The organism is Streptomyces sp. NPDC048018 (assembly GCF_043202995.1).
Classification (GTDB): Bacteria; Actinomycetota; Actinomycetes; order Streptomycetales; family Streptomycetaceae; genus Streptomyces.
This window is the reverse complement of record NZ_JBIDBK010000005.1, coordinates 562,211-618,709: the sequence shown is the minus strand read 5'-3', so window position 1 is coordinate 618,709 and position 56,499 is coordinate 562,211. Positions and strand designations below refer to the sequence as shown.

52 protein-coding genes, 3 tRNA genes and 1 pseudogene (2 of these 56 only partly in view) are annotated in these 56,499 nt (G+C 72.6%); 24 read left to right on the top strand and 32 right to left on the bottom strand.

The annotated features are described in order from the left end of the window. The 6 genes from ACGF1Z_RS22750 to ACGF1Z_RS22725 form a co-directional block, all read right to left on the bottom strand. On the bottom strand, nt 1-14 hold the start of the coding sequence (locus ACGF1Z_RS22750) for a response regulator transcription factor (RefSeq protein ID WP_393006709.1). 724 nt of this gene lie to the left of the window's left edge; 14 of the gene's 738 nt are visible here — the first part of the coding sequence; its start codon is at nt 12-14; its stop codon lies off the left edge, out of view. Between the two features lie 95 nt (nt 15-109). Beyond that, nucleotides 110-1,030, bottom strand: coding sequence for an amidohydrolase family protein (locus ACGF1Z_RS22745; protein WP_393006707.1), 921 nt, complete (start codon nt 1,028-1,030; stop codon nt 110-112). Beyond that, nucleotides 1,017-1,352, bottom strand: a complete 336-nt coding sequence (locus ACGF1Z_RS22740) for an antibiotic biosynthesis monooxygenase family protein (protein ID WP_393006705.1) — start codon at nt 1,350-1,352, stop codon at nt 1,017-1,019. Before ACGF1Z_RS22740 ends, ACGF1Z_RS22745 begins: the two co-directional genes overlap by 14 nt. Before the next feature lie 148 nt (nt 1,353-1,500). Then, entirely contained in the window at nt 1,501-2,397 is an 897-nt protein-coding gene (locus ACGF1Z_RS22735) for a DUF2797 domain-containing protein (protein WP_393006703.1), read from the bottom strand. Between the two features lie 38 nt (nt 2,398-2,435). Continuing rightward, on the bottom strand, nt 2,436-3,257 hold the full coding sequence (locus ACGF1Z_RS22730; RefSeq protein ID WP_393006701.1) for a Bro-N domain-containing protein: 822 nt from the start codon (nt 3,255-3,257) through the stop codon (nt 2,436-2,438). Nucleotides 3,258-3,313: 56 nt separating this feature from the next. Continuing rightward, nucleotides 3,314-3,919 carry a histone deacetylase gene (locus ACGF1Z_RS22725; RefSeq protein WP_393006699.1) on the bottom strand — a complete coding sequence of 202 codons (606 nt, stop codon included), beginning with the start codon at nt 3,917-3,919 and terminating at the stop codon, nt 3,314-3,316. 307 nt (nt 3,920-4,226) lie between these two features. Here ACGF1Z_RS22725 and ACGF1Z_RS22720 point away from each other — a divergent pair, with 307 nt between their 5' ends. Together ACGF1Z_RS22720 and ACGF1Z_RS22715 are read left to right on the top strand one after the other, a co-directional pair. Further along, complete coding sequence (locus ACGF1Z_RS22720; RefSeq protein ID WP_393006697.1) at nt 4,227-5,123, top strand: hypothetical protein; 897 nt, start codon at nt 4,227-4,229, stop codon at nt 5,121-5,123. Between the two features lie 431 nt (nt 5,124-5,554). Beyond that, nucleotides 5,555-5,890 carry a hypothetical protein gene (locus ACGF1Z_RS22715; protein ID WP_393006695.1) on the top strand — a complete coding sequence of 112 codons (336 nt, stop codon included), beginning with the start codon at nt 5,555-5,557 and terminating at the stop codon, nt 5,888-5,890. A 153-nt stretch (nt 5,891-6,043) separates the two neighbouring features. Here the strand turns inward: ACGF1Z_RS22715 and ACGF1Z_RS22710 are convergent, their stop codons facing one another. Further along, complete coding sequence (locus tag ACGF1Z_RS22710) at nt 6,044-6,310, bottom strand: hypothetical protein (RefSeq protein WP_393006693.1); 267 nt, start codon at nt 6,308-6,310, stop codon at nt 6,044-6,046. Nucleotides 6,311-6,426: 116 nt separating this feature from the next. On the opposite strand from ACGF1Z_RS22710, the pseudogene ACGF1Z_RS22705 reads away from it, so the two are divergent. Further along, nucleotides 6,427-6,708: pseudogene (locus ACGF1Z_RS22705) on the top strand (site-specific integrase); the annotation flags it as partial. Between the two features lie 112 nt (nt 6,709-6,820). On the opposite strand, the gene ACGF1Z_RS22700 reads toward ACGF1Z_RS22705, so the two are convergent. Beyond that, nucleotides 6,821-6,893 (bottom strand) — tRNA-Arg (locus ACGF1Z_RS22700). Nucleotides 6,894-7,192: 299 nt separating this feature from the next. After that, nucleotides 7,193-7,286 (bottom strand) — tRNA-Ser (locus ACGF1Z_RS22695). Between the two features lie 305 nt (nt 7,287-7,591). On the opposite strand from ACGF1Z_RS22695, the gene ACGF1Z_RS22690 reads away from it, so the two are divergent. Next, nucleotides 7,592-8,017, top strand: coding sequence for an SSI family serine proteinase inhibitor (locus ACGF1Z_RS22690; RefSeq protein ID WP_393006691.1), 426 nt, complete (start codon nt 7,592-7,594; stop codon nt 8,015-8,017). Nucleotides 8,018-8,404: 387 nt separating this feature from the next. After that, the gene (locus ACGF1Z_RS22685; protein WP_393006689.1) at nt 8,405-12,514 is read left to right on the top strand and encodes a PAS domain-containing protein; all 4,110 of its coding nucleotides are present in this window, start codon (nt 8,405-8,407) and stop codon (nt 12,512-12,514) included. 471 nt (nt 12,515-12,985) lie between these two features. Here the strand turns inward: ACGF1Z_RS22685 and ACGF1Z_RS22680 are convergent, their stop codons facing one another. From ACGF1Z_RS22680 to ACGF1Z_RS22640, 9 genes are all read right to left on the bottom strand, one after another. After that, the gene (locus ACGF1Z_RS22680; RefSeq protein ID WP_393006687.1) at nt 12,986-14,638 is read right to left on the bottom strand and encodes a long-chain fatty acid--CoA ligase; all 1,653 of its coding nucleotides are present in this window, start codon (nt 14,636-14,638) and stop codon (nt 12,986-12,988) included. 186 nt (nt 14,639-14,824) lie between these two features. Then, a complete protein-coding gene (locus ACGF1Z_RS22675) occupies nt 14,825-15,391 on the bottom strand; it encodes a SigE family RNA polymerase sigma factor (protein ID WP_393006685.1) in 567 nt (188 codons plus the stop codon). Nucleotides 15,392-15,656: 265 nt separating this feature from the next. Further along, nucleotides 15,657-16,502, bottom strand: coding sequence for a DUF1906 domain-containing protein (locus tag ACGF1Z_RS22670; protein ID WP_393006683.1), 846 nt, complete (start codon nt 16,500-16,502; stop codon nt 15,657-15,659). 424 nt (nt 16,503-16,926) lie between these two features. Beyond that, on the bottom strand, nt 16,927-18,093 hold the full coding sequence (locus tag ACGF1Z_RS22665) for a lipid-transfer protein (protein WP_393006681.1): 1,167 nt from the start codon (nt 18,091-18,093) through the stop codon (nt 16,927-16,929). Next, complete coding sequence (locus ACGF1Z_RS22660; RefSeq protein ID WP_393006679.1) at nt 18,090-18,506, bottom strand: MaoC/PaaZ C-terminal domain-containing protein; 417 nt, start codon at nt 18,504-18,506, stop codon at nt 18,090-18,092. Before ACGF1Z_RS22660 ends, ACGF1Z_RS22665 begins: the two co-directional genes overlap by 4 nt. Next, nucleotides 18,503-19,558, bottom strand: a complete 1,056-nt coding sequence (locus tag ACGF1Z_RS22655; protein ID WP_393006677.1) for an acyl-CoA dehydrogenase family protein — start codon at nt 19,556-19,558, stop codon at nt 18,503-18,505. The genes ACGF1Z_RS22660 and ACGF1Z_RS22655 overlap by 4 nt, the downstream gene beginning before the upstream one ends. A 1-nt stretch (nt 19,559) precedes the next feature. Continuing rightward, complete coding sequence (locus ACGF1Z_RS22650; protein WP_393006675.1) at nt 19,560-20,738, bottom strand: bifunctional MaoC family dehydratase N-terminal/OB-fold nucleic acid binding domain-containing protein; 1,179 nt, start codon at nt 20,736-20,738, stop codon at nt 19,560-19,562. Next, nucleotides 20,735-22,114 (bottom strand): acyl-CoA dehydrogenase family protein, encoded by a 1,380-nt coding sequence (locus ACGF1Z_RS22645; RefSeq protein WP_393006673.1) that lies wholly within the window; start codon nt 22,112-22,114, stop codon nt 20,735-20,737. The genes ACGF1Z_RS22650 and ACGF1Z_RS22645 overlap by 4 nt, the downstream gene beginning before the upstream one ends. Before the next feature lie 486 nt (nt 22,115-22,600). After that, entirely contained in the window at nt 22,601-22,906 is a 306-nt protein-coding gene (locus tag ACGF1Z_RS22640) for a hypothetical protein (RefSeq protein WP_393006671.1), read from the bottom strand. Nucleotides 22,907-23,272: 366 nt separating this feature from the next. On the opposite strand from ACGF1Z_RS22640, the gene ACGF1Z_RS22635 reads away from it, so the two are divergent. Then, nucleotides 23,273-24,178 carry a bifunctional DNA primase/polymerase gene (locus tag ACGF1Z_RS22635; protein WP_393006669.1) on the top strand — a complete coding sequence of 302 codons (906 nt, stop codon included), beginning with the start codon at nt 23,273-23,275 and terminating at the stop codon, nt 24,176-24,178. Between the two features lie 84 nt (nt 24,179-24,262). Here ACGF1Z_RS22635 and ACGF1Z_RS22630 read toward each other — a convergent pair whose 3' ends face one another. The 4 genes from ACGF1Z_RS22630 to ACGF1Z_RS22615 form a co-directional block, all read right to left on the bottom strand. Further along, nucleotides 24,263-24,628, bottom strand: coding sequence for a hypothetical protein (locus tag ACGF1Z_RS22630; RefSeq protein WP_393006667.1), 366 nt, complete (start codon nt 24,626-24,628; stop codon nt 24,263-24,265). Nucleotides 24,629-24,798: 170 nt separating this feature from the next. Next, nucleotides 24,799-25,011, bottom strand: a complete 213-nt coding sequence (locus ACGF1Z_RS22625; RefSeq protein WP_393006665.1) for a hypothetical protein — start codon at nt 25,009-25,011, stop codon at nt 24,799-24,801. Nucleotides 25,012-25,045: 34 nt separating this feature from the next. Beyond that, a complete protein-coding gene (locus ACGF1Z_RS22620) occupies nt 25,046-25,429 on the bottom strand; it encodes a DUF5958 family protein (protein WP_393006663.1) in 384 nt (127 codons plus the stop codon). A gap of 206 nt (nt 25,430-25,635) precedes the next feature. Then, nucleotides 25,636-25,723, bottom strand: a tRNA-Ser gene (locus ACGF1Z_RS22615). Nucleotides 25,724-26,728: 1,005 nt separating this feature from the next. Between ACGF1Z_RS22615 and ACGF1Z_RS22610 the strand changes: the two genes are divergently transcribed. Beyond that, complete coding sequence (locus ACGF1Z_RS22610; protein WP_393006661.1) at nt 26,729-28,792, top strand: hypothetical protein; 2,064 nt, start codon at nt 26,729-26,731, stop codon at nt 28,790-28,792. 151 nt (nt 28,793-28,943) lie between these two features. Beyond that, entirely contained in the window at nt 28,944-29,336 is a 393-nt protein-coding gene (locus ACGF1Z_RS22605) for a hypothetical protein (RefSeq protein ID WP_393006659.1), read from the top strand. A gap of 340 nt (nt 29,337-29,676) precedes the next feature. Here the strand turns inward: ACGF1Z_RS22605 and ACGF1Z_RS22600 are convergent, their stop codons facing one another. Together ACGF1Z_RS22600 and ACGF1Z_RS22595 are read right to left on the bottom strand one after the other, a co-directional pair. Continuing rightward, nucleotides 29,677-30,069 carry an ankyrin repeat domain-containing protein gene (locus ACGF1Z_RS22600; protein WP_393006657.1) on the bottom strand — a complete coding sequence of 131 codons (393 nt, stop codon included), beginning with the start codon at nt 30,067-30,069 and terminating at the stop codon, nt 29,677-29,679. 449 nt (nt 30,070-30,518) lie between these two features. After that, nucleotides 30,519-32,099, bottom strand: coding sequence for a S1C family serine protease (locus ACGF1Z_RS22595; RefSeq protein ID WP_393006655.1), 1,581 nt, complete (start codon nt 32,097-32,099; stop codon nt 30,519-30,521). Nucleotides 32,100-32,246: 147 nt separating this feature from the next. On the opposite strand from ACGF1Z_RS22595, the gene ACGF1Z_RS22590 reads away from it, so the two are divergent. From ACGF1Z_RS22590 to ACGF1Z_RS22580, 3 genes are all read left to right on the top strand, one after another. Further along, nucleotides 32,247-33,068, top strand: coding sequence for a glycerophosphodiester phosphodiesterase (locus tag ACGF1Z_RS22590; RefSeq protein ID WP_393006653.1), 822 nt, complete (start codon nt 32,247-32,249; stop codon nt 33,066-33,068). A gap of 73 nt (nt 33,069-33,141) precedes the next feature. Beyond that, nucleotides 33,142-33,747, top strand: coding sequence for an ATP-binding protein (locus ACGF1Z_RS22585; protein WP_393006651.1), 606 nt, complete (start codon nt 33,142-33,144; stop codon nt 33,745-33,747). 187 nt (nt 33,748-33,934) lie between these two features. Then, complete coding sequence (locus ACGF1Z_RS22580; RefSeq protein WP_393006649.1) at nt 33,935-34,921, top strand: DUF5926 family protein; 987 nt, start codon at nt 33,935-33,937, stop codon at nt 34,919-34,921. A gap of 207 nt (nt 34,922-35,128) precedes the next feature. On the opposite strand, the gene ACGF1Z_RS22575 is transcribed toward ACGF1Z_RS22580, so the two are convergent. From ACGF1Z_RS22575 to ACGF1Z_RS22565, 3 genes are all read right to left on the bottom strand, one after another. Next, complete coding sequence (locus ACGF1Z_RS22575; RefSeq protein WP_393006647.1) at nt 35,129-35,866, bottom strand: hypothetical protein; 738 nt, start codon at nt 35,864-35,866, stop codon at nt 35,129-35,131. Nucleotides 35,867-36,006: 140 nt separating this feature from the next. Further along, nucleotides 36,007-36,861, bottom strand: coding sequence for a bifunctional DNA primase/polymerase (locus ACGF1Z_RS22570; RefSeq protein ID WP_393006645.1), 855 nt, complete (start codon nt 36,859-36,861; stop codon nt 36,007-36,009). 389 nt (nt 36,862-37,250) lie between these two features. Further along, nucleotides 37,251-37,397, bottom strand: a complete 147-nt coding sequence (locus ACGF1Z_RS22565) for a hypothetical protein (protein WP_393006950.1) — start codon at nt 37,395-37,397, stop codon at nt 37,251-37,253. Here ACGF1Z_RS22565 and ACGF1Z_RS22560 point away from each other — a divergent pair. Beyond that, on the top strand, nt 37,354-38,751 hold the full coding sequence (locus ACGF1Z_RS22560; RefSeq protein WP_393006643.1) for a PP2C family protein-serine/threonine phosphatase: 1,398 nt from the start codon (nt 37,354-37,356) through the stop codon (nt 38,749-38,751). The two genes, ACGF1Z_RS22565 and ACGF1Z_RS22560, sit on opposite strands and share 44 nt — an antisense overlap. A 163-nt stretch (nt 38,752-38,914) precedes the next feature. After that, the gene (locus ACGF1Z_RS22555; RefSeq protein ID WP_393006641.1) at nt 38,915-40,384 is read left to right on the top strand and encodes an aminopeptidase P family protein; all 1,470 of its coding nucleotides are present in this window, start codon (nt 38,915-38,917) and stop codon (nt 40,382-40,384) included. A gap of 226 nt (nt 40,385-40,610) precedes the next feature. Here the strand turns inward: ACGF1Z_RS22555 and ACGF1Z_RS22550 are convergent, their stop codons facing one another. After that, entirely contained in the window at nt 40,611-41,051 is a 441-nt protein-coding gene (locus ACGF1Z_RS22550; protein WP_393006639.1) for an ATP-binding protein, read from the bottom strand. Nucleotides 41,052-41,269: 218 nt separating this feature from the next. On the opposite strand from ACGF1Z_RS22550, the gene ACGF1Z_RS22545 reads away from it, so the two are divergent. The 9 genes from ACGF1Z_RS22545 to ACGF1Z_RS22505 all read left to right on the top strand — a co-directional run bounded on the left by ACGF1Z_RS22545 (nt 41,270) and on the right by ACGF1Z_RS22505 (nt 51,151). Further along, nucleotides 41,270-42,070 (top strand): hypothetical protein, encoded by an 801-nt coding sequence (locus tag ACGF1Z_RS22545; protein WP_393006637.1) that lies wholly within the window; start codon nt 41,270-41,272, stop codon nt 42,068-42,070. 144 nt (nt 42,071-42,214) lie between these two features. Then, nucleotides 42,215-42,967 (top strand): YcnI family protein, encoded by a 753-nt coding sequence (locus tag ACGF1Z_RS22540; protein WP_393006635.1) that lies wholly within the window; start codon nt 42,215-42,217, stop codon nt 42,965-42,967. A gap of 42 nt (nt 42,968-43,009) precedes the next feature. Continuing rightward, complete coding sequence (locus ACGF1Z_RS22535; RefSeq protein WP_393006633.1) at nt 43,010-43,723, top strand: SCO family protein; 714 nt, start codon at nt 43,010-43,012, stop codon at nt 43,721-43,723. Next, nucleotides 43,720-44,193: a copper chaperone PCu(A)C gene (locus tag ACGF1Z_RS22530; RefSeq protein WP_393006631.1), complete on the top strand. Its 474-nt coding sequence runs from the start codon at nt 43,720-43,722 to the stop codon at nt 44,191-44,193. Before ACGF1Z_RS22535 ends, ACGF1Z_RS22530 begins: the two co-directional genes overlap by 4 nt. A 24-nt stretch (nt 44,194-44,217) precedes the next feature. Continuing rightward, nucleotides 44,218-46,212, top strand: coding sequence for a copper resistance CopC/CopD family protein (locus tag ACGF1Z_RS22525; protein WP_393006629.1), 1,995 nt, complete (start codon nt 44,218-44,220; stop codon nt 46,210-46,212). Beyond that, nucleotides 46,209-47,504, top strand: coding sequence for an iron uptake transporter deferrochelatase/peroxidase subunit (efeB, locus tag ACGF1Z_RS22520; RefSeq protein ID WP_393006938.1), 1,296 nt, complete (start codon nt 46,209-46,211; stop codon nt 47,502-47,504). The genes ACGF1Z_RS22525 and efeB overlap by 4 nt, the downstream gene beginning before the upstream one ends. A gap of 41 nt (nt 47,505-47,545) precedes the next feature. Beyond that, nucleotides 47,546-48,481, top strand: a complete 936-nt coding sequence (gene pheA, locus ACGF1Z_RS22515; RefSeq protein ID WP_376627428.1) for a prephenate dehydratase — start codon at nt 47,546-47,548, stop codon at nt 48,479-48,481. 577 nt (nt 48,482-49,058) lie between these two features. Next, nucleotides 49,059-50,348 carry a serine--tRNA ligase gene (gene serS / locus ACGF1Z_RS22510; RefSeq protein WP_393006626.1) on the top strand — a complete coding sequence of 430 codons (1,290 nt, stop codon included), beginning with the start codon at nt 49,059-49,061 and terminating at the stop codon, nt 50,346-50,348. Further along, the gene (locus tag ACGF1Z_RS22505) at nt 50,345-51,151 is read left to right on the top strand and encodes an HAD family hydrolase (protein WP_393006624.1); all 807 of its coding nucleotides are present in this window, start codon (nt 50,345-50,347) and stop codon (nt 51,149-51,151) included. The genes serS and ACGF1Z_RS22505 overlap by 4 nt, the downstream gene beginning before the upstream one ends. A gap of 96 nt (nt 51,152-51,247) precedes the next feature. Here ACGF1Z_RS22505 and ACGF1Z_RS22500 read toward each other — a convergent pair whose 3' ends face one another. Then, nucleotides 51,248-51,853, bottom strand: coding sequence for a rhomboid-like protein (locus ACGF1Z_RS22500; RefSeq protein ID WP_393006622.1), 606 nt, complete (start codon nt 51,851-51,853; stop codon nt 51,248-51,250). A 127-nt stretch (nt 51,854-51,980) separates the two neighbouring features. After that, nucleotides 51,981-53,384, bottom strand: a complete 1,404-nt coding sequence (lpdA, locus tag ACGF1Z_RS22495; RefSeq protein ID WP_393006620.1) for a dihydrolipoyl dehydrogenase — start codon at nt 53,382-53,384, stop codon at nt 51,981-51,983. Between the two features lie 135 nt (nt 53,385-53,519). Between lpdA and ACGF1Z_RS22490 the strand changes: the two genes are divergently transcribed. Continuing rightward, the gene (locus tag ACGF1Z_RS22490; RefSeq protein WP_393006618.1) at nt 53,520-54,206 is read left to right on the top strand and encodes a FadR/GntR family transcriptional regulator; all 687 of its coding nucleotides are present in this window, start codon (nt 53,520-53,522) and stop codon (nt 54,204-54,206) included. Nucleotides 54,207-54,322: 116 nt separating this feature from the next. Continuing rightward, a complete protein-coding gene (locus tag ACGF1Z_RS22485) occupies nt 54,323-55,576 on the top strand; it encodes a CynX/NimT family MFS transporter (RefSeq protein WP_393006936.1) in 1,254 nt (417 codons plus the stop codon). Between the two features lie 34 nt (nt 55,577-55,610). Here the strand turns inward: ACGF1Z_RS22485 and ACGF1Z_RS22480 are convergent, their stop codons facing one another. Next, nucleotides 55,611-56,330, bottom strand: coding sequence for an ABC transporter permease (locus ACGF1Z_RS22480; protein WP_376627417.1), 720 nt, complete (start codon nt 56,328-56,330; stop codon nt 55,611-55,613). 14 nt (nt 56,331-56,344) lie between these two features. Beyond that, on the bottom strand, nt 56,345-56,499 hold the final stretch of the coding sequence (locus ACGF1Z_RS22475) for an ABC transporter ATP-binding protein (protein ID WP_393006615.1). Its footprint extends 757 nt past the window's final position; only the last 155 of its 912 coding nucleotides appear in the window; its start codon lies off the right edge, out of view; its stop codon occupies nt 56,345-56,347.

Below are 56,499 nucleotides of genomic sequence, written 5' to 3'. Positions count from 1 at the left end.
GTGGTCGCAGTCATACGCGTCACCGTTCCCGGACCGCCTGAGACGTGTCTTTCGCTTCCCTGTGAATTCCCTGAGAAAGCCCGGAGGGCGGGGCGCGGCGGACGCGCCCTCAGGGGGACCGGTGGGGCAGCCCGAAGAGCCGGGCCGCGTTGTCGTGGCAGACGGCCCGCAGCCAGTCGTCGCCGAGCCCGAGCCGTTCGAGGGCGTCGAGCTGATGGAGGTACGGATAGGGGATGTTGGGGAAGTCGGAGCCGAGCAGGATCCGGTCGCCGAGGCCGTGCAGCCGCTTCAGCTCTCCGGCCGGGAAGGGTGCGAGGCGCTCGCTGAAGTCGGTGAACGCCATGGTGGTGTCCAGGTGGACGCCCTCGTACCGGTCCGCGAGGTCGAGGAACTCGCCGTACTCGGGCATGCCCAGGTGCGCGACGATCAGCCGCAGCCGCGGCCGCCGGGCGAGCAGCCGCCCGATCGGCCCGGGCCCGGTGAACGCGCCCGGCGCGGGCCCGGAGCCGCAGTGGACGACGACCGGCGTGCCGGCCTCCTCGACCGCACCCCACACGTCGTCGAGCAGCGGGTCGTTCGGGTCGAAGCCGCCGACCTGGAGGTGCACCTTGAAGACCCGGGCCCCGCGGTCGAGGGCCCGCCGGACGTAGCCGGGGGCGCCCGGCTCGGGGAAGAAGGTCGCGGTGTGGAGGCAGTCGGGCGTGCGGGCGGCGAAGTCGGCGGCCCAGTCGTCCAGCCACTCCGCCATCCCCGCCTTGTGCGGATAGAGCATCGAGGTGAACGCGAGCACCCCGAAGTCGCGCAGCAGGGCGATCCGGCGGTCCTCCTCCTCGCGGTAGGTGATGGGCCACTCGACGCCGGTGAGCGGCCCGGCGGAGTCGAAGTAGGCCCAGACCTTGTCGAGGACGTTGCGGGGCATGAAGTGGGTGTGGACGTCGACCAGCCCGGGCAGGCCGAGCCGGCGGGCGAAGCCCCGGACGGCCTCGGCCTCGCCCGACGTGGCGGAAGCGGGCCGCTCAGTCCCGGTCATGGCCGTACGTCCGCTCGACCTTGCCGATGTGCACGCGGTAGCTCTCGTACCAGTGCTCGCGCCCGTACTCCTTGGCGGCCATGTGCTCGGGGTGCCTCCGCCACGCGGCGATCCCGTCCAGGTCGCGGAAGTAGGCGACGGTGATCCCGATCCCGCCGGGGGTGCGGGCGGACTCGTATCCGAGGAACCCGGGAACGTCCTGGACGAGCTCCTGCATACGGGCGCCGGTCTCGGCGTAACCCTCGGGGTCGTCGGGCCGGATCGAGGTGAAGACAGCCGTGTAGTAGGGCGGTTCGAAGCCGCCCACGAGGTTCTGGGTCATGTGATCACCCTGCGGGGGCGGTGCTCGCGGTGTCCATGGATGGCCTGCGAAGGGATCCAAGACTTTACGGTTCAGCCCTTCGCGCGGCCCCGGCCGCCGATGTCGTGCGCCCCGGCCCCGGGCCGCCGGTGTCGTTCCGTCCCGGCCGTCAGAACAGCGCCTCCTGCTCGTCCCCGGGGCCGGGGGCCGGGGTCGTCGGCACCGCTGCGGTCACGGGCACGCTGACGGCGTGGTCGGCGGCCGGAACGGCCACGAGCTCCCACCCGGAGAGCAGCCGGGTGTCGAGGGCGAGAAGCCGCCCGTCGGGGCCCAGGAGGTGCAGATCGGGACCGGCGGCGGCGATCAGCCGTCCGGCGATGACCCCACCGTCGACGCACTCGGTCACGACGAACTCCGGCCCGGAGCGGTGGCCGGCCAGCGCCTCCAGCCGGAAGGCGTCGACGTGGTCGCGCACCTGGCAGGGCAGGGGGTGGAGGGTCTCGGCCCAGGCGGGGACGCCGACGGCCCGCTCGTACACGGCGGCGACCTCGGCGGCCCGTTCGGCGGCGGCCGGCAGGGCGTGCCGGACGGCCCGCTTGCGGGCGTAGGGGATGCGGTCGGGCACGGCCAGCGCGTGCCGGAGCACCTCCTCGGTCCGCCGCGCGGCCATCAGCGGCCCCCGCCCGAGCCAGCTGAAGGCGACGGCCCCCTGTTCGAGCAGGCGGGCGTCGCCGCGCTCCTCCCCGGTGATCCCGACCTTGACCATGCCCGGCCCGAACCAGGCCAGGTAGACCCGATACGGCCGGGGGTCGTCGGCGACGGTGTCGGCGGCGACGGAGTGCGCCCGGTCCAGCCGCGCGCACTCGGCGCACCGCCCACCGGTGCTGCGCCCGGACACCACGGCGGCCAGGGGGCACGGGTTCCCCCGGGCACCCGGACAGCACCGCTCCCCGACCGCGCGGAAGGCGATGTCCCGCCCGTACGAGAGCGCGCTGACCCGGCCGCCCTCCCACCGCAGCGCGGGCAGCCCACCACGCCACGACATCCCGGCACTCCGCCACACCATGCGTCCAGTGTCGTACGCGCCACTGACATCGACCGAGGTCAGGGCAGCACGTACAACAGCCCCCCGTCGGCGCCGGCCACGCCGCCCGCGTGCCGCATGCAGCCGCGTTCGACGAGGACGCGGACGCAGTCGCGGACCCGGTCGGCGGTGAGCCCGGTGCGGCGGGCCACCTCCTCCAGGCGGTAGCGGACGCCGCCCCGGACGAGTGCGGGGGCGAGGCAGGCGGCGACGGCGTGGACGTCGGAGCTCTCGACGATGTCGCGCTCGCGCCACGAGTCGAGAAGCTCCTGCGGGGTGAGCGCGGGCCCGGAACGCTGGACGGGGACGGCCAGCCGCTCCAGGGAGGCGGCGATCCGGTGCAGGTCGCGCCCGGCCTCCCGCAGCGCCCGGCAGCCCTCCTCGTCGAGCCGGAGGCTGCTCTCCTCCAGGCGTACGAGCGTGTCGAGGAGCTGCTGCGGGAGGAGGAAGCCGGTGGCGCCGACGGGGGAGGGATCGAGCCGGTGGGCCCCGTCGCGCTGCACGTCGGCGACGACCTGGGCGACCCACTCCTTGAACGGCGCGGCCTCGGGCCTGCGTGACGCGTTGACGAGCTGCACGACCCCTTCGAGACAGACCATCCGCGTCGACTTCTTGAGGCTCCTGGCCCCGGGGGCGGGGGCCATGTCGACCGGAAGCTCACCGAGGGTCGTGTTCAGCGCGTCCCCGACGTGCGCGCGGAGGGCCTGCCGGGCGCTGCTGTGCCCGAGCTGACGGGCCACGTCCACGGCGGGGAACCAGTGCGTCCCGTCCGGCAAGGTGAGCCTTCGCAGCCGCGCTCCCGTGGCGGCGTACACGAAGTCGTCGATGTCGATGGCGTTCATCGGGCATCACCTCCATCTGCACGCTAGGCCGAGGGCATATTCAACTGACATGGAAATCAGTCTGGTTCACCCGAACGTGTGGCGTTCGAACCGCCGATGAGGGCAAACACCTCGTCGGCCCCCCGGTGCCCACGGACCCCCGGGCACCGGGCGAGATAGCCCGCGACCTCGGCCGCGTCCCACGCCCCGGCGGCGCACAACCCCCCGCCGATGCACCGGAGATACGCCTCGGCCGGCGCCCGGAGCTCCACGTCGCCCATCGCCCAGGGCGCGGTGAAGGTGAGCAGCGGAACGCCGTCGACGTCCCCGGCGCGGACCACCGTCTCGTACCGCCCGGGCCCGAGTCGGGCCCGCCCGACGGCCAGGGCCTCGGAGAGGTCGAGATCGGCGCCGGGCTCCCGGTACATCTCCTGGGCGGCGATGTCGGAGAACTGCCCGGCGGTGACGAGGTGCGCCCGCGCGAGCACGCTGCCGGGCGCGTCGGGGTCGTAGAAACCGCGTCCGCCGCCCCACACGGGCGACTCGGTCGCGAAGTACAGGGCGCCGCCGAGGACGACACCCCGCGACGCGACCGGCGCCGCGCGGTCCCGGCACCGGAACAGATACCACGCGAGCCGGGCACTGTCCGCATTCGCGCCGTAAGCGGCATACCAGACATCCATGCGGCCCGACGCTACCGGCTGCGGCGCATCCTGTCGGCTGCACGAGGACCGGGTACGGCAGGAGGGCGGGCCCGGGGGCGAACGGGGGCCGGCTTCCGGGGTCCCACGGGGACCATCGGAATCACCAGCAGGCCGACGGCACGGACGGGTCCGGATGCGACCCGCATACGTCCGGGTGCCACCCCTGCCGTCATGATGGCCGTCGGCCCCGCCGGTCCCGCGGCAGCGGGAGCAGCCGGGCGGAGCGGTGCGCCGTGTGCGGGCCGCGGGGGCCGGGGCCGTGGACGTCCAGCCGAGGGGGACAGACATGACGACGCCCGTTGCCGATGCCCGAGCGGACCGGCGGTCCGGGGCCGGGCAGGAGCGGAGACGCGGCACCGGGGCGCGGATCGGGCTGTTCGCCCTGACCGCGCTCGTCGCCGGGGCCACCGGGGTGGCCGGCACCTTGGCCTATCAGCGGAGCACCGCCCCGGACACGTCCGCGGTCGACGCCCAGGCCGCGGGGCTCGCCGAGGACCTGCGCGGTGACCTGAACGCGGGCTTCTTCTCGGGGGGCCGGCCGTACGGCGGCCGGTTCACCGCGGGCACCCTCGTCGCCCAGGTCGAGGCACGCGGCGGGGTGCTGCTGAGCGCGGACACCGAGCAGAGCAAGGCCGCCGGCCGGGTCCACACGGCTGAGGTGATGCTCGGCCTCGTACCGCCGAGCGGGACGGAGAGCGTCACGCCGGAGGCCTATCCGGTCCGCTGCTACCGCTACACCTTCGCCCTCGGTACGCACAGCGTGAAGCAGTCCGGCACCCCCTGCCCGGCCTCACGGACCGACGGCAGGCCGGGCAGCATCGCGGCGCAGATGGGCGCCCTGCTCGCACAGCGCCCCACCGGCACGTCCGCCTACCGGCCGCTGCCGACGTCGGGCCACGAGCAAACCCCGCGGGGCGCCGTGGAGTTCCTGAAGGACATGCGCCTGGTGACGGCCCGGGACACGGTGAGCGCGGTCTCCGGCCGAGCCGGCGCCGATGGCGTCTACGCCGTCGCCCTGCGGATCAACGGCACGTGCCACTACCTGCGCATGGACTCCGCCTCGACCTCGTCCCGCCTGGTCCCGCTGTGGCCCGCCCCGGCCGACGAACAGCCCACCTGCAACGCCCGACAGGCGACGGCGGCCGCCACCCTCTACGGAACCGACCCGGCCGAACAGGGCTGACCCGGCAACCGGACGGACGCCCCCTTCCGCGCGCCGAGCTCGCGCCGCAGACACCGGGCCTCGTCGCCCAGGCCACCAACGCGGACGCGGACAGGGGCCCGGGCGACGTTCGGAGCCGGGCATTCACCCACCGGATGGCGCGCGCACCGGCCTCCGCTCGGAAATCGACGGCTGGCCGCCGAGCCCCAGGAGTGCCCCGACGAGTCGCGCTCCTGACGGTGTCGACGGACTCTGAGGAGATGAGCGAACCCCCCTCGGGGCAGGAGCCCCGTCCAGATCTGAACCAGCAGCAGTGGAGGCAGGATCCACCGCCGCCTCACCCCGGGACGGGCTGGCAGTCACCACCGGGCGGCAGTGCCCCCCATGGAGCTGCAGCACCACGAAAGAAGCGGCGGAAGTGGCCGTGGGTGCTGCTCGTTCTGCTCCTACTCGTGGCAGGAGGATGCGCAGCCGTCCTCGCCGGCATCTCCGACGAGGTGTCGAAGGAGGTCACCGTGGAGTACGTGGTCACCGGCGACGCGCGAGACGTCACCATCGCCTACTCCGTCTGGAACGACGACGGCGTCTCCTCCAGGTCCGAAACCGTCGAGAAGCTGCCCTGGCGCAAGACCGTGACGACGAAGGGCTTCGTGAAGGGCGGATCACTGCTCATCAGCCTGAGCGGATCAGGAGGCACCGCCACGTGCTCGGTGACCGTCGACGGCAACTCGCCGAAGACGGCCACCGCCTCGGGACCCTCATCAGCAGCCGCTTGCAGCGGCTTCTGAGCCCACCGGGATCTCAGCGGTCGGACGTTGATGTCACCCGCTGATGTCAGAGGCCCCCTGGACGGTGTCCAGGGGCCTCCGATCTGTGTGCACTCGGCAGGATTCGAACCTCGCCTCGCCACCCGAGCGGCCGCATCCACGCGGCCTTGCCTGTCATTCGAGCGTGGCGATGGCGAGGCCTGCGAGCGCTATCACGGGCGAGCCGAGAAGAACGATGCCGCCCACAAGACGGAAGAACCAGGCACCGAACCGCGATGGCTCCGTAAGCCCGATGTTCAGCGTCCGTGCGGCAGTCACAGCCCTGACGTCGTTGCGCCGCGCGGCGGCCTTGTCAGCCATACCACGCACGTTGAACAGGAACCCCGCCCCCCACACCACGCCCGCCAGTCCCAGCACGAACAGCGCGATACCCACAGACACAGCCGGTCCCCTCCCGTGAGCGCCGCCGTGACCAGCGGCTGCCCGAGGATGATGCCAGCCGGCCCGCGGGCGAGTGCAGGCGGTCCTTGGTCGGGGCTCCAGCCATCCCCCGATGAGGCAAGCGCCGCCTCCACCGGGAGGCCAAGACCGAGGAGTCGGACGACTTCCCTGCCCTCCCCGCCGTCTACCTCAAGGCGCTCCGCATGCGCCGCGCCCAGCAGACAGGGGACCGGAAGGCGGCCGCCGAGCTGTGGCAGGACACCCGCGGGCTCGTCTTCACCACGACGTACGGGACTCCCATCGAACCGGGGAACCTGACCCGGATGTTCGCCCTGCGAGCCCGTCGCGCCGACGTCCGCGTGATCGCGCTCCGGAACACCCGGCACATGTGCAGCTCGCCAGCTGACGGCGGCTCGCGGCCGGCAGCAATCAGCGCGGTTGCCGTACTTCGCTGCTGTACGGCCAGGAAACGCAAGAGGCCCGGACTCTCGTCCGGGCCTCTCACCTGTGTGCACTCGGCAGGATTCGAACCTGCAACCTTCTGATCCGTAGTCAGATGCTCTATCCGTTAAGCTACGAGTGCTTGTTTTGTTTTTCGTCTTCGCTCCCCGGCCTTTCGGCCCGCTCGCGGCGACAGGAAGAACATTACATGACTGCCGCCGTCATGTGAAATCCATTGACCACACCCCTTGTGACCTGCGAAAACGCCCTACAGGCGACGGGGAAGGGTGGGACGGGCGGGGGCTCGGCGCGGGGGTGGCGGCGGGGGAAATGCGTGAAAAGAGACCGGGGTCACACGCCGTGGGAGGCGGAGCCCGGTGATCACCGGCGGCGGGCCCGGGAACGGCCGAAGCCCCGGTCGGGACGACCGGGGCTTCGGGTTGGCGGAGGCGGAGGGATTTGAACCCTCGATGGGCTTTAAGACCCAAACCGCATTAGCAGTGCGGCGCCATAGACCGGACTAGGCGACGCCTCCTTCGCACCGCGCGCGTACGCGGATGGTGCGTGCAGATGATGACACAGACGAGCCTTGCGCCACCAATCGCTTATCACCGTACTAGGACCCCGGGGCCCAGGGCAAAGGCCGGCCCCCTCCCGCGCGCCACGCGCCGTCGGCCCCGGGCGGCCCTCCGGCCGGCCCCCACCCGGCGCATCCCCCGTTGCGCAACGGAGCGGAGTCCTGAGCGTTAGGAAGGGGGAACGGACGGCCGGTTCCTCTTTCACCACCCCGGCCACCACCCCCGCGCGCCTCCACGCACCGCACCACAACGGGAGTACGTCATGCTGCGCCCCCTCCTCCTCGCCGGCCTCGCCACCGCCGCCTCCACCGCCGTCGGGTTCGGTTCCCTGCCCCCGCTGCCCCTTCTCTCCACACCCGAGTCCCTCACCGTGAGCATCGAGCGGACCGGCCACTCCGAGGCCGACGGGACGTTCGAGCTGAAGTGCGACGGCACGCCCGGCGGCACCCACCCCGCCGCCGAGAACGCCTGCAAGCGGCTCGGACAGCTCACCCAGGACGGGAGCGATCCCTTCGCGCCGGTGCCCGCCGACCAGATGTGCACCCAGCAGTACGGCGGCCCGGCGACCGCTCGCATCACCGGGCGCTGGCAGGGCCGCTCGGTCGACGCCGTCTTCTCCCGCGCCAACGGCTGCGAGATCGACCGCTGGGAGAACATCCGTCCGGTCCTTCCCCGCGTCACGGGCTGAGCCCACGGACGGAGCGGCGGACCGGGCGGCGGGTCCGGCGCCGGACCGGGCGGCGGCGGCGGAACACGGTGCCGCCCCCGGGCGAGCGCCGAGCCGGGACGCCGAGCCGGACACCGGACCGAACACCCGACAAGCCCCCGAGCGGGACACCGGGCAGGTCACCGCCCCGGGGCCGGGCAGGTCACCGGCCCGGGGGCCGAGCGGGCGGCCGTCGGGCGGCGGGCCGGGCACGGAACCTCCACCCCGTGTCCCTAGGCGGAGCGTCCGCCTCCCTTAGACTCCCTCCGTGACAGGCCGCGACCCGAGGGGCAAGATGGGGCCCGCAGGCCACTAGGCACCAGGCAAGGGCTGCAGGCAAGTGCAGTGGGTTCAGGGAGGAAGCGTCTCGTGAGCAGCAGGCCATCCCGAGGCGCTGCTCGCCTCGCAGCCATACTCGACGCGCTCCCCGACGGCCTCGTGCTCGTGAACTGCAACGGCACGGTCGTCAACGCCAACACCATCGCCCTCGGCATGTTCGAGACCCCCGGCACCGCGCTCGTCGGGCGCGGGCTGCTCGATCTCCTGCCGGACTTCGACTCGCGGCTCATCCCCGGTTCGATGCGGCGCCCCGAAGGCACCGACGAACGGGGCCGCACCCGGCCGACCCGGATGATGGCCCGCCGCACCGACGGCGGCGAGTTCCCGGTCGAGGTCACCAGCGCCAGCCTGGAGGACGGGCGCGAGGCCTACGACTCGTACAGCGGCTACACCGGCGACGAGCTGCTCATGCTCGTCGTCCGGGACCTCACCGGCACCCTCGACACCGAGGCCGAACTCGCCCGCTCCCAGCGCCAGACCGAGATGATCCTGCGCGCCGCCTCCGAGGGTGTCGTCGGCACGGACACCGAAGGCCGGGTCGTCCTCGTGAACCCCGCCTTCGCGCAGATCCTCGGCTACCGCGCCGGCGAACTCGGCGGCGCCGAGCTGCACGAGCTGATCCTCCCCAAGCGCGCGGACGGCGAGCCCTTCCCCTACGAGGAGTCGCCGCTCGCCGACACCCTCAGGTCGGGACGCAAGCACCGGGTGCGCGGGCAGGTGCTCTGGGCCAAGAACGGCGACCGGGTGCCGGTCGACCTCACCACCGCGCCGGTACGGGACGGGGACCAGCTCGTCGGCGCCGTCATGACCTTCACCGACCGCCGGCCGCAGCAGCAGTTGGTCGACGCCCACAACGCCGAACTCGCCGAGCTCACGGACCAGCACCGCTCCGAGGTCTCCCGGCTCACGGAGGCGCACCACGCCGAGCTCGCCGACCGCACCGAACGCCTCACCACCGAGCTGGAGCAGCAGAAGGAGCGGTACGAGACCGAGCTCGCCGAGGAGAAGCAGCGGGTCGCCGCCCTGGGCGCCCGGCACGAGCAGCTGACCGCCGTGCTCGGCGAGGCGCTCCGCGGGCCCCTCGACGAACTGCGCGCCGAACTGAGCGCCCTCGCCGCCGACGACGCGGGGCAGCTGTGGCCCGAGGCCAACCAGGTCCTCCACCACCTCGCCGCCGGCTACGCCCGGATGACCACCCTGGTCGACAACGTGCTCGGCTACCAGCGGCTCGACGCGGGCACGGAGAAGCTGGACAAGCAGGTCGCCCTGCTCGACGCCGTCGTCACGGCGGGCATCGACGGCTCCGTCGAGCTGATCGGCCCCGGGCGGGCCCAGTTCGCCGTCCACGCGCCGCCGATCGAGGCCGAGGTCGACCCGGCGCGGCTGACCACGGCGATCTCGCACCTCGTCGCCGACGTCGCCGGGGTCGACGCGACCGGCAAGAGCCGGGTCCCGCAGACCGGCGGCTACACCGACTCCACGATCGTCGTCGCGGCCGCCCAGCGCGGTGACGTCGTACGGATCGAGGTCCGCGGCCCGTACGCGGGCGGCGACCCCGTCCACCAGCCGGTCGTCCGCGGGATCGTCGCCGCGCACGGCGGTGTGGTGCAGACGCACGACGTACCGGGCACGGCCGGCGGCGCCTACGTCCTTGAGGTCCCGCTCGGCGCCGGGCGGGGGACCCTCCCGCAGGCGCCGTCGCACGCGCCCGGGCCCGGAGCCGCCGAGCAGCACGCTCTCGAGCCGGCGCGCGGAGGAGTGCCCGGGCAGCCGGGACTCGAGCCCGCCCACTCCGGTCTCGCCCTGCCGGAGCCCGGGCCGGACGCGCGGGCCGACGCCGGCCGCACCACGCACACCCAGGGCGGCCTCGCCCTGCCCGGCCCCGGCGCCCCGGACCACCCCGGCCGCACCACGCACACCCAGGGCGGCCTCGCGCTGCCCGTGCCCGGCCCCGGAACGCAGCACGGCGCGGCGCAGGGCGAGGCCCCGGCGGTCGAGCCGGACCCGCCCGTACCCGGCGCGTCCCAGCACCCCGTACCGGGTGCGCCCGCGCAGCCCGTATCCGACGCGCCCGCGCAGCCCGTGACCCCGCATCCCGCACCCGGAGCGCCGGCGCAGCCCGTGGCCCCGCAGTCCGCGTCCGCCGGCTCCGACGTGGCCTCGGTTCCCGCGCAGGCCTCGCACGCCGACGCGAGCCTCGGCGGTGCCGCCCCGGCCGGTGGCGGACGGCGGCGGGCCCGACGGGCCTCGTCCACGGACGCGTTCCTGCACCCGCTGCCCCCCGAGGGCGGTCCCCTGCCCGAGCCGACCGGCCGGCGCCGTGGCCGTACGGACCACACGCCGCCCGCCGGCACGCCCGGGGCCCCGGCCGAGCTGATCCCCGCCCAGAACGCGGGGACCGACGCCGCCGCCCCCACCGGCACCGGGCGGCGGCGCGGCCGGCCCGCCGAGGGCTCCGTCGTGACCGCCGCCGAAGGCGCTCAGTCCCGCCCGGCGCTCGGCGACACCGTGCCGCCGCAGGGGGTACCGGTCGAGTCCGCGGCCCCCGCGCTCGCGTCCTCCGCGCCCGCACTGCCCGCCGTCGCGTCGGAGGAGGCGGCCGCGCCACAGCCCACCGGGCGCCGGCGGCGTGCCCTGGCCGCCGCGCAGGAGCGGGCGGCCGCGGCGGAGGCGGGACCGCGTACGCCGTTCGCCCTGGGGCCCGCCGAGGCCGACCGCGAACCCGTCCCCGACGCCCGTCCCGACGCCCAGCAGCGGCACGATGCCGTACGGGCACTGCCGGAGGACGAGCACACGCCGTCGCAGCCGCACCCGTTGCCCGCACCGGCCGCTCCGGCCGCTCCGGCCCCGGCGCCCACCACCACGGGGACGGGCACCGGTTCCGTACCCCTGCCGCCCGAGATGCCGGCCGCGCGGCAGGCCGCGACGCCGCCCGCGCCGACGGCCCCGCCCGTTCCGAAGGACGCCACGCAGGGGCGTGCCTTCAGCGTGCGGACGCTCGGTCAGGGCGTGCCCTTCGTCCAGCCCGCGGCCGTCACCACTCCGCCCGGCGGGACGCCTGCCTCCCCGTCCGGCCGCCGCCGCAAGCTCGGCAACCCGGCGGAGGAGGGCCGTCCCGCGCGGCCCGAGGCCGTCGCCGCGCCGCAGCCGGAGCCGCAGCCCCGGTCCATGCCGCCGCAGCCTGCTCCGCAGCCCCAGTCCCCGTCGCAGGCGCAGCCGGTGCCCTCGCCCGCTCCCGTGTCCGCCGCTCCCAAGCTCGGCCCCACGCTGGCGCCGACGCCCGCGTCCGAGGGGCGCGCCTACGCCATAGGGGCGCCCGCCGAGGGGTCCGCGGAGGGTCCGGAGCTGCTGGACGGCCCGGGCGGGGCGGTGGAGGTCTCGAACCAGCCGCTGCCGCAGCCCGTCGACGACGAACTGCCCCCCGAGCCGCTGGACAACCCGCGCCGGCTGCTCGTCTGGCCCGCGCCCGACGTGGCCACCCAGCAGGCGCTGAGCGACCGCGGCTACCGGCCGGTGATCGTGCACTCCCGCGAGGAGGTCGACGCGCAGATCGCCGCCTTCCCGGCCGCGCTCTTCGTCGACCCGCTGACCGGGCCCATCACCCGCACCGCGCTGCAGTCCCTGCGCCAGGCGGCCGTGGCCGCCGAGGTGCCGGTGCTGCTCGCGGCCGGGCTCGGGCAGGCGACGCGGGAGGCGGCGTACGGCGCCGATCCGGCCGTCCTGCTCAAGGCTCTCGCGCCGCGCGACAGCGAGCAGCACCCCTCGCGCGTGCTGCTCATCGAGGAGCACGACGACATCGCGCGGGCGCTCGCGGAGACCCTGGAGCGGCGCGGCATGGTGGTGGCCCGGGCGGCGACCGACACCGAGGCCGTCACGCTCGCCCAGGAGACCCGCCCGAACCTGGTGGTGATGGACCTGATGCAGGTGCGCCGCCGCCGGGCCGGGATCATCGACTGGCTACGCGCCAACGGGCAGTTGAACCGCACGCCGCTGGTCGTCTACACCTCGTCCGACCTCGACGAGGCGGAGCTGCCGGGGCTGGCCTCGGGCGAGACGGTGCTCTTCCTCGCCGAGCGGTCCACCAGCACCGAGGTGCAGGCCCGGATCGTCGACCTGCTCGCGAAGATCGGCACCAACTAGCCCCGGGGGGCCGGTCGGTGCCGGGGCCGGGCTTGCCAGGGCCGGTCGGTGCCGGGGCCGGTCGGTGCCGGGCGCGGTCTTGCCGGGGCCGGTCGGTGCCGGGGCGGGCTTGCCGGGGCCGGTCAGTGCCGGGGGCGGGCTCGCCGCGACGAGCACCGGCCCTGGCGCAGGCCCGCTCGGAGAGGGCTCACGCCGGAGCCGGAAGCGGGCCCCGCCGAAGCAGGCCCGACCCCCGGGCAGCAGGCGCCCACGGCGGAGCAGGCCCGCCCCGGAGCAGAAAGCGTGCCCCCGCCGGAGCAGGCCCGACCCCGGGGCAGCGGGCGCCCACGCCGGAGCAGGCCCGCCCCGGAGCAGAAAGCGGGCCCCCGCCGGAGCAGGCCCGACCCCGGGGCAGCGGGCGCCCACGGCGGGGCAGGTCCGTCCCGGAGCAGAAAGCGGGCCCGTGTCGTCGCGGGCCCGCTCCGGTGCGGGTCAGAGCTGGGTGACGTCCAGCTCGCCCTCCGCGTACTGCTTGCGGATCACCTTCTTGTCGAACTTGCCCACGCTCGTCTTCGGCACCGCCGGCACGATCGCCCAGCGCTCCGGAAGCTGCCAGCGGGCGATGCCGCCCTCGGCGGCGAGGAAGGCGCGCAGCTCCTCGTAGTCCGCGGTCGCGCCCTCCTTGAGGACGACGGTGGCGAGCGGACGCTCGCCCCACTTCTCGTCGGGGACGGCGACGACGGCGGCCTCGGCGACGGCCGGGTGGCCCATGAGCGCGTTCTCCAGCTCGACCGAGGAGATCCATTCGCCGCCGGACTTGATGACGTCCTTGGCGCGGTCGGTGAGGGTCAGGTAGCCGTCGGCGCTGATGACGCCCACGTCACCGGTCTTGAGCCAGCCGTCCGCGCTGAACTTGTCCTCGGGGCGGAAGGCCTCGCCGGCGACACCGCCGTAATACGCGCCGGCGATCCAGTTGCCGCGGACCTCCAGCTCGCCCGCCGACTCGCCGTCCCAGGGCAGGATCTCGCCGGCGGGGCCGACCAGCCGGGCCTCGACGCTCGTCGGGAAGCGTCCCTGGGTGACGCGGTAGGGCCACTCCTCCTCGGCGGTCAGACCGGCCGGCGGGTGGGCCATGGTGCCGAGCGGGGAGGTCTCCGTCATGCCCCAGGCGTGACAGAGGCGGACGCCGAGCTTGTCGTACGCCTCCATGAGGGAGGGCGGACAGGCGGCGCCGCCGATGGTGACCTGGGCCATGGAGGTGAGGTCGCGGGGGCGGGCCAGCACCTCGGCGAGCAGTCCCTGCCAGATGGTGGGGACGGCGGCGGCGTGGGTCGGCTTCTCGCTCTCGATCATCTCGGCGAGCGGGGCCGGCTGGAGGAAACGATCCGGCATGAGCATGCTGATGCCGGTCATGAACGTGGCGTGCGGCAGGCCCCAGGCGAGCACGTGGAACTGCGGCACGACCACGAGGGTCGTGTCCTTGTCGGTGAGCCCCATCGACTCGGCCATGTTGACCTGCATGCTGTGCAGGTAGATGGACCGGTGGGAGTAGACGACGCCCTTCGGGTCGCCGGTGGTGCCGGAGGTGTAGCACATGGCGGCGGCCGTGCGCTCGTCCAGCTCGGGCCAGTCGTACGTGGTGGGGCGGCCGGCGATGAGCTCCTCGTAGTCGTGCACGCGGGGCGCGGCGCCGTCCAGGACGGAGCGGTCGCCGGGGCCGGTGACGACGACGTGCTCGACGGTCGGCAGGTGCGGCAGCAGCGGGGCGAGGAGCGGGAGCAGGGAGCCGTTGACGAGGACCACCCGGTCGGCGGCGTGGTTGACGATCCAGGCCAGCTGCTCGGCGGGCAGGCGGAGGTTCAGGGTGTGGATGACCGCGCCCATCGCGGGGATCGCGAAGTACGCCTCGACGTGCTCGGCGTTGTTCCACATCAGGGTCGCCACGCGCTCGTCGGCGGTGACCCCGAGTTCGTCACGCAGGGCGTTGGCCAGCTGTCCGGCCCGGGCGCCCGCCTCCGCGAAGGTGCGGCGCTGCGGCTCGGCCTCACCGGTCCAGGTGGTGATGGTCGACTTCCCGTGGATCGTCATCCCGTGCTCAAGGATGCGGGTCACGGTCAGTGGTACGTCCTGCATGGTGCTGAGCACGGCGTCCTCCCGGGGGCGCTACGCGGCAGTAGGTGATGTGGGGGTGGGGAGATTCTGCGCACGTACCAGGCGGTATGTCACTACCCGAGAGTATCCAATTGCCAGTGATTACTGGCGTAACTGAGGGTAACCCGCGCCGCATGGGGCCGGATCCCGCACCAGGTCACACGTTCGGCCAGGCAGGGCTCACCGTACGGGGGACAGCTCCGGGTCCTCCCGGAGCTTGCCCAGGGCCCGGGAGACGGCGCTCTTGACCGTCCCGACGGAGACGCCGAGCACCTCGGCCGTCTGCGCCTCGCTGAGGTCCTCGTAGTACCTGAGGACGACCATCGCCCGCTGGCGGTCCGGGAGCTTCATCACCGCCCGCCACATCGCGTCGTGCAGCACCTGCCGCTCCGCCGGGTCCGGCGCCGGCAGCCCGACCGGCTCCGGCAGTTCCTCACAGGCGAACTCGTCGACCTTCCGCTTGCGCCACTGCGACGTACGGGTGTTCAGCAGCGCCCGCCGGACGTATCCGTCCAGGGCACGGTGGTCCTCGATGCGCTCCCAGGCCATGAAGGTCTTGGCGAGCGCGGTCTGGAGCAGGTCCTCGGCGTCCGACGGGTTCGCGGTCAGCGAGCGCGCGGTGCGCAGGAGGACGGGGCCACGGGCCCGCACGTACGAGGTGAACGTCGGGTACGAGGCGAACGGTGCCCGGCCGTTGGCGGCCTTGGAGGCGCCGGCGCAGACGGGACCAGAGGGTGCCGGAGTCATGCCTCCACGCTATGAGCGGGCGACCGTCCCGGGGATCGGCCCCAGGTCCCGACCCGCGATCCCCCTCAGGTCGTAGGGGTGGGGATTTCCGCACCTCCTGTAGGTGGAGGGCAGAGGGGCCCCGCGTCAGGGTCGGGGCGGCGTGGGCGGCCCGGTGGGAGGCCGAGCGGGGCGGTGGGGCAGGTCCGTGGCAGGCGCCGGGGGCGGTGGGGCGAGCCTGTGGCAGGCACGCCGGGGGCGGCGTCCGGGCGCGGCCCCGCGGGGATCACTCCCCACCCGTCCGGGCGACCGGGGCGTCGACGACGCTGCGGTCGATCGTCATCCTCCGGCCGCCGTACGTCTCGGTGACGTTGCCCGCGTACTGGTGGATCCGGGCGTGCGGCCGCCAGGCCCCCGCGGCCAGCACGCTCTCCGTGTCCAGCGCCGGCACCCCGCGCCAGCGCGCGAACCAGACCACGGACGGCAGGTCCGCGGTCCCCGCCCGCCGCTCCCGCTCCAGCTGCCGGATCCCGGTGTCCGCGCTGCTGTAGAAGCCGGGTACGTAGCCGAGGCGGCGCACCTCCCGGCTCCACGCCCGGACGAAGCTCATGGTCGTCGCGGTGCAGCCGGAGTCGTCGGACCGGTACGCCTCGATGTCCAGGTACAGCGGACTCGCCGCGGCGAACCCGAGGGCCCGCGCCGCCCGCACCGCCTCCCCGGCCTCCTGGGTGCCCTGGGGGCCCGGCGTCCGGCCGATCGCGTACCGCCGCTTCGCCTCGGCGATCACGCAGGGCGCCTGCGACCCCACGAACAGCGGCAGCATCCGCCAGCCCAGCCCGTGCACCGAGGCCACCCACCCGGGCGTCAGCTCCCGCTGCGCCGGGCAGCCCCTGCCCCGGCCCCCGAAGTACACCCCGACGGCCTGGTACGGCGACTCCCGCCAGGCCCGCATCACGGCCGCCGAGGGCGCCTCGCACGTGTCGAACGCCCGCCCGGCGAAGTACTGCGGCGCGGGAGCCCCGGGGGCCGCCGCGGGTGCCGGCGCCGGCGCCGGGTCGCCACGATCCGGCCCGACGAGCAGCGCGGCGAGCACCGCCCCGAGCGCCACGGCAGCCCCCAGAAGGACGTGCACGCCCCGCAGCCGACGGGCGGGGGCTTCGGGGCGCCGCTCACCGGAGGCGGCGGAAGCGCCTCGACCGAGGGGCGCGCCGACGGGCCCGGTCGTGCCGGCGGGCTCGGTCCTGCCGGGGTGACCGGGGCCGCCGGGGTGCGCGCGTGAGCCGCCGGGGTCCGCGGCCGGGCCGCAGCGATCCGGCCGTGCGTGACTGTCGGACGGGCCAAGGGCGTCGGGCCCGTCCGTACCGGGGCGACCGGGCCCGTCCGTACCGGGGCGACCGGGCCCGCCGGGGTCGCCGGACGCGTGGGAGGCGTCGGACGCGTGGGAGGCGTCGGACGCGTGGGGTTCACCCAACGCGTGGGGGTGGTGTGGTGGGGTCTTCCTCATGGCGTGAGTGAAGGGTGCCCCGACCCCCGCGGCCACCGCTGGGGCCGTCTCCTCAGCCGTCCGCGCCCAGGATCAACCCGGACGTGGGAACCCCGGTGCCCGCCGTGACCAGCGCCCTGGCCGCCCCGGGGACCTGGTTGACCGACGTGCCGCGCAGCTGCCGGACCGCCTCCGCGATCCCGTTCATGCCGTGCAGATACGCCTCGCCCAGCTGACCGCCGTGGGTGTTCAGCGGCAGCGCGTCCGCCGCCACGAAGTCCGCCGCCTCGCCCTTCCCGCAGAAGCCGAACTCCTCCAGCTGCATCAGCACGAAGGGAGTGAAGTGGTCGTAGAGGATGCCGACGTCGATGTCGCCGGGCGCGAGCCCGGAGGTGCGCCAGAGCTGGCGGGCCACGACGCCCATCTCCGGCAGCCCGGTGAGCCCGTCCCGGTAGAAGCTGGTCATCGCCTCCTGGTTGCGTCCCGCGCCTTGTGCGGCGGCCTCGATCACCACGGGCGGGCGGCGCAGGTCGCGGGCCCGCTCGGTGGAGGTGACGACGATCGCCTGGCCGCCGTCGGTCTCCTGGCAGCAGTCGAGCAGCCGCAGCGGCTCGGCGATCCAGCGGGACGCTGCGTGGTCGTCGAGGGTGATCGGCTTGCCGTAGAAGTACGCGGCCGGGTTGGTCGCCGCATGGCGCCGGTCGGTGACGGCCACGTGGCCGAAGGCGTCCGGCGTGAGCCCGTAGGTGTGGAGATAGCGCTGGGCGATCATGGCGACCCACGAGGCCGGCGTGAGCAGCCCGAAGGGCAGCTGCCAGCCGAGCGCCGCCCCCTCGGCGGAGGGCTCGCGCCGCTGCACCCCGGAGCCGAAGCGGCGCCCCGAGCGCTCGTTGAACGCCCGGTAGCAGACGACGACCTCGGCGACGCCGGTGGCGACGGCGAGGGCGGCCTGCTGGACGGTGGCACAGGCGGCGCCGCCTCCGTAGTGGACGCGGGAGAAGAACGACAGCTCGCCCATGCCCGCCGCCTGCGCGACGGTGATCTCGGGGCTGGTGTCCATCGTGAACGTGACCATGCCGTCGACGTCGCCGGGGACGAGCCCGGCGTCGTCGAGCGCCGCGTGCACGGCCTCGACCGCGAGGGTGAGCTCGCTGCGGCCCGAGTCCTTGGAGAACTCGGTGGCGCCTGTCCCGGCGATGGCCGCCCGGCCGCCGAGCGAGTCCCGGGTGCGGACGCTCATCGCTCCTCCTCCGGCGGCAGCGCGACGGTGACCGTACCGGTCACGTGGTGGCCGAGGCCGTTGGCCCCGGTCACCCGCACCCGGACCGTGCCGCCGTCGACCTCCATGACCGTGCCGGTCAACGTCATCGTGTCTCCCGGGTAGTTGGGGGCGCCGAGCCGGATGGCCACCTTGCGGAGCTCCGACCGGGGTCCGAAGCGGTCGGTGACGTAGCGCCCGACCAGGCCGTTGGTGGTGAGGATGTTCATGAAGATGTCCGGGGAGCCCTTCTCCCGGGCCAGCTCGGCGTCGTGGTGCACGTCCTGGTAGTCCCGGGAGGCGACGGCCCCGGCGACGATCAGGGTGCGGGTGATCGGCACGACGAGCGGTGCCAGCCGGTCCCCGGCCCGCACGGGCTGTCCGGTCGCGGTCATGCCGCCTCTCCTTTCGCGAGCAGATCGCCCAGTTCGGCGAGGAGTTCGGTGCCGCAGCCCAGATACGCGTCGAGCTGACGGCCCCAGAGGAAGTGCCGGTGGACGGGGTGGTCCAGGTCCGCACCCGTGCCGCCGTGCAGGTGCTGGCCGGCGTGCACGACCCGCCTGCCCGCCTCGGAGGCCCACCAGGCGGCCGTGAGGGCGTGCTCGGCCGCCGGCAGGCCCTGGTCGTGGCGCCATGCCGCCTCGTACGCCGTGACCCGGATCGACTCCGTGTCCATGTACGCGTCGGCCGCTCTCATCTGCACCGCCTGGTGGGAGGACAGCGGCCGCCCGAACTGCTCCCGCACGGAGGTGTACGCGACCGCACGCGCCAGCGAGCCGGCGCACACCCCCGCTTGCAGCCCGGCGAAGGCGATCCGGGCGGCGGCCAGGATGTCCGCGTAGGCCGCACCCCGCGGGGCGTCCGACGCCCCGAGGCGCTCGCCCGGCGTCCCGTCGAGGACGAGGCGGCCCGCGGACCAGGGCGCCGTGAGCTCGACCCGCTCGACCGGACCGGCGTCCGTCGTGCGCACCAGCCACAGGACCCGGTGCTCGTCCGGCACGAGGACATGGGTGGCCTCCCTCAGCCAGGGCACCCAGGGGACGCTGCCGGTGAGCCGGCCGCCGGCCACCGCCCGTACGGCTCCCCTGCCCTCGGCCGCCGGGAAGGCGCCGGTGACCACCGTCGTACCGTCCCTGAGCCCGGGCAGCAGCCGGGCGCGCTGCTCCTCCGTACCGTGCCGGGCGACGGCGAGCAGCCCGTAGACGCAGCCGGCCGTGAAGGGGACCTGCGCCGTCGTGCGCCCCTGCTCCTCGGCGAGCAGGACGAGCCCGAGGAGTCCGGTCTCCTCGACGGCCCCGGGGAGACCCGCGGCGCACAGCGCCTTCCACAGCTCGGCGTCGACGCCGGTCCCCGCTGCGGCGAGCCGCTCGTGGGTGGCGAGGTCGCCGAAGATCCGGGCGGCGAGCTCCCGGGCCGCCTGCTGCTCCTCGGTGGGGGTGAAGTCCATGTCAGCCCTCCCCTCCGGCGCCCGTCCCGGCGCGGAACACGGGGAGTTCGAGCTCCTCGTCCACCCGGAGGAACTCCAGCCGGACCGGCATCCCGATGCGCACCTTGTCGTACGGCACCCCGACGACGTTGCTGACCATCCGTACGCCCTCGGCGAGTTCGATGAGCCCGACCGCGTAGGGCCCCGCCGTGCCGGCCGCGGGATCGGACACGGTGAAGGCGGGGAAGGGCGGGTGGTGCATCACCACGTACGAGTAGACGCTCCCCGCACCGCTCGCCTCCACGGTGTCCCACGCGCGCGAGCCGCACGCGTTGCACCCGGGCAGCCAGGGGAAGCGGAGGGTCGCGCAGTCGCCGCAGCGCTGGATCAGCAGCCGGTGCCCGGCCACGCCCTCCCAGAATCCGGCGTTGTCGCGGTTGATCACGGGCCGTGGCCGGCGGGGCGCGGCGGCCCGCTCCGGCTTCGGGGCCTCGACCGAGGCCCGCTTCGGGGCCTGTTTCGGGACCTGCTCGGGCGACGGGACCTGCTCGGGGACCTGCTCGGGCGACGGGGCCTGCTTCGTGGGCCTGCCCGCGGGGGCGTATTTGAGGACGCGGAAGCGGTGGGTGCCGGCGAGCTCCCCGCCGGCCCGCACGTCCATGCGGGTGGTGACGAAGTACCCGGTGCCGAGCTTGGTGGTCTTGCGCGGCGAGACGGACTCGATGACGTTGGCGAAGGTGATCTCGTCGCCCGGGCGCAGCGGCCGCAGATACTCCTGCTCGCAGTCGGTCGCGACGATCGAGGTGAATCCGGCCTCGTCGAGGAGCCCCGACAGCTCCTCGTACGCGCCGGAGCGGTCGGGGTGCCCGGACAGGCCGCCCATGGTCCAGGCCTGGAGCATCGTCGGCGGCGCGACGGCCTCCGGTCCCCGGTAGGCCGGATGGGCGTCCCCCATCACCTCGCACCAGTGCCGGATCATGGGCTCGTTGACCGGGTCCTTGCCGACGGCGGCACGGGAGGCGGACCGTCCCTCGTACGTCCGCAGCCGCGCGTACAGCAGGTCACCCGACGAGTCACCGGAGGGGTGACCGGACGGGTCACTGGACGGATGACCGGACGGGTCAGTGAACGGGTGACCGGACGGGGCACTGGACGGGTGTCCGGACGGGTCACCCGTCAGGTCGTTCCGCTCGGGGCTCATCGGCGCCCCCTCCCCTTCATGCCGAGCCGCATCGTCGCGACGATCTCGCGCTGCACCTCGCTCACCCCTCCCCCGAAGGTGTTGATCTGGGCGGCCCGGTTCATCCGCTCGAGCTCGCCGCCGTCGAACGCTCCCGGTGAGCCCGCTCGGACGAACCCGGCCCCGCCCGCGATCTCCTGACACATGCGATAGACCTCGACCGCCGATTCGGTTCCCGCGAACTTCACCCCGCTCGCGTCGCCGGGGGCCGGTCCACCCGCCTCCACGTCCCCCACCAGACGCCAGCTGAGCAGGCGCGTCGCCGCCAGCCGGGCATGCGCCTCGGCAGCCCGGATCCGCACCCATGGCTCGTCGATCCGCCGCTTCCCCGTCACCGGATCGGGGGTGCGCGCGCCGTGGAGCGCCGACGCGTAGAAGTCCTCGGCCTGCATCCCGAGCGCGGCGAGCGCGACCCGCTCGTGGTTGAGCTGATTGGTGATGAGCCCCCAGCCGCCGTTCTCGGGCCCGACGAGATGGCCCGCGGGCACGCGGACGGAGTCGTAGTAGGTGGCCGTGGTCATCAGCCCGCCGACGGTCTGGATGGGCGTCCAGGAGAACCCGGGGGCGTCGGTGGGGACGAGGATGATCGAGATGCCGCGATGGCGGGGGGCGTCGGGGTCGGTCCGGCAGGCGAGCCAGATCCAGTCGGCGTTGTGGGCGTTGGAGGTGAAGATCTTCTGACCGTCGACGAGCCAGTCGCCGAGGCGGTGTGCGCCGTCGGCGGCGGCGTGGTTCGCGGCGTCGGCGGCGGGGTGGTTCGCGGTGTCGGCGGCGGGGTGGTTCGCGGTGTCGGCGTGGTTCGCGGTGTCGGCGTGGGGGGCGTGGGCGGCGGCCGCAACTGGGATCACGCCTCCCGGAGCACTCCCGTCGCGGGCGCCCGCCGGGGGGCCCGCGTGGTGCGGAGAGGTCCCGTCCGTGGTCCGTACGGCCTTCGTACGGAGGGAGGCCAGGTCGGTGCCTGCCTCGGGCTCGCTGTAGCCGATCGCGAAGACGGTCTCGCCGCGGAGGATGCGGGGCAGGAAGTAGGTCTTCTGCGCCTCCGTGCCGTACTTCATCAGCGTCGGACCGACGGTGTTGAGGGTGACCATCGAGACGGGGGCGCCGGCGCGACAGGCCTCGTCGAAGAAGACGAACTGCTCGTCGGGGCCGCGGCCCTGCCCGCCGTACTCCTCGGGCCAGCCGAGCCCCAGCATGCCGTCGTCGCCGATCCGCCGCAGAAGCGTGCGCTGCGCGGCGGTGTCGGTCGGCGGCGGGGGCCCTTCGGGCATCAGGTCGCGGAAGTACGCGCGGAGCTCGGCGCGCAGCCGCAGCTGCCGTTCGGTCGGGGCGAGGTGCACGGCGACGCCTCTCGTCGGGACAGGACTTCCAGGACTGCCATGTAAGGTTTCTGACTGTCCGTCAGATCGATGGGGGCTGTCAAGGTCACCGGACGGGCGAGCGGGCTGACACCCCGCATCCCCGGGCCGGACGCGGGGCGCGGGCAGAGGGCCGGACGCGGACGGAGTGCACGGAGAAAGGGCCGCACAGGGGAGCGGCGCGGGGCGCGGACAGGGGCAGCGGACGGAGGGGGGCGGGCGGAGGGCCGGCCGGCACGGCACCGGCGCGTGACCGGAGAGCGGCCTCCGGCGCGGCAGGCTCGACGAATCCCGGCAGACCCTCGGCGCATGACGGGAACCGGCGGGACCCGGGCGGGCCACGGCAGATCACGGCGGGTCACGGCGAGCCATCGCCCTGCCGCCGGACAGCAGCGCGGCCCGTGCGCCGGTACCGAAGTACCGCCGCACGGGCCGTCGTTCACCCCTCAGACTCCCCCCTCGGGCCGGCTACCACCACGGAAAGAAGTTGACCACCGCGTTGCTCTGGTCGATGTGTGTGAAGGCGGAGCCGTTCACGCTCGCGGTGCTGTTCTGGTTGGAGGCGCCGGAACCGGTCGCGACCTGCTGCGTCGTGGTCGAGTTGCCGTTGTTGTCACCGGCGACACCGCTGCCGATGATCGTGGCGACGCTCGCATTCGATCCGTCGTTCGCGAAACCGCCGTTGTCGGCCTGGGCCACCCCGGCGAAGAGCGCGACGGTGAGGGGCAGGGCGGGGACAGCGGCGAGAACGCGGGCGGTACGGATGCTTGCCATGTCTGTTCCTCCGGGAACCGATGAAGCTCGAAGTTCTGAACTACGCATGAGTCCAAGGCAGTTGGCCGACCGCCTCGGTCGTTGTGCTCGACGTCGCGAGTCCAGAGTTGCCCACCGAATCCCCGGCGAACCACCCCGGAGCGGACGATTCCCCCTCAAGCGTGAGGACCGGTCGATAAACCCCCTCGATCTCGACGGAGCGGCAGCTTGGGGACGCCGCGACCGGCGGGGCGGCGGGCCGGCCGGACGGGGCAGGAGAGGAAGCGTTTCGGCACCTTTTCGGCCAATCCGTCCCTCCGCAGCTCCTTTCCGAAGTCCGGACCCGGCCCCCTTCCCAAGTTCGAACTTGTGTACGAAAATAGGTGCATGGCCGCTTCTGCCCGGCAGACCGCCGCCCTGGCCCTCGCGCACGCCCTGACCGCGGCGGAGCGCGGGCTTCCCGTCATCCCGCTGTCCCGCACCAAGCTCCCCGCCGTGCGCTCGCCGCACCGGGGCGAGCACCGGCCGGTGCCCTGCCGCGGCGAGTGCGGCCGGCCCGGGCACGGCGTCTACGACGCCACGACGGACCCGGCGGACGTACGGGCCCTCTTCGCGGCGGCGCCGTGGGCGACCGGATACGGAATCGCCTGCGGGCGCCCGCCGCACCGATTGATCGGGGTGGACCTGGACGTACGGGAGGGCGACGGCGAGCACGCGGGGACGGACGGGGTGGCCGCGCTGGCGGCGCTCGCGAGGGGACACGGCTTCAGCGTCCCGCCGACGGTCACCGTGCTCACCCCGGGCGGCGGCCGGCACCTCTGGCTGACCGGCCCGCGGGACACCGTGATCCCCAACTCGGCCGGCCGACTGGCCCCCGGCGTCGACATCCGGGGCGCGGGCGGCTACCTGGTCGGTCCGGGCTCGGTCACGCCGCGCGGCACGTACCGCCTGGCGCCCGGCACGGCCGACCTCTCGCCGGCCCCCTGCCCGCAGGCCCTCCTGGCCCTGCTGACCCCAACGCCACCCCCGGAGCCCCGGGACCACCGGGACCGGGACCGCGCTCCGTCCGCCGACGGCCAGGGCCTGGTCCGCTTCGTGGCCGCCTCCCCACGGGGCCAGCGCAACACCCGCCTCTTTTGGGCCGCCTGCCGGGCCTACGAGAACGGCCCCGAAGGCCCGCTCCTCGCGGCCCTCACCGCGGCGGCGCGGGCCACGGGCCTCGAGGAGCAGGAGATCGACGCGACCCTCGCGTCGGCGGCAGCGATCACGACGAGAGCGACCCCGGCGAACTGAACGGGACAGAAGGCCGGTGCACGGGCCGGCTGGCGACGGCACGGGGAGACGAGGGTGAGCGCCCGTGACCGCACCCACCGGGCATCAGCGGGGGATCTTCCGCCCTGCCTCGGTGAGCGTGAGCGTCACGCACCCCAGCCATTCGCCGGACGGCGGGTACTCCCAGCTCTCCGCATCCGACAGGAGAGCGGGAAGGTCCCGCCTCGGGACCGGGGCTCCGGGTTGCAGACCGGCGGCTCCGTCGGGCGCGGTCCAGGGAACGAGCCGGGACACCTCGATCCACCCTCGGTCGACGAGGCTCAGGAGGATGGGGGTGAGATCCGAGGCGGGCCCGGACGCCGCCGGCTCCGCCAGGTCTCCCCGGACACCGGCGAGGATGTCGATCTCGGTCGCGTTGATCATGAACGCGCGCTCGTCGGAGGACAGTTCGTCTGTCGCGGAATAGACCACCCGCAGAGTCTCGCAGCCCGGGACGGCGCTGGACCCGGATCACCCGAGCGTGCCCTTCCCGTGCCCGGAGGAGAGGAGGAGGCCACAGGACGGCGGAGAGGGGGCCTCGCGTGCGAGTGCGCCAGGTCTGCACTGCGCGAGGGGGTGGGTCGCGGCCATACGGCTCGGCATCAGGACGACGCGGCAGCGGTCTCCTCATGGTCACTCGCCGCCACAGGGGGCTCCGCGGCCCGGCCCCGGGTCGTCACGAGGCGGTACAGGAAGCGGACGGTCATGCCGAGCGGGAAGAGGGTGGACAGCCCGAAGAAGACCGAGCAGACCGTGTCACCGGCGTCCGTGTCGTATCGGTGAGGGGCGGTCTTGACCCCAGCAACAACCAGCACCCCCACCCCACGGCGAGTACCTTCGCGTCGCCCCTCACGCCCCTTCCCCCTCCCGCGGCTGAGCTGACAAGTTGTGCCACGCATGACCACAACCGCCGGCGCAGTGCGTCTCCCGTCTGCGGGTATCGGCGATGCTGAAGAGGGCCATGAGCGGACGGAACGACTTCGTGAGTTCATAAGTCGGAAGCCTGTTCATCCCGAAGCGCCACTTCGTGAGCATCACCGCGGGCGTGTGGGTGGGACGAATGCCGGAGCGCGCGATGCTCTCGGGCACATCGGCCTCTCTTGCGCGAGCCTGACCGCAGAACAGCACCAGCATGTGCAGGACCTTGCGCTGCTCATCTTCCGGCAGGCCCTCGAACCAGGCGACCCCCTCGGCCATCGGGGTGAGCCCCTGTGCGAGTTCGTTCAGGATCACCTCGTCTGCGTACAACACAGCGTCCCCCTTCACGTGATCAGGCCGACGGTACTCCCACGATCACCCGCGGGCAGCGCGGTTCTACACGTTCCGCGTGCCCCTTCCGCGCCCGATCGGACAGGGATCGGCGGGGAACACCGGGCGGTCACTGCGACCGGGCAAGCAGACGGCCCCTGACCGTCGATCCTGGTCAGGGGCCGTTCACCTGGCGGTGGGTGTGGGATTTGAACCCACGGTGACTCTCGCCACGACGGTTTTCAAGACCGTTCCCTTAGGCCGCTCGGGCAACCCACCTCGCCCCGCCTCACCTGGTGCGGAGCGGCAACAGCCTACCGGCTGAGCGCCCCGGGCGCGGAAGCCTGACGTCAGGTCCACGACAGGCGGTGGGAGCTGACCACGGGGGCAACCATGAGTCTCCCACCCCTCCGGAGCGGCGGGATCCGGGTGCCTGCTCGCTTGCTCCTCCCGGCGTGAGGAGCAACAGGAGGTGACGCTCAGGGTGCTCTGGCCGGAGACGCTGCCGCGCTACGGAATTTCGGATTCAGTGCGTTTCACCTCAAGAACGCGTACTCGCCGGAGAGTTACGCCTTGGCCCTTCACGCCGCTCCCTCAACGACTGTCCACCTGGCCGGGTCCCTCACCACCGAGGCCGACTTGATCTTCTTCTGGTCCGATGCGGAACGCCTCGTGTGACGCTCGCCACCCCCCTACAGCCGACGGCGGACTTGGTGATCGGCCGGATCCACCCCCCAACTGGCATACGGATTCCCTTATTTGTCGTCCCTCGGATTGCACACACAGGCTCACCGAAAGCTCAGATCTTCATCAAGTCCCCACGCGGCGAAACTCCAAACGGGTGGAAATTCGACCAAAAGCTGCGTGTATACGCGCTGCGATCACTTGACTCCTCCCGCCGGTGATCATCTAATGACGCCATTGCCGCCCCGACCTGGCAGCATTCGAAATTCCGTGGGGGGATTCATGGCCGCGCGCCATCGCGTTTCACGAAGAAATATTTCTGTCTGCATACTCACTGCTATCGCAGCCAGCACCCTGACGGGTCTTCCAGCTGCAACGGGCAGCGCTGTGGCGTCAGCTTCAGAGTGCGCAAGCAGTACGAACACATACCTGCTGGAGTCTTACCCCGGCCCAGGCCTGCCCTTTCCTGCCCCGCCGCGCACGCTGCGCAAGTACATCGCCTGGGATCCCTCCAGCGCGAACGGCGAGAATCCTCTCGTTAATTCGGGAGTGACTGCCACACTTGCGGGGGACAGCCGAATATTCGGCGGCGATTACGGAGTGATCTACGAGATCACCAAGGATGGCGTCCTGAAGTCCTACAAGGACAATTCGGCCACCGGTGGAAGTCTGCTCACGCCGGTCAAGACGTATGGAAGCGGCTGGGGCGCCTACAAGCGAGTATGGGCCAATGGTGGCGCAAGCTCAGGAATCGGCGCCGGCCGCATTTTCGCGCAGTCGGAGGACGGTTCGATCACCATCTTCGTGCAGAGTGAACCGTCCACAGGTAACGGCACGATGACTCCCTACAGCAGCAAGCTCAGCGGTAGCGGTTCCGCAGCATCGGCGATTGCCGTAGCGGACGACGTCTGGGCGATCGGTAGCACGGTCTACACACTCACGTCCGGGGAGGTGAAGTACTGGCCCTACAAGGAATCGGTGGCCGTGAGTGCCAACGGCAAGGTGACCGTTCCGTCATTGGGCGACTTCGGAAGCGTCGTCAACCCCACCAACGTGGTTGCGAGCGGGATCGCTCAGACGAAGCGGATGTGGAGTCCGGGGCCGGGCGTGTTCTACGCCCAGTCCGTCACCGGCGTGGCGAGCTCGGAAGGAACCGTGAGGAGCTACGGGGGCAACCCTGTTGTCGAGACCAACTCCGAGGTGGGAGTGGGGCTCCGGGGGTCCTTCCTCGTCGATCAGGCCGAGTGCTTGAGCCCTTCCCTCGACGAGAAGCCCCGCCTGGGAAACGAGCTCGAACTTCCCCCGATCGCTCCGCCCGCTCAGCCCACGGACGAAGTTCCCTCGGAGCGGCCCGATGAGATCGCCGGCCGATTCACTCTGGGCAACGGGATGCCGGTGGCAGGCCTGACCGTACGCCTCGAACCGAGCGATTCGTCCTTGCTCAACGAGGACGGCTCGCCGACGAAGCTTGCTCCGCTGGGCACAGTGACCACGGCCGCGGACGGCACGTGGTCCTTCAAGCTCCCCGATCAGCTGCCGGCGGATGTGCAGAAGGTGGTGGATGCCAACAGCGGGGCCCTCAACGTCAGCGTCACGACATTCGGCACCACCACCTCCGGCGTCGAAATGGTCGGTGTCGACCAGGTGACCGCCGCGCCCACGCCGTCGCCGGCAGGCCGGGACACGTCGGGCGGCGCGCGGACAGCCCTGGCGACCTCGGCGGCCTCCGAGCCCACGCACACGGTCGCCCTCATTCCTGCCGCCTCTCCTACGTCCGAGATGCCCGAACCCACGGCCGCTCAGCAGCGAGCGACATTCGCCGCGCAGTTCGAGGCGTCGCCCACCGCGGGGGCTGACGACGCTGAGCGGATTCCGCTGTGGCAGAACGACAAGGGCGCTCCCCCGGGCCCCGGCTACAACCCGTACCTGGTGAACGGCAAGGACGTCAGTTCTGAAGCGGTGGCGGACAGCGGGGCCGCGGCACAGAGTGGGGCCCTGGACCCCCGGGCGTCCGGAAGCTGCTACAACGTCACGACCAGGGTTTCGAACGCGATCGCGTACACGACGGTCGGCGAGGCACATGCCTACTACGACGCCAAGGCGTCGTTCGAGTACAAGTCGAAGCTCTCCACGAGTGTCGACGTGGCCGTCTCGACCGGATCGAACTGGAAGATGAGCGGCACCGCCACGCTGGGCAGTTCTGCAAGCAGCAGCGCGGGCTTCGCGAACCAGGGGCCGTACTTCGGCAAGCACTGGCGCGTTCCCATCAACTACGAAAAGCAGAAGATCACATATTACTGCGGAGCTATCCCGCGCAGTGCGTACTACCGGGTCATCGCTACGGGATACCGAGTACCCGCGGGAGGCCGGGTCGGAAGCTACGGAAAGAGTGTTGTCCACCTCGACGGTCCGCTCCGATTCGGTGCCAGCAATCCCGCACGGCGCGCCGAGCTTGTCAAGGGCGGCACGTACTCCTTGAACGTAGGCCGGAGCGTCAAGTGGGGCGGCGCGGTCTCGGTGATGGGCCTTTCCCTCTCGGCTTCCACGCAGTACGACAGGGAACACGAGCAGAAGATTGCGGCAGGGAACAAGAGTGGGCGACACTGGATCTGGGGCGTCAATGCACCGATTGGGCAGCGCGAGGGTACGTTCTACTCTAACTAGAGCAATCCTCCTTGGATTCGCTCTCGTCACCCTCTCGGCGTGCAGTACCACATCCGGAGGTCACCCCTCTCACGAGTCGGCGGGGGTCCTCAAAGGCAACGCCCTGCAAGACCCCGGACCGGGTGGAACCGCAGGGTTCCCGCACGCCAAGGTGGGTCAGGCCTTCTGGGTGGCGCTGCCATTGACGCAGAACACCACGTCGAAGCCCATCGAACTGGTCGGAGTGAAAGTCCTGGATGTACCCGCAGGTCTCGAGGTAACGAGGTACGCGGCGTTCAGCAGTGAAGAGACGGACGGGATCAAGCTACTCTTCCCGGACGGAAGCCAGGAATTTCCGACATGGAAGTTCAAGGACTATTCCAAATCTCCCATCAAGCTTGCTCCGAAGGAGTTCAGCTACTTCTACTACTCTGCGCGAGTCGTAGTCACGGGGGAGGTTGAAGGCGAAGCGAGTCGATGTCGGTACGCTTATCGGCAGGGTGGCGTAAATTACACGCAGGATCTTCCTTGCCGATTCTCCATCACGCTCGAAGGCAGTGAATAGCCTGATGTTCTCGCACGTGCCGGGAGGGTCCCAGGGGTCCCCTGGGACCCTCCCGGCACGTAGGCATCGGGCGTCAGCCGAAGGCGTCTGCCGACAGGCGGGGACCGTCAGCGGACATCCGCGCCCCTCTCGGTGCAGGCGCCCGGCACCGTGCGCTGGGCGATGACCGCCGGCCAGTAGACGGCGTCAAGTGGTCGGGTCCCCGGTCAGGCTGGGGACCCGACCGCTGTCTTTCTGTCCGGCCGGCGGCAGCGGCCGCGGCGGGCGGCGCCGGCGGTTGCTCCGTGTCTGTTGACATCGAACCTGGACCGTTTGTCGGCGAACGTGGACGGCCGGAAATTCAGTCCTCGATACCCGCAGCGTGCAGGGCATCGCCGATGAGCGCGTACTTCTCTGCGGCTTCCGGAAACCGCTTGCCGCCCGCGCGGGCACTGCTCAGCGCCTTCGCTGTTGGTGTCGCCCCTCGGGCAAGCAGATGGTGCACCATCTGCAGCTGCCCACCGGCGGCCGCCCACTCAAGGGAGGTCTTGTCCTTCATCACCCCGTTGATGTCCGCTCCGTGGTGTAGGAGCAGATCCACGATCTGCGGGCGCCCCTGTTCTGTGGTAGTAGCTGCCAGCACCAATGGCACGTATCCCATCCTGCCCTGGGCACCTGTGGGGGCGCCGGCGGCAAGAAGGACCTCCACCACTGCCGTGTGCCCGTGCATCGCGGCCAGGCACAGCGGCGTCAACTCGCCTTACGTACCTGCTGACTGCCGCAGGGCTGCTCCCCCAGCAAGGAGCACACGAACAGTCTCTGCGTGCCCCGCATGCACCGCGAGATCCAGCGCGGAACGTCCGGCCATGCCCAGGGCATCCACCTGGGCACCGGCACCCAGCAACTGTGTCGCTGCAGCCGCGTCTCCGTCCTGTGCAGCTCGCGCCAGCTCATCCGCTACGTCCATACCTTGATCATGCCTGGTCGTCCAACTTCGCTGACAAACGGTCCAGGTTCGATGGCACAGGACACTCCGGCAGGGCGCCGGGGAGCTTCTCGGCGATCGCCGCGCGCCAGGGGCCGTTATGGGGCGCGTTACGGGGGGGGCCGATACGGGGCCGGCCCGCCTCCCTCGGGAGGCGGGCCGGGGCCGGGGCCGATCAGGGGGTGGGGCGCTCCCCGCCGGGGCGGGGAGCGGGCGGGTCAGCTGTCGCCGGTGCGTTCGCCGAGGGTGACCGTGGCCGTGGCCGTCTTGCCGTCGCGCTCGTAGGTGACCTTGACCGCGTCGCCCGGCTTGTGGGTCCAGATCTCGCTGATGAGGGTCGGGCCGCTGTCGATCTGGTGGTCGTCGAAGGCGGTGATCACGTCGCCGGCCTTCAGGCCCGCCTTGGCCGCGGGGCCGTTCGGGGTGACGGACGGCGTGCCGCCGGTGCCCTGCTCCGCGATGGTCGCGCCCTCGCCCTTGTCCTGCATGTTCACCGTGGCGCCGATGACGGGGTAGACCGGCTTGCCCGTCTTGATCAGCTGCTCGGCGACGTTCTTCGCCTGGTTGACCGGGATGGCGAAGCCGAGGCCGATCGAGCCGGCCTGCGTCTGTCCGAAGCCGCTGCCCGTGGACTGGATCGCCGAGTTGATGCCGATCACGGCGCCGCTCGCGTCGAGCAGCGGGCCGCCCGAGTTGCCCGGGTTGATCGACGCGTCCGTCTGCAGCGCGCTCATGTACGAGTTCTTGCCGCTGCCGCCGTCGCCCGACGCCACCGGACGGTTCTTGGCACTGATGATGCCCGTCGTGACCGTGTTGGACAGGCCGAACGGCGCCCCGATCGCGATCGTCGAGTCGCCCACGGCCACCTGGTTCGAGTCGCCGAGCGGGAGCGGCGCCAGGTTCGAGGGGGCGTTCTTCAGCTTCAGGACGGCCACGTCGTAGCCCTCGGCCCGGCCGATGACCTCCGCGTCGTACGTCTTGCCGTTGGAGAACGTCGCGGAGAGCGTGCCGCCGTCCGCCGCCGAGGCCACCACGTGGTTGTTCGTGACGATGTGGCCTTCCTTGTCGTAGACGAAGCCCGTGCCCGTGCCGCCCTCGCCGTCCGTGCCGCCGGACTTCGCCTGGATCGTCACGACGCTGGGCAGCGCCTTCCCGGCCACGGCCGCCACGGTGCCCGGGTCGCGCTTGAACGAGGCCGGGGCGTCGCCGGAGGAGACCGTCGTGGAACTCGTCGCGTTCTCGTCGCGCTGGGACGCGGCCCAGTAGCCGATGCCGCCGCCGACACCGCCGGCGATCAGCGCCGCGGCCAGCACCGCCGCGACCAGGCCGCCCGAGCGCTTGCGCGGGCCCGTGGGGGCCGGCTGCATCGCCGCGGCGCCCCAGGCGGGGGCCACGGGCGGGGCGGGCGGCCAGCCGCCGGCCGCGGAGCCCGCGGGGGACGGGGGCGCGTAGGGGGAGTGCGGCGCGGCCGCAGCACCGGCAGCGACGCCGGCCCCGGCGTGCGCGGGATGCGCGCCCGGGTCCTGGCCCGGCGGCACGGGCGGCGCCCCGGGCCCGTCCGGAGGGGTCACCGGCATGGGCGTCGTCCCCGGGTCCGCCGGCGTCTCCTGGGCCGCCGGCACCGGCTCCTGGGCGGCCGGGACGGGCTCCGTCACCGGCTCCCGAGCCGTCTCGGCCCGCTCCGCCGCCTGCTCGGCCTTCCGCTCCGTCGTGGCGGGCGGAGCGGGAGGAGTCGCGGGAGGGGTGGACGGGGCGCTCCGGTCCGCCGGAACCTCCGCGCCCTCGTTCTCGGTGCTCACAGCTCTCTCCTCGTTCCCTGTCCACAAGAATGCACGGTCGCTGTGCCCAGCTTTTCCCACAGCGCGTCAGGCCACTGTAAGCCGGAGCTGTGCGTCCGCACCCTATTCTTTATATAGGGTCATAACGGACCCCTTTACCATGGCGCGGTGACCCACGCACCGCAGCAACCGGACCCTCTCCCGATCCAGGTGGTCGCCCACCGCGGAGCCTCCGAGGACGCCCCCGAGCACACCCTCGCCGCCTACATGAAGGCCATCGAGGACGGGGCCGACGCCCTGGAGTGCGACGTCCGGCTCACCGCCGACGGACATCTCGTGTGCGTCCACGACCGGCGCGTCAATCGCACCTCCAACGGACGCGGGGCCGTGTCCGCCCTGGAGCTCGCCGATCTCGCGGCCCTCGACTTCGGCACCTGGAAGGGACGCGAGGAGGCCGGCGAGGTGCCGGACTGGGGCGACCCGGAGGCCACTTCGGTCCTCACCCTCGAACGCCTCCTGGGGCTCGTCGCCGACGCCGGGCGCCGGATCGAGCTGGCCATCGAGACCAAGCACCCCACCCGCTGGGCCGGGCAGGTGGAGGAGAAGCTGCTCCAGCTCCTGGACCGGTTCGGGCTCGCCACGCCGGCCGCGCCCGAGGACTCCCCCGTACGCGTCATGAGCTTCTCGCCGCGCTCGCTGCACCGCATCGCCGCGGCCGCGCCGGCCCTGCCGACGGTCTCCCTCTCCCAGTTCGTCAGCCCGCGCCTGCGCGACGGGCGGCTCCCGGCCGGCGCGCGGATCGCCGGTCCGTCGATCCGGATCGTGCGCCACCACCCGGCGGTGATCCTGCGGCTCCAGAAGAACGGCCACCAGGTGCACGTGTGGACCGTGGACGAGGCGGAGGACGTGGAACTCTGCGAGCGGCTCGGGGTGAACGCGATCATCACGAACCGGCCCAAGCAGGTCCTGTCCCAGTTGGGCCGCCTTTAACCGCCTCTGCCCCACCCACAGCGGCGGTGGGGGGTGTGCACCGGCGCGTTCGGGACGTACGCGATCGTCACGAGTGCGTCACCGGAGTCGTACTGGCCGGTTTCCGGTCCAGGCCATTGGGGCATTCACCACGTGGCGTGGGGCAAAGGAGGTCTCGGGGGTGGCGTTGGTGATGGCACAGGAGGTGCCCACGTCGTCGAGCATGGCCGTACCCCATGGCCCTGCGGGCGTGGGCGAGGCGCGACACCGGATGCGGGAGCAGCTCCACCGCAACGGGATGGCCGAAGCGGTCGTCGACGACGCGGTACTGATCCTTTCGGAACTGCTGAGCAACGCCTGCCGGCACGGCAGGCCGCTGGGCCGCGACGCGGACGTCGGCGACGGCGACGTACGGGCGGCCTGGAGGATCGACAGGGCCGGCGGTCTGACGGTCGAGGTGACGGACGGCGGCGGCCCCACCAGGCCTGTTCCCGCCACACCGTCGGTGACCGCGCACGGCGGCCGCGGGCTGAACATCATCAGCGCGCTCGCCCAGGACTGGGGCGTACGGGACAGTGCGACGGGCGAGGTCACGGTGTGGGTGGTCGTCACCGAGGGCCATCGCCGCGAGGACTTCGCGGCCCGGGTCGGCGGCGGCTCCGGCCTCGACTTCCTCGACGCGTACGACGACCTGGAATGACGGGTACGACGACGTGGAATGACGCACGGCGGCGGTCACGGCCCGGGGCGTGAGGCGGGGCGCCCCCGGCCCGGGGCGCACCGGCGTACCCGGAGACGCCCCCCGCCCCGGCCTCCCGGCACGCGGATCGCGCTCCGGCTAGGCTCGCGCCGACACAGCACCGCCGCGATCGGGAGAAAGCCACACCATGGCCAAGAAGCGCCCCCAGACGAAGCCCGGCAAGGCCGGCAAGGCCGACCAGGCACAGGTCACGAGCGGGGAGATCCCGGTCGTCGGCGCGCGCGAGCCGTGCCCCTGTGGATCGGGCCGCCGCTACAAGGCGTGTCACGGACGGGCCGCCTCGCACGCGGTCACCGAGGTCGTCCAGCGGCCCTTCGAGGGTCTGCCGGGCGAGTGCGACTGGGTCGCGCTGCGCGAGCTGGTGCCCGCCGCGACCGTCCCGCTCACCCTCAAGGGCGGGCTCCCGGACGGCGTGCCGTCCGTGACGCTCGCGACCGTGCTGCCGATGGCCTGGCCGGCACTGCGCCGCGACGACGGCTCCGTGCTGCTCGCGCTGCAGAACGACTCGTCCTCCGGCGACCTGGCCCGCGACCTCGCGGACACCCTGGAGCGCGCCCTGGTCGCGGAGCCCGGCACCCCGGTCACGCCCCGGCGGGTGCCGGCCGAGGGCCCCCGGCTCCAGGACATGCTCGACGCGGACAGCGATTTCGCGCCGGTCGTGCACACCGGTTTCGAATTCTGGATTCCGGAGTCCTCGGACAATTCCCACCCCGAGGTCGCCGCTTCCCTGGAGCGCGCCAACGCCGCCGCCATCCCCACCGTCAAGCTGACGAGCGTCGACTCCTCCTACTGGTGCGAGACCCCGGACAAGAACCACCTGCGCTGGGTCATGCCGTATCCGGAGGAGAAGCTGCTCGACGCGCTGGCCCGGCTGCAGGCCGCCGGCACCTCCTCGCTCGGCCCCGACACCCGTCTCGTCGGCTCGTTCCGGGCGCACGGCCTGATGGTTCCGGTATGGGACCTGCCGACCTCGATGACGGCGGAGGACTGCGAGAAGCCCGCCGCCGAGTTCGCCGAGCGGCTGGCCGGGGCCCTTGCCGCCGACGCCCCGCTGACCGTCGAGGAGCGGCGGGCGCGCGGCGGTCTCACCAACCGTCAGGTGACGCTCAGCTGATACCCCGGGCGGTATCGGTGACTGACAGACCGACCAGTCGGTGACGTCCGCCACAACCCCTCGGTCAGGGGGCTAAATCCCTGTCCGAATAACCGAGATCGAATTTGCGAACGGCAGATCTCTTGTTACCGTTCTGGAAGCCCGGTCGCTGGTGCATCCCCCGTCGCCAGCGATCGGGCGTTTTCATGCCCGGAGCCGGGAGAAGCTTCAACTACCTTCCGTCTCCGCGCCGTTGCTCCCCGAGCGCAGCAGCAGGGGCGAGGAGTCGCCCTCGCCCGCTCCGGCGAATTCCGCCACCGCCGCATACTCTCCGGCCGCGCCCCCGATCCGCTCCTTCGGCGTCTCGCACATCCCCGGTTCGTCCCGCGCCTCGACCGCGCACCGCACCTGGACGGTCCGCCCGCCGGGTGCCATCAGGGTGAGCACGGCACGGACCGCCTGCCCCGTCGCGTTCCGGTAGTACGTACGCGCCCAGGCGTCGCCGCCCTCCGTCACCACGCAGGTCTGGGCCTCCACCCCGTCGGGCGAGGCGAGTTCGGGTCCGCAGTGCGTGGCGGAGTCCGCGAAGGACCCGGTCGTACGGGGGAGCCCGGTCGTACGGGAGGGCCCGCCAGGGGACTCGGCGGCGGACCCGCCGGAGGCCCCGGAGGACTCGCCCGTGCTCGCGGAGGACGCCCCGGAGCGCTCCCCGGCGGCCGCGGAGGGCCCGCCAGACGCTCCGGACGGCCTGCGGGAGGCGCCGAGTCCGCCGGGCAGGCCCGGCTTCCCGTCCGCGGAGGTCCTGGCGGCTCCCGTCCTCCCGGTGCTCCCGGCAGCGCCGGAGGTGCCGGAACCGGCCGGATTCCCGGCCGGGCCCGCCGAGGCCGCGATCGGTACCAGTACGGCGATCACCACGGCGGCACCGAGTCCCAGACCACGGAGCTTCCCCGGACTCATGCGCCCCATACGTCGGCCCACCTGCTTCTTCGCAACGGATCCTCCGGCGAAGATATCCGCGGCCGGCGGGGCGGCGGCCGGCCGCGCCACCGTTTCCCCTGGATGTCGGGGGTTCCGCACCCGTTCGGGTGAAGCCGGCGCGGGAGGGCTCAGTAGGCGAGCCTGCTGCCGCCGCCCGGCATGCTCGTGCTCGCCTCGACCAGCGCGTCCACGACCGCCTCCACGTCCGGCAGCCACGGCCGCGCGGAGCCCTCCAGAGGTGCCCGCTCCCAGCGGACCTGGCCGGTCCCCGTGACCGAGGGGGGCAGCGGCAGATAGCCGCCGTCGCCGTGGAAGCGCAGCGAGGCAGGCACGCCGTCCTTCGCGTGGAGCAGCTCGCCGAGCCGTTCGAGGTCGTAGGGGGCGACGAGGATCGCCCAGCGGGTGGGGGTGGCCACGACCGGGCCGAGCCGCATGCCCTGGGCGTCGAGCGCGGCGAGCGCCCGGGCGCCGGCGAGCGCCGGGAGGCTGACCGCGCAGGGCGCGCGGCCGCCGGTGGCCAGCAGGACCGGGGCCTCGGGGCGGCTGCTCCACCACCAGCGGATCATGCGGGCGTCGGTGGTGGCGGCGAGCAGGCCGGGGTCGAAGGGGTGGGCGCCGGGCACGACGCACTCGGGGTCGGGGCACGCGCAGGTCGCGGCGGCGGGTGCGGGGGCGTCCGCGTCCGGGGGGCCGTCGGCCCGCGGGGCCGCCCCCCGCGTCAGCCCGACCCAGGCCGCCAGGGCCCGTTCGCCGGCCGCGCGCCAACCGGCCGGCGTGCCGGTCCGGGGGGTCCCGGGCCTGCTCGGCGCCGCCCGGAGCCCGACGCCGGGCAGGACGGGCCAGTCCCAGTCGGTGGCGCACAGGAGTGCGGCGTCGAGCCGGGTCCGGCCGGTGTTCGTGCCGAGGCCGGCCCCGTCCGTGCCCGCCTCGCGCTTCCCGCGCCGGAACCGGAGCCCGCGTCGCCTTCCGAGGATCTCGCGCATGAGCGCTCGTTCCTTTCCGTTGAACGCCGAATCCACATCACACTACGTGCAGATATCTTCACTGTGCGTATCGCTGTGCATCTCAGCGCGTACGAGCTCGCGGGCGCTCCGGAAGGAGACATGTTCCCCGCCACTCGGGGTATGGGCGCGTCCTGCGGCAAGGCGGACGCCCGGGTTCCGCGTCCGTTCCCAGGGGCGTCGTCAACTGCCCCTGCCCGTCACCGATTACGTACCCGTCACGCTCAAAATGACGCGCTATCAAACGACGCCAGTCGACCGCGAATGGTGCACACCGGGGGTAATTTTCAGCCAACTTCATCCGGTCTTCAACCCTCTCGCCGCATCTCCCGGACACCAGAAGTCCCACGGTGACAATGCTGGACATCGATCTACATGTGCGTGTAGATGTGGATCGATGGATAGCGGCGCAGAACGACCTTGGGGGTTTGCGATGCTATTGCAGGAAACGCGCAGGTCGGAAAGCCGAGTGCCATGAGCACGCCGCGCGCGCCGAAAGTGGCCGGAATCGATTCCACTGTTCCTCCTCCCCCGCACACTGCGGCACCGATCGGCGCGCCGCTCCCTCCGATGCCGTCCGCCGGCGGGCACCTCCAGGACCGCCTCGCCGGCTGGGTCTCCGACCTCACCCTCCTCCACGAACTCACCGAGTCCCTGATCAGGACCGACGCGCTCGACGACGCCCTCCACGAGGTGCTGCGCGCCGGCGCCGCCCTGGTCGGGGCCCGCCGCGGCATGGCCGTCCTCGAACCCGCCGACGGCCTCGGGCCCTCCAGCACCGTCGGCCTCGGGCTCGCCCACGCCGAGCTCGGCACCATCGAGACCGTGCCGCGCAGCGTCACCTCGTACGGGCGGATCCTCGACGGACTCGACCCGCTGGTTGAGGGCACCCTGCCCCGGCCCGTCGCCCACCCCGACCTGTGCTCCGAGGAGGACCTCGACCCGCGTCACCGCGAGGTCGCCGCCCGCCTCGGCTACGCCGCCAGCTACGCCCTCCCGCTCGCCACGGAGAAGGCCGGGAGACTCGGCGCCGTCGTCTGGCTCTACGACGAGCCCGCCGAACCCGCCGAACGCCAGCGCCACCTCGTCGGCCTCTACGGCCGCTTCGCCACCGAGCACCTCGCCCGCCTCCTGGAAGTCGGGCGCGCCCGCACCCAGGTCACGACCGTCGCCGAGGAGCTGCTGCCCAGCCGGCTCCCGCGGGTCCCCGGCGTGCAGCTGGCCGCCCGGCACCGCACAGGACCCCGGGGCGGCGGCGACTGGTACGACGCGCTGCCGCTGCCCGAGGGCGCCCTCGGGCTCGCCGTCGGCTCCGTCACCGGAAGCGGGCCGAGCGCCCTGGCCGCCATGGGCCGGCTGCGCGCGTCGCTGCGCGCGTACGCCGTGATGGAGGGCGAGGACCCGGTCGCCGTCCTCTCCGACCTGGAACTGCTGCTCCGCATCACCGAGCCGGCCCGCTCCGCGACCGCGCTCTTCGCGTACTGCGAGCCCGCCGAACGCCGGATCGTGCTCGCGGGCGCCGGTCACACCCCGCCGCTGCTCATCGGCGAGCGCCGCACCGAGTACGTCGAGACCTCGCTCTCCGCCCCGCTCGGCATGCTGTCCTGCTGGGAGGCGCCCAGCGTCGAGCTGTCGCCCGCCCCCGGAGAAACGGTGCTGCTGTACACCGACGGGCTGCTGCGCCGCACCGGCGATCCGATGGACCGGGCCTTCGCCCGGCTGCACGCCGCCGCGGCGAGCGTGCCCCCGGCCGACCGGAACGACCCGGACGCCGTCGCCGACCACGTCCTGCGGACCGTACTGCCGGACGGGCTCGACGCCCTCGCCGCCGAGGGCGAGGACGTGGTCCTGCTGGCCGCCCGCTTCGAATGAGCCGGGCCCGCGTGAGAAGGGGTCCGCGTGAGAAGGGCCCGCGTGAGAAGGGCCACGCCCGCGCCCCCGTGACCCGGCGGTAATGGGTCTTCCGCCTCTGGGACCCTTCCGCACGACCGTACGATGGTGAAGGTTCAGTGTCGTACCCCAAGGAGGCAGACCCGTGGCCGATGAGCTCACGACGGAGCACCCGGAGACCCCGGAGGAGTCCGAAGAGCAGGCGATCAAGCAGCGCAAGAACGGCCTGTACCAGGGCGTCTCCGACGAGCTGGCCGAGAACATGAAGTCCGGCTGGGCCGACACCGAGCTGCACGGGCTGGCGCCGATCGCGCAGGCCGCCCACACCGCCGAGCGGCGCGCCGCGCTGTCCGCCCGCTTCCCGGGCGAGCGCCTGGTGATCCCGGCCGGCAACCTGAAGACCCGGTCGAACGACACCGAGTACGCCTTCCGGGCGTCCACCGAGTACGCGTACCTGACCGGCGACCAGACGCACGACGGCGTGCTCGTCCTGGAGCCCGTCAAGAACGGCCACCAGGCCACGATCTACCTGCTGCCCCGCTCCGACCGCGAGAACGGCGAGTTCTGGCTCGACGGCATGGGCGAGCTGTGGGTCGGCCGCCGCCACTCCCTCACCGAGGCGGAGCAGCTGCTCGGCATCCCGGCGAAGGACGTGCGCGAGCTGCCCGAGCGGCTCAAGGAGGCCACCGGCCCGGTCCGCGTCGTGCGCGGCCACGACGCCGGCATCGAGGCCGCGCTCGTCGACAAGGTCACCGCCGAGCGCGACGAGGAGCTGCGGGTCTTCCTGTCCGAGGCCCGCCTCGTGAAGGACGCGTTCGAGGTCGCCGAGCTGCAGAAGGCCTGCGACTCCACCGCCCGCGGTTTCGAGGACGTCGTCAAGGTCCTCGACAAGGCCGAGGCGACCAGCGAGCGCTACATCGAGGGCACCTTCTTCCTGCGCGCCCGCGTGGAGGGCAACGACGTCGGCTACGGCACCATCGCCGCCGCCGGCCCGCACGCCTGCACCCTGCACTGGGTCCGCAACGACGGCCCGGTCCGCTCCGGCGACCTGCTGCTGCTCGACGCCGGCGTGGAGACCACCGAGCTCTACACCGCCGACGTCACCCGCACCCTGCCGATCAACGGCCGGTTCACGGACGTCCAGCGCAAGATCTACGACGCCGTCTACGAGGCGCAGGAGGCCGGCATCGCCGCGGTGAAGCCCGGCGCCGCCTACCGCGACTTCCACGACGCCGCCCAGCGCGTGCTCGCCGAGAAGCTCGTCGAGTGGGGTCTCGTCGAGGGCCCGGTCGCCCGCGTCCTGGAGCTGGGCCTCCAGCGCCGCTGGACCCTGCACGGCACCGGCCACATGCTCGGCATGGACGTCCACGACTGCGCCGCCGCGCGCACCGAGGCGTACGTCGACACCACGCTGGAGCCGGGCATGTGCCTGACCGTCGAGCCGGGGCTCTACTTCCAGGCCGACGACCTGACCGTGCCGGAGGAGTACCGGGGCATCGGCGTGCGGATCGAGGACGACATCCTCGTCACCGAGTCCGGCAACCGGAACCTCTCGGAGGCGCTGCCGCGCCGCTCCGACGAGGTCGAGGCGTGGATGGCCGGCCTGAAGGGCTGACCCACCGGGCGACGAGCCCCCACCGGCACCGCCGGTGGGGGCTCGTGCCGTCTCCGGGCGGCGCCTAGGGTCTGTCTTTCGGATCAGGCCGGATCAGGGAGCGGCGTCCGGTGCGGGCAGCTGCAAGGCGGAGGAGGGAGCCATTGCGGAGCCCTGGCGACCGACGACAACGCCGCAGATGCGCGTGCCAGACGCCGCGGGCCCGGCATGATCCGAAAGACGGACCCTAGGTCAGCGCCAGCGGCGCGTCCGGGCGCCACTTGACGATCTTGTCGAAGCTGACGAGTGCGCCGCCCCGGCCCGTGCGCCCGAAGTGGACGTGGTCAGCGAGCTCCTCGATCAGCCGCAGCCCCCGGCCGCTCTCGGCGTCCGCCGTGGCGGGCGCCGGCGACTTCCCGGAGAAGCCCGGCCCCGAGTCCGCCACCTCGATACGACAGGTCTCGCCGTCGAGGTAGGCGGTGACCCGGTACGCCTCCGTGGCCTCGCCGCGCCCCAGGGCCCCGCCGTGCTCCACCGCGTTCGCGCAGGCCTCCGTGAGGGCCACCGACAGTTCGTACGAGACGTCCGGGTCGACGCCCGCCGTCTCCATCGTGCCGAGCAGCAGCCGCCGGGCGAGCGGCACGCTCGCAGCCTCGCGCCGCAGATGGAGGGACCACCAGATGCTCATGCTCCAGCCTCCTGGCTGTGGCTCGACATGCTGCGGCACGACATACCGATACGTATTGCCGGACGGGGTGGTCCATAAGCCCCCGAGGGCGCCAAGAGCCCTCGTTCGGCGGATGCGGGGATCACCATGCCGGTGTATGTCGCCCCTAAGCCGCCCAAGGGTGACCTTCCGGACCTGCCGCATGGGAGGCCCGGGCCTGGTGCGATGATGGGCCCGCCATGTCTGCCCCCGCGCTCGCGCCACGCATGCTGAGGGCCGCGGTCTTCACCGCGGTCTGCGTCGTGCTGTCCGCGCTCGGCCACGCGCTGGCCGCCTGCGCGGGGATCTCCGCGTGGTCGATGGCCGCCGGCTTCCTCGGCGTCTTCGGCGTCACCGTGCTGCTCTCGGGGCGGGAGCGTTCGCTGCCCTTCATCGTCGGCGCGCTGACGGCCGGACAGCTCGGCCTGCACGTCCTGTTCGGGCTCGGGCAGCGCCCGCCGGCCCTCGGCCCGAGGGCCGACGAGACCCTGCTGCGGCTCGCCGCCAGGCTGGTCTGCGGCCGCGGCACGGCGACGATGACGCCCTCCGACGCGGCCCGGATCGTCACGGACGCCGGGCTCGCCCCCGCGTCCGCCGGCGCCGGGGCGCACCACCACATGGCCGGCCTGACGGACGCGGCGACCGCCACGGCCCGGACCGCCGAACTCGTGCCCAGCCTTCCGATGCTGCTCGGCCACCTGCTGGCCGCGCTCGCCACCGGCTGGCTGCTGCGCCGCGGCGACCTCGCCCTCCGGCGGCTCGTCGCGCTGTCCGCGCAGGGCGCCGTCGAGCTCGCCGAATGCGCGCTCGTCCGCTCGCTGCGCGCCGCGCTCTCCCTCGTACGGGCCCTGCTCGCCGGACTGCCGGGCGCTCCGGCGACCGGCCCGCGCGGCCCCGCCCGTACGGCCTCCGACCCCTCGCCGCCGCCGGCGGCCGAGGCACTTCAGCACATGGTGATCAGGCGCGGCCCGCCGGCCGCCCCCTGCGTCCTCGCAGCCTGACGCGGACCGTTCCCCCTCCTTCCGGCGAGCGGCTCCGCGGCCCTTCGCGCGCCCCCGGATCCGTCCGGGGACCGTGCGGTCCGCGCCACACCCTGTCCTGCGGATGTCTTCCGCACCTCGTCTTCGAGCTGGAGTGTTTCTGCCATGAGCGTTTCCCGTACGTTCCTCACCCGTGCCGCCGTCGCCGGTGGCGTCGCCGCCTCCTCCGTCCTGCTGCTGTCCGGCACCGCCTTCGCGCACGTGAGCGTGCAGCCGCAGGGCGAGGCCGCCAAGGGCGGATACGCCACCGTCAACGTGAAGGTGCCGAACGAGCGCGACAACGCCTCCACGGTCAAGGTCGAGGTCAACTTCCCGACCGACCACCCGCTGGCCTCCGTGATGCCGCAGCCGGTTCCCGGCTGGAAGGTCGAGGTCACCAAGGCGAAGCTCGCCAAGCCGCTGGAGCTGCACGGCAAGAAGATCAACGAGGCCGTCGCCAAGGTCACCTGGACCGCGGACGGTTCGAAGATCGGCCCCGGCCAGTTCCAGCAGTTCCCGCTCTCCCTCGGACAGCTGCCCGAGGACGCCGACCGGCTCGTCCTCAAGGCGATCCAGACCTACGACAACAACGAGGTCGTGCGCTGGATCGAGGAGTCCAAGGAAGGCGCCCCCGAGCCCGGGAACCCCGCGCCGGTCCTGAAGCTCTCCGCCGCCACCGGCGACCACCACGGCGCTGCCGCCCCCGCCGACGACAAGGCCGGTGACAAGGCCGGGCACGACGACAAGGGTGGCGAGCACGAGGAGGCGTCCGCCTCCTCCACCGACAGCGCGGCCCGGGTGCTCGGCGTCGTCGGCATCCTCGTCGGCCTCGCGGGCATCGCCTACGGCGTCCTGGCCGGCCGCCGCCGCTCGGCCTGACGCCCTCTTCCGACCCTCACCGGCAAGACCGAAAGACACACCATGCCCGACAACACGAAGGACGGCGGCCGACCCGGCCGCCGTGCCCCGCTGATCGTCGCCGCCCTCGCGATCGCGGCGGCGATCGGCATCACGGCCGCCGTCGGCCTCGGCGGCGGTGACGACCCGGCGGCCGGCGGCACGAACGCGCCGGTCGCCGACGTCTCCGGCGGCTCCGACAACACCAGGGCCGCCACCGTCCTCGACCGGCCCTTCACCAAGCCCGACCTGGTCCTCACGGACACCAAGGGCAGGAAGTACGACCTGCGCGAGCAGACCAAGGGCAAGCCGACGCTGATCTACTTCGGCTACACGCACTGCCCGGACGTCTGCCCGCTGACGATGAGCAACATCGCCATCGCCCGCAAGCAGCTCCCCAAGGCGGACCAGGACAAGCTCCAGGTCGTCTTCGTCACCACCGACCCCGAGCGCGACACGGCCGCCGAACTCGGCAAGTGGCTGCCAGCCGCGGGCGACCCCTCGTTCGTCGGTCTCACCGGCGACTTCTCGGCGATCCAGGCCGGTGCCCGCTCCATCGGCATCGGCATCGACCCGCCGAAGAAGGAGAAGAACGGCGACGTCGTGTCCATGCACGGCGCCCAGGTGATCGCCTTCTCGCCGACGACCGACCAGGGCTACGTCCTGTACGGCGAGGACACCACCTCCGACGCCTACGCCAAGGACCTGCCGAAGCTCATCAAGGGGGAGAACCCGTGACCCGCCGCACCACCGCCCTGTCCGCCACCGTGGCGCTCGCCGCCGCCCTCGCGCTGACGGGCTGCTCGTCCGACGGCTCGTCCGACTCCTCGAAGTCCGGCAAGCCCGAACTCACGGTCAGCGGTGCCTTCATGCCGCAGCCCGTGATGGACATGGCCGGCGGCTTCCTCACCATCACCAACAGCGGTGACACCGCCGACAAGCTCACCTCCGTCACCAGCGGCATCTCCGACGACGTCACGCTGCACGAGACGAAGAACCAGAAGATGCAGCAGGTGAAGGCCTTCGACATCCCGGCGAACGGCGACCTGAGGCTCGAACGCGGTGGCAACCACATCATGTTCATGGAGCTGAAGGGCAAGCCGAAGCAGGGCGAGAAGGTCTCCGTCGAGCTGCACTTCGAGAAGTCCGACCCGATCAAGGTCGACCTCCCGGTCGAGGCACCCAACCACAACCCCAAGCAGCACTGAGCTCTTTGAGGGAGTGACACACCCATGACGCCCACCGCCCCGCGCCTCGGGCCGGCCCTCACCCGGCTGCTGCTCGTCACCGCCGCGCTGCTCGGCACGCTGCTCGCCACCGCGGGCCCCGCGTCCGCGCACGCGGCGCTGACCGGCAGTGACCCGCAGGACGGGGCGGTGGTCGCCACCGCCCCCAAGGAGGTCAACCTCACCTTCTCCGAACAGGTCGCCATGAGCGGCGACTCCATCCGGGTCCTCGACCCGGCGGGGAAGCGGGTCGACACCGGGGAGATCCGCGACCTGTGCAGCGGCTCCGTCGTCCGCTACGGCGTCGCGCTGCTGCCCGGCCTGCCCGACGGCACCTACACGGTGGCCTGGCAGACCGTCTCCGCCGACAGCCACCCGGTCGCCGGAGCCTTCACCTTCTCCGTCGGCGCGCCCTCCCAGACCTCCGTCGCCCTGCCCGACCAGACGGTCGGCGGCGGACTCGTCGGCGCGCTGTACGGGATCGCGCGCTACCTCTCGTACGCCGGGTTCGTCGTCCTCGTCGGCGGCGGCGCCTTCGTCCTGGTCTGCTGGCCCCGCGGTGCGTCCGTGCGCCCGGTGCAGCGGCTCGTGGTCCGGGGCTGGCTGACGCTGACCGGCGCCACCCTGGCCCTGCTGCTGCTCCGGCACCCGTACACGAAGACGGGCAAGCTCGGCGACGTCTTCGACCTGGGCGGGCTCCAGGCCGTCCTGCAGACGAAGACCGGGGCCGCGCTCTCCTCACGGCTGCTGCTGCTCGGCGCAGCGGCGCTGTTCGTCGCCGTCCTGTTCGGCGCCTACGCCCGGCGGACCGACGACAAGGAGCACAAGGACCTGACCTTCGGGCTCGCCCTCGGCGGAACCGTCGTCGCCGCCGGCATCGCCGGCACGTGGGCGCTCGCCGAACACGCCTCGACCGGGCTCCAGCCCGGCATCGCCATGCCGGTCGACATCCTGCACCTGCTGGCCGTCGCGGCCTGGCTCGGCGGGCTCACGGCCCTGCTCGTCGCCCTCTACCGCGCCCCGTCGGTCGAACGGGCGGCGGTCGAGCGCTATTCGACGGTCGCCTTCGGCTCGGTCGTCGTCCTGGCGGCCACCGGGATCTACCAGTCCTGGCGGCAGGTCGGCACCTGGTCGGCCCTCACGGACACCCGGTACGGGCAGCTGCTCCTCGTCAAGGTCGGCCTGGTCGCCGTCCTCGTGGGGATCGGCTGGGTGTCACGGCGCTGGGCACGGCGGCTGGCCGAGCCGGCGACGGCGGAACGGGACATCTCCGCGGTCCCGGACGAGGCAGCGGACGGGATCCCGGACGAGGCCGCCGCGGAGTCCCGGGCGGCCGGCGGCGACAGCGGGGCCGGCGTAGTCCTGGAAGCGGGCGAGGACCCGGAGGACGCCGAGGCCGACGGCGGCGCCGGGGACGACCCCGAGCGGGCCGCGCAACTCGCGCGGCAGCGGGCCGCCGTCGCCACCGCGCTGCGGAAGAAGTCGAGGGACGCCGACCCCGAGCGGGCCGGGCTGCGCCGTTCGGTGCTCACCGAGGCCGCCGTCGCGGTCGTGCTGCTCGCCGTGACGACCGTCCTGACCTCCACCGAGCCGGGCCGCACGGAGGAGGAGACGGGCAGGGGCCGGGCCACCGCGGGCGCCGCCGCGGCCGTGCCCGACCGCCCGATCGACGTCCGCATCCCCTTCGACACCGGGGGCGTGGACGGCAAGGGCACCGTGCAGCTCACCCTCGATCCCGGCCGCACCGGCGCCAACGCGCTCCACATCTACGTGCTGCGGCCCAACGGACGTCCGCTGGACGTCCCCGAGATCAAGGTCGCCTTCACCCTCGAGGAGAAGGACATCGGCCCGCTGCCGGTGCTGCCCGACCGGATCCAGACCGGACACTGGAGTGCCAACGGCGTCCAGCTCCCGATGCAGGGCGAGTGGCTGATGCAGGTGACGGTCCGCACCTCCGACATCGACCAGACCACCATCGAGAAGAACGTGAAGATCGGCTGAACCCCGTGAGCAAGCCTGCAAGCAATTCCGAGAGCAACGACAAGCTCGACATCTCCCGGCGGCGCGTCCTCGGCACCGTCGGTGCGGCGGGCGCGGCCGGTCTGGTGATCGGCGCGGCCGGCGGGGCCGGGATCTCCGCGGCGGTGTCGGGCGACTCCACCGGTTCCGGCTCGGGCGGGTCCCCCGCCCTCACCACGGTCGGGGCGACCGAGGTGATGTTTCACGGGAAACATCAAGCGGGGATCACCACTCCGCTTCAGTCGCGGGGGCATCTGGTCGCCTTCGACCTCGCCCCGGGAGCGGGCCGCAAGGAGGCCGCCGCGCTGCTGCGCCGCTGGTCGGCCACCGCGCACGCGCTGATGGCGGGCAGGCCGGCGACCGCCGACACCGGCATCGCCCTCGACGCCGGGCCCTCGTCCCTGACGGTGACCTTCGGCTTCGGGCGTACGTTCTTCGACCGCACCGGGCTCACCGCCCGCCGCCCGGCGCAGCTGGACCCGCTGCCCGCCTTCTCCTCCGACGTCCTCGACCCCAAGCGCTCGGAGGGCGATCTGTGGGTGCAGATCGGCGCCGACGACGCGCTCGTCGCGTTCCACGCGCTGCGCGCGCTCCAGAAGGACGCGGGCGACGCGGCCCGGGTGCGCTGGCAGATGAACGGCTTCAACCGGTCCGCCGGGGCCACCGCCCGCCCGATGACGGCCCGGAACCTGATGGGCCAGGTCGACGGCACCGGGAATCCGAAGCCCTCGGAGCCCGACTTCGACCGGCGGATCTTCGTGCCGCAGGGCGCGTCCGGCGCCCAGGACTGGATGGCGGGCGGCTCGTACGCGGTCGTGCGCCGGATCAGGATGCTGCTCGACGACTGGGAGAAGCTGTCCCTGGAGAAGCAGGAGAGGGTGATCGGGCGGCGGAAGGCCGACGGCGCGCCGCTGACCGGCGGGACCGAGACGACCGAGCCGGATCTGAACAGGATCGGCGCGGACGGCAGGGCCGTCATCCCCGACAACGCCCACGCCCGGATCTCCGCCCCCGAACAGAACGGCGGAGCGGCGATGCTGCGCCGGCCCTTCTCCTTCCACGACGGGATCGCGAGCGACGGGACGCCTGACGCGGGGCTGCTCTTCATCTGCTGGCAGGCGGATCCGCTGCGCGGCTTCGTCCCCGTGCAGCGCAAGCTCGACCGGGGCGACGCCCTGTCGCCGTTCGTCCGGCACGAGGCGAGCGGCCTCTTCGCGGTGCCCGGCGGGGCGGCCGAGGGCGAGTACGTGGGACAGCGCCTGCTCGAGGCGTGAACGGCAGCCCGCCCGGCGCACGAGGCCGTTAGGGTGACCGTATGTCAGCCACCCGGTATACGTATCTCGGTCCCGAAGGCACCTTCACGGAGGCCGCGCTGCGTACGCTGCCCGAGGCCGCGACGCGGGAACTCGTACCGATGGTCTCGGTCCCGGCGGCGCTCGACGCCGTACGGAACGGCGAGGCGGCGGCGGCGCTCGTGCCGATCGAGAACTCGGTCGAGGGCGGGGTGACCGCGACCCTCGACGAGCTGGCCTCGGGCGAGCCGCTGATGATCTACCGCGAGGTGCTGCTGCCGATCGCCTTCGCGCTGCTCGTACGGCCCGGGACCAAGCTGTCGGAGATCAAGACGGTCACGGGCCACCCGGTCGCCCAGCCGCAGGTCCGGAACTGGATGCGGGCCCATCTGCCGGACGCGGTGTGGGAGTCCGCCGCGTCCAACGCGGACGGGGCGCGCCTGGTCCAGGAGGGGCGTTTCGACGCGGCCTTCGCGGGCGAGTTCGCGGCGGCGACGTACGGCCTGGAGGCCCTGGTCACGGAGATCCACGACGCCGAGAACGCGGAGACGCGTTTCGTGCTCGTGGGCCGGCCGGCCCGGCCCGCGGCGCCGACGGGCGCGGACAAGACCTCGGTCGTGCTGTGGCTGGGCGACGACCACCCGGGCGCCCTGCTGGAACTCCTCCAGGAATTCGCCGTGCGCGGGGTGAACCTGATGCTGATCCAGTCGCGGCCCACGGGCGCGGGCATCGGCAATTACTGCTTCGCCGTCGACGCGGAGGGGCATATCGCGGACCGCCGGGTCGGCGAGGCGCTGATGGGCCTGAAGCGGATCTGCCCGAACGTGCGCTTCCTCGGCTCGTACCCGCGGGCGGGCGCCTCGCGTGAGGACGTACGGCCGCTGCGGCGGGGCACGTCGGACGCCGAGTTCACGGATGCGTCCGACTGGCTGGCGCGGGTCCAGGACGGCCGGGCCTGACCTCCGGCGCGAACGCGGGGTCCGCTCCGGTCTGACCACCGGGCCCCTTGTCCGCCCGGCTCCTGCCCTGCCTCCGGGGGCGCCTGTCTGCCGGGGTGCGGCGCCTGCCTGCCGGGGTGCGGCGCCTGTCTGCCGGGGTGCGGCGCCTGTCTGCCGGGTGCGGGCTGCCGGCTGCCGGCTGCCCGGGGCGCGTCGTCCACAGGTTCGGACCACCGGTCCTACCTGCATACTTTTCGGTTACCCACAGAAGTTATCCACAGCCGCGCTTCTCGACCTGGGGACAAGTCGACAAGGTCGCGGAGCGTGGTCGACAAATCACTGTCACCCCTCTTCCGACGTGCCACTCTTCGGGGTGAGCAATTCCCACTCGAAGGAGTGGGAAAATGGCGGCGAAGATCGCCGAGCCGCCTCGTCCACAGAACTTTCGCACAGCCTGTGGATAACTCACCCTCACTGGGCATTGCTGTGGAGAAACCCGGTACGGGAAAATACCGGGAAAACAAAGCAATTCGGTCAAAGCGCCACGCATTGCCATATCGAGTAGGGCCGCTCCCAGTGACACCGGTAGCCTGGTGGGGTGATTGACCTTCGCCTGCTCCGTGAGGACCCCGACCGTGTTCGCGCCTCCCAGCGCGCCCGTGGAGAGGACGTCGCCCTCGTCGACGCCCTGCTCTCCGCCGATGAGCGGCGCAGGTCGTCCGGCGTCCGCTTCGACGAACTCCGCTCCGAGCAGAAGGCGCTCGGCAAGCTGATCCCCAAGGCCTCCCCCGAGGAGCGCGCCACGCTCCTGCAGAAGGCCGAGCAGCTCAAGACCGACGTCAAGGCCGCCGAGGCCGAGCAGAACGAGGCGGACGAGACGGCCCGCGCGCTGCTGCTCCAGCTCGGCAACATCGTCCACCAGGACGTGCCGGTCGGCGGCGAGGAGGACTTCGTCGTCCTCGAGACCCACGGCACCATCCGCGACTTCGCGGCCGAGGGCTTCGAGCCCAAGGACCACCTGGAGCTCGGCGAGGCGCTGGGCGCCATCGACGTCGAGCGCGGCGCCAAGGTCTCCGGTTCGCGCTTCTACTACCTGACCGGCGTCGGCGCGCTCCTGGAGCTCGCCCTGGTCAACGCGGCGATCGCGCAGGCCACCGAGGCCGGCTTCATCCCGATGCTCACCCCCGCGCTGGTCCGCCCGCGCGCCATGGAGGGCACCGGCTTCCTCGGCCAGGCCGCCGAGAACGTGTACCACCTGGAGAAGGACGACTACTACCTGGTCGGCACCTCCGAGGTCCCGCTCGCCGCGTACCACATGGACGAGATCATCGAGGCCGACAAGCTGCCGCTGCGCTACGCGGGCTTCTCCCCGTGCTTCCGCCGCGAGGCCGGCACGTACGGCAAGGACACCCGCGGCATCTTCCGCGTCCACCAGTTCGACAAGGTCGAGATGTTCTCGTACGTCGCTCCGGAGGACGCCGAGGCCGAGCACAAGCGTCTCCTGGACTGGGAGAAGCAGTGGCTGACCTCCCTGGAGCTGCCGTTCCAGGTGATCGACGTCGCCACCGGCGACCTGGGCGCCTCCGCCTCGCGCAAGTTCGACTGCGAGGCCTGGATCCCGACCCAGGGCAAGTACCGCGAGCTGACCTCCGCCTCCAACTGCGACGGCTTCCAGGCCCGCCGGCTCTCCGTGCGCATGCGCGAGGAGAAGGACGGCAAGAAGACGGTGCAGCCGCTGGCCACCCTGAACGGCACGCTGTGCGCCGTCCCGCGCACCATCGTGGCGATCCTGGAGAACCACCAGCTGGCCGACGGTTCGGTGCGGGTGCCCGAGGTGCTCCGCCCCTACCTCGGCGGCCGTGAGGTCCTGGAGCCGATCTCCAAGTGAGCCCGTTCCCCTACCGCCTGGTCGCGACGGACCTCGACGGCACGCTGCTGCGGGCCGACGAGTCCGTCTCCGCCCGCACGCGGGACGCCCTCACCGCCGCGACGGCGGCGGGGGCCGCGCACATCGTCGTGACCGGGCGGGCCGTGCCCTGGACCCGGCACATCCTCGACGACCTCGGCTACGAGGGACTCGCCGTCTGCGGCCAGGGCGCACAGGTCTACCACGCCGGTGAGCACCGGCTGCTGACCTCCCTGACCCTCGACCGGCAGCTCGCCGGGCTCGCCCTCTCCAAGATCGAGGCGGAGGTCGGGTCGCTGGCCGTGGCCGCGAGCCGCGACGGCCTGGAGGGCGAGGTCCTGATCGGCCCCGGCTACCGGGTCCAGGAGGGGCCGCTGCCGTACGTCCCGTACGAGGACCCCACGGAGCTGTGGGCGGCGCCGCTCACCAAGCTCTACGTGCAGCACCCGACGCTCACCGACGACCAGCTGACCCGGGTCGCCCGCGAGACGGTCGGCGGCCTCGTCGACGTCGTCATGGCCGGCCCGGGGATCGTCGAGATCGTGCCGCTGGGCCTCAGCAAGGCGACCGGTCTCTCGCTGGCCGCACGCCGGCTCGGCGTGAAGGCCGCGGAGACGATCGCCTTCGGCGACATGCCCAACGACATCCCCCTGTTCGGCTGGGCGGCCCACGGCGTGGCCATGGCCAACGCCCACGAGGAGCTGAAGGCGGTGGCCGACGAGGTCACCGCCTCCAACGAGGAGGACGGCATCGCCGTCGTCCTGGAGCGCCTGCTGCAGGCATAGAGCGACTGCTCCGGATCCCGGGGCGGCACGAGGAAGCGGGGCGGCCCGCGCGGTTCGCCTCCGCGCGCTCGAAGCGGCCGCCCCGCTCTCGTTCCTCTAGTGTGCGCCGGGCCCTGCCGGCCCCACCAGCGGTTTTCTCCGGGTGATCGGCCAGAAGGCCAGCCCGATCAGCAGCGACACCCCATGCCCCAGATCCGTGTACGTGCGGTCGGTGAGCATCGGCACGGCGAAGAAGGCGATCGCCCCCACGAGATACGGCCAGCGCCAGGGCCGGGGCAGCCGGTAGGTCAGGATCCCGACCGAGGCCGCCAGGCCGTAGCTCACCCCGATGTCGACGACGTGCGCCATGCTGCGCGGCACGTCGTGGTCCTGGATCGCCGCCAGCACCACGTTCTGGCTGATGAGGGTGGCCGCGACGTGCGCCGTGGTGACGACGGCCAGCCATTTCACCGTGCCGAGCCAGCGCTCCACCGGCGCGTGGAACAGTTCGAAGAGCACGGCGTAGAAGGGCAGGCTCGCCGGGTCCTCGATCCAGAAGGCGCTGCCGAGCAGGGCCCGCATCGGATGGCGGGCGAGCTCGTAGAGATTGCTGCTGCTGCGGTGCAGCAGATAGTGCTCGAGACCCTCCGAGGAGAGCGCGATGACCAGGCTGGTGATCGTGATGATCGCCAGCCAGACATGCGTACCGGGTGCCGAACGCACCCACGACCTGATCGGTCGGGACGGTTCGCCACCCGGCGCATGAGAAGGGGATTCGCTCGGCACATCTCTGTGCCTATCACCCCTTTATGGGGGAAACCTGAGAAGAACCCCCGAAACGGGTCCGGACTCAGAAATTGATCATGTGTCCGGCGATGCCGTGGATGGCTTCCTTGACGGCCTCGCCGAGGGTCGGGTGCGCGTGGACGTTGCGCGCGACCTCGTGCACCGTCAGGTCCCACTGCTGCGCCAGCGTGAGCTCGGGGAGGAGCTCCGTGACGTCGGGGCCGATGAGGTGGGCGCCGATGATCTCGCCGTACCGGGCGTCGGCGACGATCTTCACGAAGCCGGTGGAGTCGCCCAGGCCGTGCGCCTTGCCGTTCGCCATGAAGGGGAACTTCGCGACCTTGACGTCGTAGCCCTTCTCGCGGGCCTGCGCCTCGGTGTAGCCGAAGCTCGCGATCTGCGGCTGGCAGTAGGTGGCGCGCGGGATCATCGGGTAGTCGAGTTCCATCGTCTCGGCGTCCGCGATGGTCTCCGCGGCGATGACACCCATGGCCTCGGCGGTGTGCGCGAGCATCAGCTTGGCGGTGACGTCGCCGATGGCGTAGATGTGCGGCACGGAGGTGCGGCAGCGGCCGTCGACGTCGATCGCGCCGCGCTCGGTCAGCGCGACACCGGTGTTCTCCAGGCCGTAGCCGGAGACGTTCGGGGCGAAGCCGATGGCCTGCAGGACCTTGTCGGCCTCCAGCACCTTGCTCGCGCCGTCCTTGCCGGTGACGGTGACGCGGACCTGCGGGCCCGACTCGTCGATGGCCTCGACGCGGGTGGAGGTGAGGACGTCGATGCCGAGCTTGCGGTACTGCTTCGCGAGCTCCTTGGACACCTCCTCGTCCTCCAGGGGGGCCATGCGGTCGAGGAACTCGACGATGGTGACCTTGGTGCCGTAGTTGTTCAGCACGTAGGCGAACTCGATGCCGATCGCGCCGGCGCCGGCGATGATGATCGACTGCGGGGCGTCCTCGGCGAGGATCTGCTGCTCGTACGAGACGACGCGGTCGCTCAGCGCGGTGCCGGGCAGCAGCCGCGGGGTCGCGCCGGTGGCGATGATGCAGCTGTCGAACGTGATGGTCTGCGCGGTGCCGTCGGCCTTGTTCACCTGGAGGGTGTTCGCGTCGAGGAAGGTGCCCCGGCCGTCGAACTCGGTGATGCCGTTCTTCTTCATCAGGAAGTGGACGCCCTTGACGCGGCCGTCCGCGACCGTGCGGCTGCGGCGGAACGCCTCGCCGTAGTCGAAGGAGACCGTGCCGTCGACCTTGATGCCGAAGGTCTTGGCCTCGTGGTGGAAGATGTGGGCCAGCTCGGCGTTGCGCAGCAGCGCCTTGGTGGGGATGCAGCCGACGTTCAGGCAGACACCGCCCCAGTACTTCTCCTCGACGACCGCGACCCGCTTGCCCAGCTGGGCGGCGCGGATGGCGGCGACGTAGCCGCCGGGGCCAGCTCCGAGTACGACGACGTCGAAGCGGTCTGACATGACTGACTCCCGAGGGTGATGAGGGTGTTCGGCACACGTACGAGCCCACAGTAGTCCGGTCGCTGCGGCCGGGCGGGTGAGGCGATCGAGCTCACTTGTAGGATGACTGGGCAACCGGGCGAATAGAGGATTTCGATGGCACTGAAGGCGGCGGGGCGGACCTCGCTCGTGGATTCCGTGGTGGCGCAGCTGCGGGCGCAGCTCGCCGACGGCGAGTGGGCGGTCGGCGACCGCATCCCCACCGAACACGACCTCGCCCAGCTGCTCGGGGTCGGCCGCAACACCGTCCGCGAGGCCGTCCGGGTCCTGGTGCACTCCGGGCTCCTGGAGTCCCGTCAGGGCAACGGCACCTTCGTCCGCTCCACCGCCGACCCGGCCGCCGTCCTCCAGGGCGTCCGGCACGCGGGCGCCCGTGACGTCCTGGAACTGCGGGCCGCCCTGGAGGCCGAGGCGGCGCGGCTCGCCGCGGCCCGGCGGGACACCCACGACCTGCTGCGGCTACGGGCGGCGCTCACCACCCTGCGCGAGGAGGGCGACCGGGATGCGGACGCCGACCTGGCCTTCCACCTCGCGGTCGTCGAGACCACGCACAACGCGGCCTTCCTCGAGGTGTACCGCTTCTTCTCCGCCCAGGTGCACGAGGTCCTGGTGGACGCGCTCGGGGACCGGGAGATGCCGCCGGTCGACATCGACCTGCACGAGGCCCTCGTCGTCGCCGTCGAGAAGGGCGACGCGGAGGCCGCGGAGGCGGGGGCGCGGGAGCTGCTGCGGCTGCCGATGGAGACCCTCGCGGCACTGGAGCGGGAGGGCGAGGCCCGTTGACTCCCGGCACCGAGCTCCCCGGCACGGGCACGGCGTACGGGTCGAGGACGTCCGCACCGGCGCCTCCGGTCGACACGGACGCCCCGGTCCGGTCCTCCGCGGCCGTGGCCTCCGACGTGGGGCGGCCCGCCGCCCCGGTCCGGTCCTCCGCGGCCGGACGGGCCTTCGCGGCGGGCGCGGGTGCCCGGCGGGCGCTGCTCGCGCACCCGGTGCTGCTCCTGGTCGGCATCGTGCTGGCCTCGCTCAACATGCGCGCCGCCCTCGCGAGCGTGTCGCCGCTGGTGGGCGAGCTGGCGGAGAGCTACGGGCTGTCCTCGGCGGCGAGCTCCCTGGTGACCTCGGTGCCGGTGCTGTTCCTCGGCCTCGGCGCGCTCGCGGCGCCCTGGCTCGGGCGGCGCCTCGGCGCCGAGCGGGTGCTGTTCGGGGCGCTGCTGCTGCTCGGGGTGGGCATCCTGGTGCGGATCCTGCCGACTGCGGCCGCTCTCTACTGCGGCGGCGTGCTGGTCGGCACGGCGATCGCGCTCCTGAACGTGCTGATGCCGGGCCTGATCAAGCGGGACTTCCCCGACCGGGCCGCGTCGATGACCTCGGTCTACACGGGCGCGATGATCGCGGGCGCGACCCTGGTCGCCGCCTCCTCCGTCCCTCTCGAGAAGGCGCTGGGCGGCTGGCGGGCCTCGCTCGGCTTCTGGTCGCTGCTGGCGGTGGTGGCCGCCCTCGCCTGGCTGCCGCAGCTCCTGGTCGCCCGGGCCGGGACCGGGCACGAGGTGCGGCGGGCCGCGGGGCCCGCGATGCCGCCCCGCTCGGTGTGGCGGTCGGCGCTCGCCTGGCAGGTGACCCTGTTCATGGGGCTGCAGTCGCTGTGGACGTACGTCCTGATCGCCTGGATGCCGACGATCTTCACGGACGGGGGGATGAGCCGCTCGCAGGCCGGTGTCGTCTTCGCCTTCAACAACCTGCTGCAGGTGGTGGGCGCCTTCGCCGTGCCTCTGCTGGCCGGCCGGATGCGGAGCCAGCGCCCGCTGATCGTTCTGGTGACGAGCCTGGTCGCGGCCGGCTACGCCGGCCTCATGACCGCCCCGGTGCAGGGTGCCTGGCTGTGGGCGGCGCTCCTCGGCGTCGGCCAGGGCGGGGCGGTGGGTCTCGCGCTCACCCTGATCGTGCTGCGCGCGGGCGACGCGCCGACCGCGTCCCGGCTCTCCGGGATGGCCCAGACCGTGGGCTATCTGATGGCGGCGGCGGGGCCGCTGGCCGCCGGTGCCCTGCACCAGGCGACGGGTTCCTGGACACCGCCCGTCCTCGCCGTGCTCGGTGTGTGCGCGGCGGCGCTCGCCGTGGGTCTGCTCGCGGCCCGGAGCCGTACGGTCTGAGTTCGGCACGGCTCCGGTGCACGCGGCCGGTCGGCTACTCCTCGCCCGCGAGGGTCATGGTGCGCAGCTTGCGGCCGGCGAACCAGGTCGCTCCCACGGTCACCGCGAGCAGCAGCACCACCGCGGTCGGCAGGGCCACCTCGGAGGTGATGAGGCTGTCGCCGGTGACCTTCTCGGCGAGGGCGAGCGCCCATTGCTGGACGCTGAGGGTGCGGGCGCCGGCGATCAGGGAGCCGAACAGGGCCTCCCAGACCAGGGCGTAGACCAGGCCGATGACGACCGCGTGCCGGCTGACGGTGCCCAGGAGCAGGAACAGCGCGCTGTAGGCGATGGAGGCCACCAGGGCCGCCACGGTGTAGGCGACCGCGACCTGCTGCCCGTTGCCGTTGAGGATGAAGCCGGCGATCAGGGTCGGTACGGCGGAGAAGACCATCGTCACGGCGACCGCGACGAAGAGCTTGGTGACGATGATCGTCGGGCGCTTCACCGGCTTGGCGAGGAGATAGACGATCGAGCCGTCGTCGATCTCCGGGCCGATCGCGCCGGTACCGGCGATCACGCCGATCAGCGGCACCATCGTGGCCAGCGCGAAGCCGCCCAGGACGTCGGCGGCGACCTGGTCGTCGGCGCCGTTGAACATGCGGATGGCGACGGCGATCACGATCAGCATCGCGGGCAGCGCGAAGAGGATCAGTGCCCGCCGGCGGCCGAGGAGCGCCCGGTAGGTGAGCCGGGCGACGGTGGGGTTGTACATCGGTCGGGCTCCTTTCAGGCCGCTACGAGATACGAGAAGACGGATTCGAGGGACTCGTCCGAGGGCGAGACCGTCAGGAGGCGGATGCCGCGCTCCTTGGCGACCTGGGGCAGCAGCTCGGTGAACCGGCCGAAGTCCACGGCCTGGATGCGCAGGGCGCCCTCCTTGT

Bases quoted from the DNA above. Each gene is read 5' to 3' on its own strand.
- ACGF1Z_RS22745 (WP_393006707.1), bottom strand. From the start codon at position 1,030: ATGACCGGGACTGAGCGGCCCGCTTCCGCCACGTCGGGCGAGGCCGAG.
- ACGF1Z_RS22740 (WP_393006705.1), bottom strand. From the start codon at position 1,352: ATGACCCAGAACCTCGTGGGCGGCTTCGAACCGCCCTACTACACGGCT.
- ACGF1Z_RS22735 (WP_393006703.1), bottom strand. From the start codon at position 2,397: ATGGTGTGGCGGAGTGCCGGGATGTCGTGGCGTGGTGGGCTGCCCGCG.
- ACGF1Z_RS22730 (WP_393006701.1), bottom strand. From the start codon at position 3,257: ATGAACGCCATCGACATCGACGACTTCGTGTACGCCGCCACGGGAGCG.
- ACGF1Z_RS22725 (WP_393006699.1), bottom strand. From the start codon at position 3,919: ATGGATGTCTGGTATGCCGCTTACGGCGCGAATGCGGACAGTGCCCGG.
- ACGF1Z_RS22720 (WP_393006697.1), top strand. From the start codon at position 4,227: ATGACGACGCCCGTTGCCGATGCCCGAGCGGACCGGCGGTCCGGGGCC.
- ACGF1Z_RS22690 (WP_393006691.1), top strand. From the start codon at position 7,592: ATGCTGCGCCCCCTCCTCCTCGCCGGCCTCGCCACCGCCGCCTCCACC.
- ACGF1Z_RS22675 (WP_393006685.1), bottom strand. From the start codon at position 15,391: ATGACTCCGGCACCCTCTGGTCCCGTCTGCGCCGGCGCCTCCAAGGCC.
- ACGF1Z_RS22665 (WP_393006681.1), bottom strand. From the start codon at position 18,093: ATGAGCGTCCGCACCCGGGACTCGCTCGGCGGCCGGGCGGCCATCGCC.
- ACGF1Z_RS22660 (WP_393006679.1), bottom strand. From the start codon at position 18,506: ATGACCGCGACCGGACAGCCCGTGCGGGCCGGGGACCGGCTGGCACCG.
- ACGF1Z_RS22655 (WP_393006677.1), bottom strand. From the start codon at position 19,558: ATGGACTTCACCCCCACCGAGGAGCAGCAGGCGGCCCGGGAGCTCGCC.
- ACGF1Z_RS22650 (WP_393006675.1), bottom strand. From the start codon at position 20,738: ATGAGCCCCGAGCGGAACGACCTGACGGGTGACCCGTCCGGACACCCG.
- ACGF1Z_RS22640 (WP_393006671.1), bottom strand. From the start codon at position 22,906: ATGGCAAGCATCCGTACCGCCCGCGTTCTCGCCGCTGTCCCCGCCCTG.
- ACGF1Z_RS22635 (WP_393006669.1), top strand. From the start codon at position 23,273: ATGGCCGCTTCTGCCCGGCAGACCGCCGCCCTGGCCCTCGCGCACGCC.
- ACGF1Z_RS22580 (WP_393006649.1), top strand. From the start codon at position 33,935: ATGGCCAAGAAGCGCCCCCAGACGAAGCCCGGCAAGGCCGGCAAGGCC.
- ACGF1Z_RS22575 (WP_393006647.1), bottom strand. From the start codon at position 35,866: ATGGGGCGCATGAGTCCGGGGAAGCTCCGTGGTCTGGGACTCGGTGCC.
- ACGF1Z_RS22570 (WP_393006645.1), bottom strand. From the start codon at position 36,861: ATGCGCGAGATCCTCGGAAGGCGACGCGGGCTCCGGTTCCGGCGCGGG.
- ACGF1Z_RS22560 (WP_393006643.1), top strand. From the start codon at position 37,354: ATGAGCACGCCGCGCGCGCCGAAAGTGGCCGGAATCGATTCCACTGTT.
- ACGF1Z_RS22550 (WP_393006639.1), bottom strand. From the start codon at position 41,051: ATGAGCATCTGGTGGTCCCTCCATCTGCGGCGCGAGGCTGCGAGCGTG.
- ACGF1Z_RS22545 (WP_393006637.1), top strand. From the start codon at position 41,270: ATGTCTGCCCCCGCGCTCGCGCCACGCATGCTGAGGGCCGCGGTCTTC.
- ACGF1Z_RS22540 (WP_393006635.1), top strand. From the start codon at position 42,215: ATGAGCGTTTCCCGTACGTTCCTCACCCGTGCCGCCGTCGCCGGTGGC.
- ACGF1Z_RS22535 (WP_393006633.1), top strand. From the start codon at position 43,010: ATGCCCGACAACACGAAGGACGGCGGCCGACCCGGCCGCCGTGCCCCG.
- ACGF1Z_RS22525 (WP_393006629.1), top strand. From the start codon at position 44,218: ATGACGCCCACCGCCCCGCGCCTCGGGCCGGCCCTCACCCGGCTGCTG.
- pheA (WP_376627428.1), top strand. From the start codon at position 47,546: ATGTCAGCCACCCGGTATACGTATCTCGGTCCCGAAGGCACCTTCACG.
- lpdA (WP_393006620.1), bottom strand. From the start codon at position 53,384: ATGTCAGACCGCTTCGACGTCGTCGTACTCGGAGCTGGCCCCGGCGGC.
- ACGF1Z_RS22490 (WP_393006618.1), top strand. From the start codon at position 53,520: ATGGCACTGAAGGCGGCGGGGCGGACCTCGCTCGTGGATTCCGTGGTG.
- ACGF1Z_RS22480 (WP_376627417.1), bottom strand. From the start codon at position 56,330: ATGTACAACCCCACCGTCGCCCGGCTCACCTACCGGGCGCTCCTCGGC.